Source organism: Streptomyces sp. NPDC002734, assembly GCF_040295685.1.
Lineage (GTDB): Bacteria > Actinomycetota > Actinomycetes > Streptomycetales > Streptomycetaceae > Streptomyces.
In genome coordinates this window covers 228435-285979 of sequence record NZ_JBEOVU010000001.1, presented here as the reverse complement: position 1 = coordinate 285979, position 57545 = coordinate 228435, and the positions used below count along the sequence as shown (strand labels likewise).

The following is a 57545-nucleotide window of genomic DNA, read 5'->3' as shown; positions in this document are numbered from 1 at the left end:
TCGGGCTCACTTCGAGCCGGAGGCTTACTGCGGGGTGACGTTCTCCGCCTGCGGGCCCTTCGGACCCTGGGTCACGTCGAAGGTCACCGCCTGGTTCTCCTCGAGCGAGCGGAAGCCGCTCGCGTTGATCGCGGAGTAGTGGACGAAGACGTCGGGGCCGCCGCCTTCCTGGGCAATGAAGCCAAAGCCCTTTTCGGCGTTGAACCACTTCACGGTTCCGGTAGCCATAAGCCCTCCTTGGGCCCAAAGGGTTGCCCTGCTCCAGAACCTGCAAGTGTCCGAAACAACTGCGAAGTCTGAAAACGACGAGAGCCCGCGGTCACATGCTCCGCAGGCTCTGTACTGCAAGGGAAACCAAACTGCAACTTGCTGCGAGCCTAGCACGCACGGGCCGGGAATCAAGAGAGGGCAAGATCACGTCACTCGTGTGCATAAAAAGCGCAGATCGGGGTTGACGGAGGGGTTCCGCCATGTGGGCGATCCGGAGGTGGACGGGTCGCTCGGCCGGCATCGGAAGAAGGGGCGCGCGCGGGCGCACCCTGAACGCCAGGTTGCGCCGGACGGGGTCTAGTCTCGCGATGTGGACAATTCTCGCATCCGGCCGCGCGTCGGCCACATCCAGTTCCTGAACTGCCTGCCTCTCTATTGGGGGCTCGCGAGAACAGGCACGCTCCTCAACCTGGAGCTGACCAAGGACACCCCGGAGAAGCTCAGCGAGAAGCTGGTGGCCGGCGACCTCGACATCGGCCCGATCACCCTCGTCGAGTTCCTGAAGCACGCCGACGAACTGGTCGCCTTCCCCGACATCGCGGTCGGCTGCGACGGGCCCGTGATGTCCTGCGTGATCGTCTCGCAGCTGCCGCTGGACCAGCTCGACGGCGCCCGGGTCGCCCTCGGTTCCACTTCGCGGACCTCCGTGCGGCTGGCGCAGCTGCTGCTGCAGGAGCGTTTCGGCGTCACCCCCGAGTACTTCACCTGCCCGCCGGACCTGGGCGCGATGATGCTCGAGGCCGACGCCGCCGTGCTGATCGGCGACGCCGCGCTGCGGGCCAGCCTGCACGACGCGCCCCGGCTCGGACTCGCGGTCCACGACCTCGGCACGCTGTGGAAGGAGTGGACGGGCCTTCCGTTCGTCTTCGCCGTCTGGGCCGCCCGCCGCGACTACCTGGAACGAGAGCCGGAGCTCACCCGCCGCGTCCACGAGGCGTTCCTGGCCTCCCGCGACCTCTCCCTGGAGGAGGTCACCAAGGTCGCCGAACAGGCCGCCCGCTGGGAGGCCTTCGACGCCGAGCTCCTGGAGCGGTACTTCACCACCCTGGACTTCCGCTTCGGCCCGGAACAGCTCGGCGCGGTCACCGAGTTCGCCCGCCGCGTCGGCCCCACCACGGGCTTCCCGGCGGACGTGAAGGTGAACCTCCTGGAGGCGTAGGCCGCAGGGTGCTGTCGGTGCCGGGTGCCACCATGCGCGGCGTGCGGGAGTGACCCGCACCTTCCGACCCCGGAGGGGCAGCGCATGGGCACCTGGGACACCGGCCCGTTCGACAACGACACGGCGGCGGACTTCTGCGATGCCCTGGACGCCGCGGTGCCGGGGGAGCGGGCCGGCATGGTGCGAGCCGTGCTCCTGCGGGCCGCTCGGACGGACGCGACGGCACACTGCGACGGCGGCACGGGCGAGCTTGCCCTGGCGGCGGCCGCCCTGGTCGCCGCCCAGTGCCCGCGTGGTGCTTCGGTGACCGGCGACCGTGGCCCGGAGGAACCGCTGCCCGGCCTGACCCACCTGCGTGTGCTCGCTGCCGAGGCGGTGGAGCGCGTCCTCACCGAGCCGTCCGACCTGCTGGAGGACTGGGAGGGCGCTCGCGGCAGGCTCTGGAGGTCCCGTATGCACGGGGTGTGGGAGGCCTTGCTGCCGGAACCGGTGGGCGAGCAACTTGCCTGCTTCTGACCGCCGCGGCCCCTCCTGTGCGGGTCCGGCCTAGGCTGGCCGGGTGACGACCGAGCTGTGGGCGGCGGTGATCGCGGCCGGGTGGGGCGCGGTGGCCGGAGGGCTGGCCGGGAGGCCCGCCTACCGGCTGGCCGTGCCGCCGGACGAGCCGTGGCGGGCGGCGTGCCCGGCCGGGCACCCGCTGCCCGGCTGGGTCGGCGCCGCCCGCTGCCGGAGCTGCCCCGGCCCCTACGGCGGCGGCCGCGTGGCCCTGCCGGTCGTCACCGCCCTGCTCTGCGCGGCCGTCGCGGTGGCCACCGGACCGCGGCCGGAGCTGCTGGTGTGGCTCCTGCTGACGCCCGTGGGAGTGCTGCTGGCCGCCGTGGACGCCCGGGTGCACCGGCTGCCCGACGTGCTGACCCTGCCCTGCGCCGCCGCGGCCCTCGTCCTCCTCGGTGTCGCGGCCCTGCTGCCCGAGCACGGCGGCCGCTGGACGGGCGCGCTGCTCGGCGCGGCGGCCCTGGCCGGGGGGCACCTGGTGCTGCACCTGGTCAGCCCGGCCGGGATGGGGTTCGGGGACGTCAAACTCACCCTCACCACCGGCGCGGTGCTCGGCTGGTACGGCTGGGGGGTCCTGCTGCTCGGGGCCTTCGCCGGGTTCCTGCTCGGCGGGCTGTACGGCCTGGGCCTGGTGGTCCTGCGCCGGGGCGGCCGCCGCACGGAGATGCCGTTCGGCCCGTTCCTGCTGGCGGGCGCCTTCCTCGGCCTGCTGACCGGGGCCTACGCCGCCATGGCCCAGGGCGTCTGACCTCGGGCCGGACCGGTTGTCCACAGGCGAAGTCCGGTCCCTCGCACCCCTGGCGTAGGCTGATGCGGTCCGTCCAAACCCTTGACGAAAGGGACGCATCGGTGACCGAGAAGGCCGAACTTCAGTCTGTGCTGGACCGCGCCGCCGACGGTGGGCGGATCACCCCCGAGGAGGCGGTCGCCCTCCTGCGCGACGCCCCGCTGCACGCCCTCGGCCAGGCCGCCGACGCCGCCCGCCGCCGCAAGTTCGCCGGTACCGAGCACATCGCGACGTACATCATCGAGCGCAACATCAACTACACCAACGTGTGCGTGACGGCGTGCAAGTTCTGTGCTTTCTACGCGGCCCCGAAGGACACCAAGAAGGGCTGGACGCGCGACCTCGACGACATCCTGCGCCGCTGCGCGGAGACGGTCGAACTCGGCGGCACCCAGATCATGTTCCAGGGCGGGCACCACCCCGACTACGGCGTCGAGTACTACGAGTCGCACTTCAAGGCCATCAAGGACGCCTTCCCGCAGCTGGTCATCCACTCGCTGGGCGCCTCCGAGGTCGACCACATGGCCCGGATCTCCGGCGTCTCCGTCGAGGAGGCCGTCACCCGGATCCACCGGGCCGGTCTGGACTCCTTCGCCGGAGCCGGCGCCGAGCTGCTGCCCGCGCGGCCGCGCAAGGCGATCGCCCCGCTGAAGGAGAGCGGCGAGCGCTGGCTGGAGATCATGGAGACCGCGCACGGCCTCGGCGTGGAGTCCACCACGACCATGCTGATGGGCACCGGCGAGACCTACGCCGAGCGCATCGAGCACCTGCGGATGATCCGCGAGGTGCAGGACCGCACCGGCGGCTTCCGCGCCTTCATCCCGTACACGTACCAGCCGGAGAACAACCACCTGAAGGGCCGCACCCAGGCGACGCTCTTCGAGTACCTGCGGATGATCGCCGTCGCCCGGCTCTTCCTGGACAACGTGGTCCACATCCAGGGCTCCTGGCTGACCACCGGCAAGGAGGCTGGCCAGCTCTCCCTGCACTACGGCGCGGACGACCTGGGCTCGATCATGCTGGAGGAGAACGTGGTCTCCTCCGCGGGCGCCCGTCACCGCTCCAACCGCCAGGAGATCATCGACCTGATCCGCGCCGCGGACCGCGTCCCGGCGCAGCGGGCGACCACCTACGAGCACCTCGTCGTGCACGACGACCCGGCGAACGACCCGGGCGACGGCGACCGCGTGACCTCGCACATCTCCTCCACGGCGATCGACCGCGGCATCGCCCACCCGGAGCTCCAGATCGTCGACGCGCGCTGAGGCCGGGGCGTTGCTGACGATCCACCGGCCCTCGCTGGGCGTCCGTCGCGCGGTGGGCGGGCCGGTGGAGCCCGGCTGCGCGGTGCTCGTCGCGACGCCCCACGTCGTGGCGGCGGGCCCGTACGAGGAACTGCTGCACGCCGACCACGCCCGGCTCGCCCGGGCCGAGGGCGACGACCCCGCGGGCGTGGCCGGGTGGACCCCGGAGGTCCGGGTCCGCGCGTGGGAGGGCGTCCTGGAGCCGGGCCGCCACGAGCCCGACGGCCACGCCCTGCTGGAGCGCGCCTACTGGCCCGACCCCCGCGAGGCGGACGAACTCGGCGCCGAGCCGCTCACCGGCGAGGCCTTCGCCGCGCTCCCGATGACCGCCGCCCGGCTCCGCCAGAGCGCGCGGCGCGGCGTGCAGCGCCTGCTCGCCCGCGGCACCGTGATGGTGGAGGGCCCCTTCGCCGACCCGGCGATCGCCACGATCGTCCAGCGCTCCGGCATGGGCGTCACCCGCCTCGGTGACCGCGCCGCGGAACTGCTGCCCCGCCTCCTCGAGGTCGCCCCGGTGCGCAATGCCGACTTCGTGATCCGCGCCGCCGACGGCTCCTGCCTCGCCACGGTCCTCGCCGGCCGCCTGGTCTTCCGCCGCCGCTGACGGTCAGGGCGCGGACGGTCCCGAGAGGTAGGTCCCGTCCTCCTCGTAGGGCCAGGCATTGGACACGCAGCCGTCGAGGCCCTTGATCTGCTGCATCATCACCGGCGCCTCCCGCCCGGGGCCGGGACAGCCCAGGTGGCCGTGGCCCAGCCAGTGCCCCACCTCGTGGTTGACGACCAGCGCCCGGTACTCGTCGGGCGGCCCGTCGAACCGGGGTGAACCCAGCTGCCAGCGACGGAGGTTGACGGCGACGGTCCGGCCGGCCCGGCAGTTGACCTCGCCTCCGGTGTCCATCCCGTAGGCGGCGCACAGCCGGTCGGTGGTCCGCGGAGTGGCGATCCGGATCACCAGCGTGGCGCTGTCGTCGGCGACCCGGCGGAAGGCGGTCCGGCCGTCGCGGGCCCAGCCCCGGTCATCGGCCAGTATCTCGGCGACCCGGACCGCCGCCCCGTCCGGATCCACCCCGCTGCCGTCCTCCACCTCCACCCGGTACGGCTGCCCGGCGGGGTCGCCGTCAGGGTCCGCCCGCGCGGTGGTGAAGGTGCCGGGACCCGAGGCGGGGACCTCCCGCCGCTCGGGCGAGGGCTGGGACGGCCGCGGCGACGGCGTAGCCGGTTCCGGCGTCCGAGAGGCCCCTCGTGAGGGGCGGACCCGGCCCGGCGGCTCCCCGGAAGCCGGCGGCCGGACGTCGGGGACGGCCGACGCCCGGGAGAACGGAGGCGACAACCCGGGCAGGGCCCCGGCCGCCGCCAGGCCGAGGACCACCGAGGTGAGGACCAGTGCCGCGACACCCCGGCGGCGGCGCCTTCTCCTGAGCCTGCGGAGGCGGGCGCGCCGCCGGGGCCCGCCCCGGCCGGTCCCGCGCTCAGGCACCGGGGACGGGGGGAGACTTCTTCGCCACCGGGTGCCGGTCGGCGTACCGGACCTCGGCGAGCAGCGCCTCGTCCCTCGCCGCGGCGGTGATCTGCGCGACGGAGACCGGCGCGGAGACGAGCCTCTCGTCGTCGGGGAGGACGGCCAGTGCCACCTCCGACGTCGCGGTCGACCAGAAGATCTCGATCCCGGTGGTCGACACGTCGTTCACCGGCGCGACCCGGACGTCGGCCGGCGTCCCGCCGGGGAGTGCCACCGCCTCACAGCGGGCGCCCTTCACCTCACGGCAGGACGGCGCGTGACGCGGGTCCCTCGGCGCGACCGTGAAACGGACCAGGAACGTGCCCCGGTCCGTCGTCATCCGGTAGAGGTCGACCCGGTCGTCCTGCGGGCGCACCACGACGTCCAGCTCCGTGCCGAGGGTGGCGTTGAGGGATGCCGCCACGCGCTGCTGGAAACCGGCCAGCCGGTCGCGCTCGGCCGCGGGCAGGTTCGCCATGTGCTGCTCGCCCGGGCTGGGCTCGATGTGGACCGGCGTGAAGTAGGGGCTCGGCGCGGTGGCGGGTACGGCCGGGGCCGCCGCTCCGCCGGGCGGGCGGGGCAGGGCGGTGAGGACGAACACGCCCGCCGCCGCGAGTGCGGTGATGCCGCCGAGTGCGGTGATCCGGGCACGGGCCCGGCGACGCCGGCCGGCGCGGACCGCCCCCGGGGCGAGGTCGGGGAGCGGGGGCAGATCGTCGGTGACGCGTTGCATGAGGTCCCTGACCAGCAGGGATCCGGTCTCGTCGCGGTCGGACACGGTGGATGCCTTTCGAGAGGTGCGGACGGACGGCGCGGGCGGACCGCGGGTCAGTGGCCGGTGGTCAGTGGCCGGGGACGTAGACGTGCGCGTCGCCGAGCTGCTCGCGCAGTCGCGCCCGGGACCGTGAGCACTGGCTCTTCACGGTCGACTCGCTGCACCGCAGCAGTTCGGCGACCGTCGCGACGCTCAGGTCGTCCCAGTACCGCAGGACGACCATCGCCCGTGCCCGGGGCGGAAGTCCGGCCAGCGCGGCGAGCAGGGTGACCTTCAGGTCCGGCTCCGTGGCGGGGGTGACCGGGTCCGGGCGGCGGTGGGCCAGCAGGTCACGCAGGCGCCGCCGCCGCTCGGCGAGGTAGGTGCGGGTCAGCACCGTGCGGGCGTAGGCGTCCAGGTGGTCCGCTGCCTGCGCCCGCCGCCAGTGCTGGAAGAGCTTCGCCAGCGTCGTCTGCACCAGGTCGCGGGCGGCATCGGCGTCCCCGCACAGCAGGTAGGCGGTGCGGTGCAGGCGGGCCTGGGCGGCCCGGGCGTACGCCTCGAAGTCCTGTTGCCGGATCGGGTCCGACATGAGCGCTCCCGTCGTCGTGGGTGCTTACACCCTTGTCCTGAGTGCGGAAGGGCGGAAAAGGTTGAGGGCCGGCCGGGTTTTTCGCCGGCGGTTTCCCGCCGGAGCCGGGCCCGCGCCCGGTCCGGCGGGGCCGCGGTGCCACAATGGGCGGCGTGACCCGCGCATCCTTGGACAAGCAGCCGCACGAAGTCGCCTCGATGTTCGACGGCGTGGCGAAGCGGTACGACCTCACCAACGACGTGCTGTCCCTGGGCCAGGCACGGCTCTGGCGCAAGGAGGTCGCCAAGGCGGTCGACGCGCGCCCGGGGCAGAAGGTGCTCGACCTGGCGGCCGGCACGGCCACCTCCTCGCAGCCGTTCGCGGAGGCCGGCGCCTACGTGGTGCCGTGCGACTTCTCCCTCGGCATGCTGCGGGTCGGCAAGGAACGCCACCCGTGGATGCCGTTCACGGCCGGGGACGCGACGAAACTGCCGTTCAAGGACGACACGTTCGACGCCGTCACCATCTCCTTCGGCCTGCGCAACGTGCAGGCCACGGACACCGCGCTCGCCGAGTTGCACCGGGTGACCAAGCCGGGCGGGCGCGTGGTGATCTGCGAGTTCAGCCGGCCGGTGTGGGCGCCGTTCCGCACCGTCTACATTGAGTACCTGATGAAGGCGCTCCCGCCGGTGGCCCGGACGGTGTCCTCCAACCCGGACGCGTACGTGTACCTGGCCGAGTCGATCCAGGAGTGGCCCGACCAGCCGGCGCTCGCCTCGCGTCTGGTGAAGGCCGGGTGGAGCGACGTGGCCTGGCGCAACCTCACGGGCGGCGTGGTGGCCCTGCACCGCGGCTTCAAGCGGGACTGAGCGGGCCGGCTGCGGCTTTGTCGACCGAGGTTTCGCAACTCGGTTACAGGGAGCGGGCTTTGGGGGAACTGTAGGGCGCGCCCCGGTGTCCGAAGGGGCAGTCGACTCCTTCAGGATGGGCGGTACCCATGGCCACGTTCTGCCCGCGATGCCGCGTCGCGGGGCCCGACGGGGCGCGTTTCTGCGCGAACTGCGCGGCCCCGGTGATCGCGGGGCCCCCGCCGGCCCCGCCGACCGGTGCGGTCTCCGTGCCACCGGAGCCCCCGGAGCCCTCGGCGGAGCCACCGCGTCCGGCGGCGCCCCCGGACGTTTCCCCGCCCGTCGCTCCGACCGAACCACCGCCGAAGCCACCCGTTCCGCCGCCCGCCCCCGCGGAGCCCTCGGAGGCTCCGGGCTCCCTCGCCGCGCCCTCGACGACTTCGGCTGCTGCCGCCGGTGACGACTCGGACCTGTCCGCCGGGGCGGCCTCCTCTTCCGGGTCCGGCCCGGCCGCCGGTGCGGGCCCAGCCGCCGGGGCGGACGGCTCCGCCGGTCCGGCATCCGCGACGGCCTCTCCAGCGACCGCCGGTTCCTCGGGGCCGGGCACACCGGTGGAATCCCCGGCGTCCTCGGTGCCGGTCGCACCGGCGGGAGCTCCCTCGACCGGCGAACCGACCGCGACCGCAGGCGCGGCCGGGGCGGCGGAGCCGGGGGAGTCCGTCCGGCTCGCGAAGCCCTCCATACCCCCGGCGCCTTCCGCGCCGCCCGCACCCACCACGGCACCTTCCGCGCCCCCGGCCCCTTCCGCGCCGCCCGCACCCACCACGGCACCCTCCGCGCCTCCGGCGCCACCCGCGCCTCCCGTGCCGCCCGCGCCCTCCGCCCCGCCGGCCCCCACCGCACCCCCGGCGGCGGCGCGGGGCGGGGAATCGTTTCTGGAGCGGTTCGTCGGCGGGGACTGGGCCGGGGCGGCGACGGCCGCGCTGATCCCACTGGGGCTGTTGCTGGGAGCCGCGGTGGCGGTCGGGGTCGTGCTGCAGGTGGCCGGTATGTCCTCCGGGGAGTCGGCGGGCGGGATCCGGGGCCTGCTCGCCCTGCTGTTGCAGGGCCTCGGTGCGGGTGGGATCGAGCTGCGGCAGGAGGACGGCGGGATGGCGATGATCGTGGCGGGCGGCCACGCCGTCGAGATCTCCGGGGTCCCGTTCGCCGCCACCCTCCTGTGGCTGCTAGGCCTCTGGCTGGCCGGCCGCGTCACCCGCGCCCGCCTCGCCGCCAGGGCGGCCACCGTTCCGCCACCGCCGAGCACCGCCCCCGGCGGGGCCGAGCCCGCACCACCGAGTTCCGCCGCCGGCGACACCAAGCCCTCGCCGCCGAGCACCGCCCCCGGCGGGACCGCTCCGTCACCGCCGAGCACCGCGGTCGGTGGCCCCGCGCCGGGCGCCCCGTCGCGACGGGCCGGCCGCCGCGACGGCGCGGTCGAGGCCGCTCTCCGCACCGGGCTGCTGACCGCCGTCGGCGTCCTGCTGCTGGCCCTGTTCGCCGGGTCGGGCGGGTCCGGGGAGCTGTCCGTCACCGTCTCCCCCCTGCGCGCGGCGTTCGTCGCGCTGCTCGCCGCCGTGGTCGTGGTCGCCGCGGTGGCGGGGCGCGAGGAACTGGCCGGGTGGCGGGCGACCCGGCCGGGGCCGGATCTGCTGCTGCGGGCCGGCGGCACCGCCGTGCGGGCCGTGGCCGCCGTCCTGGCGCTGTGCGGCACGGTCGTCGCGGTGCTGCTCCTGCTGGCCCTGCTGGACGTGGACGTGCTGCCCGGAAGCGGCCCCGGACCGCGCGGTGACGACGCGGTGGTCGTCCTGGCCCTGCTGCCCAACCTGGCGGTCCACCTGCTCGGCCTGGCCTGGGCCGTGCCGGTGCAGTGGAACGGCCTGATGCTCGTCGGCGAGGACCAGTGGGGAGTGCGCCACACCTTCGGACTGTCGGAGCTCGCCGACATGGGCCCCGGTCTCGCCGTGGGCGCGCTGGTGCTCGGTGTGCTCTGCGCGGCGCTGATCGGGTGGATCGTCGCCCGGCGCTCCACCGGGCCCGCCGAGGCGCTCCTGGCCGGCGGCCTGGTCCTCGTCCTGTTCCTCGTGCTGGCCGGGTGCGGCACGGTGACCGCCGAGCTCGTGGAGGGGGCCGGCTTCGGCGACGAGTTCCTGCACGACATCGTCCTCAGGCGCACGCTGATCCACGTCGGCCCGGACCTCGGGCTCGCCGCGCTCCTCGGCATCCTGTGGGTGCTCGGCCCCGCCGCCGTGGCCTCCCGCTTCGCGCGGTCCCGCACCTGACGCGGCCCGCCGCGGGGGCGGGACAGGGCGCACGCCCCGCCCGCCCCCCCGGCGGTGCCCGACGGAACGTCAGCTCAGGGACAGCCGGTACATGTTCCAGTCCCGCTGCGTGTCCGGAGCGATCAGCCGCTCCTCCAGCTCCATGCCGAGGCGCCGGGTGACCGCTATGGAGCGCTCGTTCTCCGCGTCGACCATCGCGATCACGGAGGTGAGCCCGCTCTCCCGCAGGACCTCCAGCGTCCGCAGCGCCGCGGCGGTGACGTAGCCGCGGCCCCAGTGGGCGCGGCCGATCCGCCAGGCGACCTCGATCGTCTCCGGGTCCGGCCCCCACTCCTGCCCCCACGGCTGCGCGCCCACGAAGCCGACGAGCTGGTCGTCCTCGTCGAGCACCGACCACAGGCAGAAGCCGTACTGCTCGGCGTAGCCCCGCTGCCGCGCGGTGATGCGCTCGTAGGCGGCCGGCGAGGCGGACTTCCCGCCGAAGAACTCCATCACCTCCGGGTCGTCGAAGAGGTCGTGCCAGGCCACGGCGTCCTCCTCGGTGGGGACGCGGAGTTTCACGACGGGAAGAGATCTGGTCACGGAAGGTCCTTCGGGGCCGGAATTGATCGGTCGGTGCATCCTGCCAACGCCACCCCCGTCACGGCACCCCTGTTTCCGCGTCGTTCCCCGTGGTCAGGACGCCGGGCAGCCCTCAGCACCCGGATCGGCCCCTGGCACCCGGACCGGCCCTCAGGTCAGGGCCAGCCGGTACATGTGACCCTCCCGCGAGCCGTCCGGGACGACGAACCGCTGCTCCAGCTCCATGCCGAGCCGCCGGGTGACCGCGACGGACCGCTCGTTCTCCGCGAGGACCATCGCGACCACCGACTCGACGCCGGACTCCCGCAGCCGGTCCAGCGTCTGCAGCGCGGCGGCGGTGACGTAGCCGCGGCCCCAGTGGGCGCGGCCCATCCGCCAGCCGATCTCGATCTCGCCGACCGCCGGACCCCAGGCGTGCGGCCACGGCTGGGCGCCGGCGAACCCCACCACCTCGTCGTCCTCGTTGAGCACCGACCAGAAACAGAAGCCGAGTTCGGCGTCGTTCCGGCGCTGGCGGGCGGTGCTCTCGTGGTACGCGGACAGCTCACGGGGGCCGCCGAGGAACCGCATCACCTCCGCGTCGCCGAACAGGGTGTGCCACGTCCAGGCGTCCTCCTCGGTCGGCACGCGGAGTCTCACCACAGGCAGCGTTCGGTTCACGGGACGTCCTTCGGCCGGAGACGGGTGGTCGCTGCATACACTGCCCATGTCGCACCCCGTCGGCACCCTCGATCCCGGGGAGATTCCGCAGTGCCCGAGCCGCTCCCCGACACCGCCCAGGCCAAGGTCCCCGAGGACGAGGCCGTCCCGCTGCCCGGCACCGAGGCCTTCCCGGAGACCGCCGACGTGATCGTGGTCGGCGCCGGCCCCGCGGGCTCCACCGCCGCGTACCACCTGGCCCGTGCCGGACTCGACGTCCTGCTGCTGGAGAAGACCGCGTTCCCGCGCGAGAAGGTGTGCGGCGACGGCCTCACCCCGCGCGCTGTGAAGGAACTGGTCGCGATGGGGATCGACATCTCCCCGGAGGCCGGCTGGCTGCGCAACAAGGGCCTGCGGGTGATCTCCGGCGGGATGCGGATGGAGCTGGACTGGCCCCAGCTGGCGACCTTCCCCGACCACGGCCTGGTCCGGCGGCGGGACGACTTCGACGAACGGCTGGCCCACCAGGCGCGGAAGGCCGGCGCCCGCCTGGTCGAGCGCTGCAACGTCACCGGGCCCGTCCTGGACGACCGCACCGGCCGGATCACCGGCGTGCACACCAGGTTGGGCGAGGACAAGCGTCCGGTGACCTTCCGCGCCCCGCTGGTGGTCGCCGCCGACGGCAACTCCAGCCGTCTCTCCCTCGCGATGGGTCTGCACCGGCGGGACGACCGCCCGATGGGCGTCGCGGTGCGCACGTACTTCACCAGCCCGCGCCACGACGACGACTACCTGGAGTCCTGGCTGGAGGTGCGGGACCGACCGGAGCCGGACGGCCGCCTGCTCCCCGGTTACGCCTGGGTCTTCGGGATGGGCGACGGCACCTGCAACGTCGGCCTGGGCGTCCTGGACGCCTCGCTGCCGTACCGGGATTCGGACTGGCGCGGCGTGCTGAACCGCTGGTGCGCCTCGCTGCCCGAGGAGTGGGGCTTCACCCCGCAGAACATGACCGGCCCGGTGCGCGGCGCGGCGCTGCCGATGGGGTTCAACCGGCAGCCGCACTACACCGCCGGACTGCTGCTGGTCGGGGACGCGGCGGGCGCCGTCAACCCGTTCAACGGCGAGGGCATCGCCTATGCGATGGAATCCGGGCGGATCGCCGCCGAAGTGGTCGTCCAGGCCCGCGCCCGGCGCGGGGCCGAGGGCCGGGAGGCGGCGCTGCGGCACTACCCGCAGGCCCTGAAGGCCGCCCACGGCGGCTACTACACGCTGGGCCGCGCCTTCGTGAAGCTGATCGGCCGGCCCGCGGTGATGAAGCTGGCCGCCGAACGGGGCCTCTCCCACCCGCAGCTGATGCGGATCGCCTTCCGGCTGGTCAACAACCTCACCGACCCCACCGGCGGCGACGCCGTCGACCGGGTCCTCAACGCCCTCGCGCGGATCACACCCCGCTCCTGACCGCGCCCGGCGGAACAAGGGGAATTGACCGCTTCGTGACCGTGCCCCGGCAACTCGGTGCGGGTGCCGACCGTCCTACGCCGTGGGGCGCCGTCCGGCGCCCCACGGCGACAGGGGGGCAGCACATGAGGTCACGGACGAGACGGACGCGACGCCCGCTCGGGGGGTCCGCGGCGCGCCTGCGCGGGAAGGCCTGGGGAGCCTTGGCGGTCGCGGCGCTGCTGCTCGGCGGCACGACGGCGAACGCCGGGGCGGCCACCACCGGCGCGGCCACCAACGGCGCGGAGGAGCCCCTGCCGGTCTCCGTCGGCTTCTCGCCGGAGCGGATGGACGTGCGGGCGGGCGAGTTCCACGAACTGTTCCCGTACCTGGAGGTGCCGGGTTCCGAGCCGGAGCCGGACCCGGAGACGGGCGCGGTGCCCCCGGTGCACGACGGCCCGTACACCCTCACCTTCGACGCGACGGGCCTGGACGGTGTCGCCTCGGTGGACCTGCCCTGCGGCGACGGCCCGGTCACCACGTGCGTGTACGACCGCATGTACTGGCCGGACTTCCCGATCGACATCCTGACGCTGAAGGTGGACCCGGAGGCCGCGCCCGGCGCCACCGGCGTGCTCACCGTGACGGGCGAGGGCGAAGGGCTGGCCTTCACCTCCAGGCCGCTGACCGTTCGGGTGGTCGCCCCCGAGTACCAGGAGCGCGTCCTCGCCGAACCCGAGGGGTTCCGCGCCGGTGACGTCCTGTCCGCGCCCCTGGGGTTCCGCACCGGCAACGGCCTCGCGGGCCACGGGGCCGTCCTGCGGGTCTCGGGCACCCGCGGGCTCGCCCTGGCCCGCGACCACGAGAACTGCTGGTACGCGGAGAAGACCGACGGCCCCCTGCCCGGGCAGGGAAGTGACGCGGTCTGCGTGCTGCCGCAGTACTTCGAGGCCGGCGTCGGCTACGAACTCGCGGAGCCCTTCGAGGTCGCCGCCCGGGACTTCGCCCTCGACGACACGCTCGCCTACTCCTTCGAGGAGGGCGGAGCCGGCCGGGCGCAGGAGCTGATGGCGGGCCGGGAGTTCCGGCAGGGCGCCGGGGCGCCGCTGACCGTGCGCCGGGCCGCCGCCCAGCCGTCCGGAGGGTATGCCGACGACGTCACGCTGACCCTCCCGAGCACCGGCGCCTACGACCTGGAGCTCACCGGTGACCGGGCGCGCGTCGTCGCCGGCCGCACGGCGACGGTCGAGGTGGGCTTCGGCAACGCCGGACCCGCCTGGTACTCGGGCCTCGCCGACGGCGACGACGGGGGCGAGCCGCTGTCGCTGGTCCTGGAGGCGCCGGAGGGCGCCACGGTGACCGCAGCCCCCGAGGGGTGCGCCGCGGACGGGGCCGGCGCCTACCGGTGCGTGCTGGGCGCCGTCGCCGAGGACGACCACCGGACGTACGCCTTCACCCTCCGCGTCGACCGGAAGGTCCACGGCGCGACCGCCGCCGTCACCCTCACGGGCGACCTGTCGCACGACGCGGACCACGCCGACGACACCGCGGCCGTGGTGCTGAACCCCGTCGGCCGCCGCTGAGCGGGCCGGCTTTCGGGGTGTGACGGGTTCGTAATCAACCTCCGGGCAACCCACAGCAGTTGTCCTCGGTCGAAGGAGACGCACCACCTGGTGCGTCTCCTTCGGCGAAGAGGTCGTCATTTCCATGAACACATCGGCCGGACGGCGGCTGGGCCCCCGGACCGCGGTCGGCCTGCTGGCCACGGCGGTCCTCCTGACCGGTGGCCTCGCGGGCACCGCGCAGGCGGAGGACGAGGCCCCGCTCACCCTCCCGATCACCGCGAGCAGGTCCCAGGTGAACCTGGACCTCGCCGACCACGCGGAGGGCATGCAGGGCCCGGAGGTCACCGTCGGCTTCAAGGGACCCGGCGAGGAGCCGGAGCCGGACGACGAGGGCGTGATCTACCCGGTCCGCAACGCCTCCTTCAAGGTGACCGTCGACGCCAGCGACCTCGAGGGCATCGCCTCGGTCGACCTGTCGGGCCTGTACAAGTGCGACGTGGAGGACCTGGTCGCGGTCTGCGACGGCTGGGAGGTCTACGCGGGAGAGGTCTACAACGAGCTCGGCAGCATCCAGTTCAACGCCAACTCCCGCAGCGAGTCCGGCGAGACCGGCACCGTCCGCATCACGGGCGAGGGCGAGAACCTGACCTTCGCCCCGAAGGACATCGAGGTCCTGGTCGGCGGCGCCACCTACAAGGGCCGCACGCTCACCGAGCCCAAGGGCTTCGAGGCCGGCGACACGCTGCAGGCGCCGCTCGCCTTCCGCAACGCCGGCGGCCAGGACGGCCAGGGCGCCGTCCTCAAGGTCCACGGCAGCCACGGCCTGCTCTTCGAGGAGCGCTACAAGAACTGCACGTACACGGAGACCACCACCGGCTCCCTGCTCCGTCAGGGCACCGACGTGGTCTGCGAGTTCCCCGGCACCTTCAAGGCGGGCACGGCGTACGAGCTGTCGGCGCCCATGGCGGTCGGGACCCGCGACTACGCGGCGTTCGACATCCTCACCTACGGCTTCTCCACCCGCCCGGCCGACGGCGGCGGCACCCCGGGCGACGGCCCCGCGCTGACCCTGCGCGAGGTCCCGGGCGCGGACGCCGGCGACTACGCCACCTACACGGAGCTCGACTTCCCGACCGGCACCCCGATCGACCTGGAGCTGACCGGAGCCTCGGTGAAGGGAGCCAAGGGCGACACCGTCAAGGCCGGACTGGGCTTCCGCAACAACGGCCCGGCCTGGATCAGCTCGCTCCGCTCCGGCGGCGAGCCGATCAGGTTCACCGTCGGCACGCCGGAGGGCACCACGGTGACCAAGGCGCCGGCGAACTGCCGGCAGGCCAACGTCGAGGACAAGGGCGAGTACCTCTGCTCGGTGGCCACCCCGATGCTTCCCGACGTCTCCTTCGACCTGCCCTTCGAGCTGCGCATCGACAAGGTCGTGCCGGGCGCCAAGGGCAAGGCGGCCCTCCCCCAGGGAGGCCTCCCCGACTCCGAGCCGTCGAACGACACCGCCTGGATCGTGGTCAACGGCACCGGCGACGACGCCCCGGGCGGCGGTGACGACGGCCAGGGCGACGACGGCCAGGGCGACGACGGCGACACGGCCGGCACGGGCGGCGAGAACGGCGGCACGCAGGGCGGCGGCGAGAACGACGAGGACGCCGAAGGAGGCCTGGCCTCCACCGGCGCCGGCGCCACCCTGCTGATCGGCGGGAGCGCCCTCGTGCTCGTGGCCCTGGGCGCGGGCATCCACCTGCTGCGCCGCCGCGCGACCCGCACGGTCTGACGCCCGCGGCCCGGAGCGGCCGCGCGAGCGGCCGCGCGAGCGGCCGCGGGCCGGGCCGCGGAGACGACGAGGGCCGCCGTTCCCCCCCGGGGGAGCGGCGGCCCTTTCGTGTGCGGTGATCCAGGTCAGAGGACGCGGACCGCGCCGGACGGCGGGTCGTAGTCCAGGGACGCCTGGATGACACCGGTGCCGGAGTTCTGCGCGCCGACGAACTGGCCGCCGCCCACGTAGATGCCCACGTGGTAGGCGCTGCCCGCGCCACCCCAGTAGAGGATGTCGCCCGGCTGGAGGTTGCTCAGCGAGACCTGGGTGCCGGCCACGGACTGGCTCTGGGAGACGCGCGGCAGGCTGACGCCGACCTGCTTGTAGGCGGCCTGGACGAGGCCGGAGCAGTCCCAGGCGTTGGGGCCGGTGCCGCCGGAGACGTAGGCGTCGCCGATCTGTGCCTTGACGAAGGCGACCACCGAGGCGGCGGAGCCCGTGGCGGCGGTGCTGGAGTTGGAGCTCGAGCTGGAGGTGCTCGCGGCCGTGGTGGTGAGGGTGTCGCGGGAGGAGTCGCGGGAGGCGCGCTCGGCGGCCTCGCGGGCGGCGGCCTCCTCGGCCTTCTTCTTGGCCGCGGCCTCGGCCTTGGCCTTCTCGAGGTTGCGGTCGGCCAGTTCGGCGGCGCGCTCGGCGGCGGCGTCGCGCTCGGCCTGGAGCTCGTAGGAGGCGGCGGCGGAGGCGGTGGCCTCCGCGGAGAGGGCGACCTCGGTCGACAGGTCGGCCGTGAGCGTGGGCAGTTCCAGCGTCTGCGTCACGGACTCGGCCGCAGTCGCCGTACCCGAGGCGCCGGCCACGGCCAGGGTGCTGAGAACGCCACCGGCGACCCCTGCGCGCACTGCCATCTTCGAGGCGCTGCGGCGGGGCTTCCGGTGGCTGCGTATGTGAGCGGTCTGGGACATGTGCACCAGACCTACCAGGGGTTCACGCTCCCTTCAACAATCGTGCCGTCCGCCACATTTGGCGTCCCCCGCCCCCTAAGATGCGCGCACGGAACGGATATTGGGCCGCAAAGGGGCGAATCGGGCGTGACGTTACGGGGCTGTGAGCACCGGCTTCCGTCGTTACGCCCGATTTGCCCTCGCTTACCATCCGTGCACGACTTCGCCAACTCGGGACCCCGCGAACGGTTCCCGGATGTGGCGGAGGTCACGGACAGGTCACTGTCGTGATCTTCCCGTGTCGCTCGTGAACGCGCGCACACGCTCCGGGTCGGCCCGGAGCCCTCTCCGCGCCCCGACTCCGTGACTTCGAGGGAAGCGGGCGCTTATATCAATGATCAACATCCATCGCGAATTTGCATGCACGGTAAGTCTCTTGATATGGAGACGCGCGCCCTGGCCTGCATGGATGAGCCAACTTGTCACTTCGTGTGATCAGTTGCGTACATGCAGCGTCAAGATCCAAGCCCCCCGCGGCCGTTGGCGGCCCTTCAGGTGGCAGAGATCACAAAGCCCGTCTCGTATCGCGTGTCGCAGATCACAGACCACCAGGCATAGGATGCGGAGCAGCCGGGCTTGTGACCTGCTTCACATGTTCTCGATCTTCGTGGACGCGGTGAGGCGGTCGACGGACCCGGTGTGCAATCGCCAGCAGTCCAGTGCCGACTGAGAGGAGCGAGGAGCGGTGAACGCGTATGCGCCCATCCTCGTACTGGGAGCCCTCGGGGCAGGCTTTGCGATCTTCTCCGTGGTCATGGCCACGCTTATCGGTCCAAAGCGCTACAACCGAGCAAAGCTCGAGGCGTACGAGTGCGGTATCGAGCCGACCCCTCAACCGGCCGGCGGTGGGCGATTCCCCATCAAGTACTACCTGACGGCGATGCTCTTCATCATCTTCGACATCGAGATCGTCTTCCTCTATCCGTGGGCGGTCACCTTCGACGCCCTGGGGATCTTCGGGCTCGTCGAGATGCTGCTCTTCGTGCTCACCGTCTTCGTCGCGTACGCCTACGTGTGGCGGCGCGGCGGCCTGGAATGGGACTGAGAGCCCCCTAGGGGCCTGAGGGGCTGAGAGACATGGGACTCGAGGAAAAGCTGCCGAGCGGATTCCTGCTGACCACCGTCGAGCAGGCGGCGGGCTGGGTGCGCAAGTCATCCATGTTCCCCGCCACGTTCGGCCTGGCGTGCTGCGCCATCGAGATGATGACGACGGGCGCCGGCCGGTACGACCTGGCGAGGTTCGGCATGGAGGTCTTCCGCGGATCGCCGCGGCAGGCCGACCTGATGATCGTGGCCGGGCGGGTGAGCCAGAAGATGGCCCCCGTCCTGCGCCAGGTCTACGACCAGATGCCCAACCCCAAGTGGGTGATCTCCATGGGGGTCTGCGCCTCGTCGGGCGGCATGTTCAACAACTACGCGATCGTGCAGGGCGTCGACCACATCGTGCCGGTCGACATCTACCTCCCCGGCTGCCCGCCGCGGCCGGAGATGCTGATGGACGCGATTCTCAAGCTCCACGAGAAGGTCCGCACCTCCAAGCTCGGCGTGAACGCCGAGGAGGCGGCCCGGGAGGCGGAGGAGGCGGCGCTGAAGGCCCTGCCGACCATCGAGATGAAGGGCCTCCTTCGATGAGCGACGCCAAAGAACCCGAGAGGCGCCACGAGCCCAACCCGGAGAAGGAACTCTCCGCCTCGAACCTCCCCGGACAGCGGGGGGAGCACGGCGAGGAGATCCGCGTCCAGCGCGGCATGTTCGGCGCGAACAACGGCGGCGACACCTCCGGCTACGGCGGCCTGGTCCGCCCGGTGCGGCTCCCCGGCCCGTCCTCCCGGCCCTACGGCGGCTGGTTCGACGAGGTGGCCGACGAGCTGGAGGGCGCCCTGGAGGAGCAGGGGCTCCTTCCCGAGAACGCGATCGGGCGCACCGTCGTCGACCGCGGCGAGCTCACCTTCCACGTCGAGCGCGAGCACCTGCTCCGCGTCGCCCGCACGCTGCGCGACGACCCGGCGCTGCGGTTCGAGCTGTGCACCGGCGTCAGCGGCGTGCACTACCCGAACGACAAGGGCCGCGAGCTGCACGCCGTGTACCACCTGCGGTCGATCACCCACAACCGGCTGATCCGGCTGGAGGTCAGCGCGCCCGACGCCGACCCGAGGGTCCCCTCGCTGGTGTCGGTGTACCCGACCAACGACTGGCACGAGCGCGAGACGTACGACTTCTTCGGCATCGTCTTCGACGGCCACCCGGCCCTCACGCGGATCATGATGCCGGACGACTGGCAGGGCCATCCGCAGCGCAAGGACTACTCCCTCGGCGGCATCCCCGTCGAGTACAAGGGCGCCCAGATCCCGGCTCCGGACCAGCGGAGGTCGTACTCATGAGCACGCAGTCGGCAACAGCCCGCGAGACCACCGAGGGCAAGGTCTACACGGTCACCGGAGGCGACTGGGACGAGGTCGTCGAGGCGGCCGCCAAGGCCGACGACGAGCGCATCGTCGTCAACATGGGTCCCCAGCACCCGTCCACGCACGGCGTGCTGCGCCTGATCCTGGAGATCGAGGGCGAGACGGTCACCGAGGCCCGCTGCGGCATCGGCTACCTGCACACCGGCATCGAGAAGAACCTCGAATACCGGACGTGGACGCAGGGGACCACCTTCGTCACCCGCATGGACTACCTGACCTCCTTCTTCAACGAGACGGCCTACTGCCTCGGGGTGGAGAAGCTCCTCGGCATCGAGGAGCAGGTACCCGACCGGGCGACGCTCATCCGCGTCCTGCTGATGGAGCTCAACCGGCTCTCCTCGCACCTGGTGTGCATCGCCACCGGCGGCATGGAGCTCGGCTCCACCACGATCATGATCTACGGCTTCCGGGACCGCGAGATCATCCTGGACCTGTACGAGCTGATCACCGGCCTGCGGATGAACCACGCGTACATCCGGCCGGGCGGCCTGGCCCAGGACCTCCCGCCGGGCGCCGTGGACCAGATCCGTGAGGCGATCAAGAAGCTGAAGAAGAACCTCCCGGAGTACGACAAGCTCGCCACCGGGAACCCCATCTTCAAGGCCCGCATGGAGGACGTCGGCTACCTGGACCTGGCCGGCTGCATGGCGCTCGGCGCCACCGGCCCGATCCTGCGCTCCACCGGCCTGCCGCACGACCTGCGCAAGACGCAGCCCTACTGCGGCTACGAGACCTACGACTTCGAGGTCCCGACCGCCGACACCTGCGACTCCTACGGCCGCTTCCTGATCCGGCTGGAGGAGATGCGCCAGTCGCTGCACATCGTCGAGCAGTGCCTGGACCGGCTGAAGCCGGGACCGGTGATGGTCGCCGACAAGAAGATCGCCTGGCCCGCCCAGCTGGCGCTCGGCCCGGACGGTCTCGGCAACTCCCTCGACCACATCCGGAAGATCATGGGCACCTCCATGGAGGCCCTGATCCACCACTTCAAGCTGGTCACCGAGGGCTTCCGGGTCCCGCCCGGCCAGGCCTACACGGCGGTCGAGTCGCCCAAGGGCGAGCTGGGCGTGCACGTCGTCTCCGACGGTGGCACCCGCCCCTACCGGGTCCACTTCCGCGACCCGTCCTTCACCAACCTGCAGGCCATGGCGGCGATGTGCGAGGGCGGCCAGGTCGCCGACGTCATCGTCGCCGTCGCGTCCATCGACCCCGTGATGGGAGGCGTCGACCGGTGACCACCACACCTGAGCAGGGCACACCCTCCCGGAGCGTCGGCCTGGGAATGCCCGAACTGCCCGCGCCGGACTTCCCGGCGGACGTGCGGACCCGGCTGGAGACCGACGCGCGCGAGATCATCGCCCGCTACCCGGACTCCCGCTCCGCGCTGCTGCCGATGCTGCACCTGATGCAGTCGGAGGAGGGGCACGTCACCCGCACCGGCATGCGGTTCTGCGCCGAGATGCTGGACCTCACCACCGCCGAGGTCACCGCCGTCGCCACCTTCTACACGATGTACCGGCGCCGGCCGAGCGGCGACTACCAGGTGGGCGTGTGCACCAACACGCTCTGCGCGGTGATGGGCGGCGACGCCATCTTCGAGGACCTCCAGCAGCACCTGGGCGTCGGCAACAACGGCACCACCGCCGACGGCAAGGTCACCCTGGAGCACATCGAGTGCAACGCGGCCTGCGACTTCGCCCCCGTGGTGATGGTCAACTGGGAGTTCTTCGACAACATGACGCCGGCCACCGCCCGGCAGCTGGTCGACGACCTCATCGAGGGCCGCCCGGTCTCCCCGACCCGCGGCGCGCCGCTGTGCACCTTCAAGGAGACGGCCCGCGTGCTGGCCGGCTTCCCCGACGAGCGCCCCGGCGCCGTCGAGGCGGGCGGCAGCGCCGGACCCGCCTCGCTGCTCGGGCTCCGCCTCGCCAAGGGCCAGCCGCTCGGCGCCCGCGTCGTCCACCCGCGCGACGCCGACCGCCCGGACGCCTCCTCGCGCGAGGCCGCACCGGGCGACGGGCCGCGCACCGGGCCCACGCCCGCGTCGCACCCCAGCTCGCACGACGCGCCGAGCACCACCTCGGCGTCCGACCCGGCCCACCCGGCAGGACCCGTGCCCGGCTCGGCCGGGTCCGCCGAAGAAGAGGAGGGGGAGTGATGAGTGTGGCGACCGGAGAGCTCAACGAGACGAGCCCCGACAAGCTGCTCGCTCCCGTGCTGTCGGCGTTCTGGGACGAGGACCGTTCCTGGACCCTGGACGTCTACCGCCGGCACGACGGCTACGAGGGACTGCGCAAGGCGCTGACCATGAGCCCCGACGAGGTGATCGCCTACGTCAAGGACTCGGGCCTGCGCGGCCGCGGCGGCGCCGGCTTCCCCACCGGGATGAAGTGGCAGTTCATCCCGCAGGGCGACGGCAAGCCGCACTACCTCGTCGTCAACGCCGACGAGTCGGAGCCGGGCACCTGCAAGGACATTCCTCTTCTTTACGCGAACCCGCATTCCCTCATCGAGGGAATGATCATCGCCTGCTACGCCATCCGCTCCTCGCACGCCTTCATCTACCTGCGCGGCGAGGTCGTCCCGGTGCTGCGGCGGCTGCACTCCGCCGTGCGGGAGGCCTACGAGGCCGGCTACCTCGGCGAGAACGTCCTGGGCAGCGGCATCGACCTGGACATCACCGTGCACGCGGGCGCGGGCGCGTACATCTGCGGCGAGGAGACGGCGCTGCTCGACTCGCTGGAGGGCCGCCGCGGCCAACCGAGGCTGCGCCCGCCCTTCCCGGCGGTCGCCGGCCTCTACGCCTGCCCCACCGTGGTGAACAACGTGGAGTCCATCGCCTCGGTGCCCGCGATCATGCACCACGGCAAGGAGTGGTTCCGCTCCATGGGCAGCGAGAAGTCCCCGGGCTTCACGCTGTACTCGCTCAGCGGCCACGTCGCCAACCCCGGCCAGTTCGAGGCCCCGCTCGGCATCACGCTGCGCCAGCTGCTCGACATGAGCGGCGGCATGCGGCCCGGCCACCGCCTCAAGTTCTGGACTCCCGGCGGCTCCTCCACCCCGATGTTCACCGACGAGCACCTCGACGTCCCGCTGGACTACGAGGGCGTCGGCGCGGCCGGCTCCATGCTCGGCACCAAGGCCCTGCAGTGCTTCGACGAGACCACCTGCGTGGTCCGCGCGGTCACCCGCTGGACCGAGTTCTACGCGCACGAGTCCTGCGGCAAGTGCACCCCCTGCCGCGAGGGCACCTACTGGCTGGTCCAGCTGCTGCGCGACATCGAGGCCGGCAAGGGCGTCATGGCCGACCTCGACAAGCTCAACGACATCGCCGACAACATCAACGGCAAGTCGTTCTGCGCTCTCGGCGACGGCGCCGCCTCGCCGATCTTCTCCTCCCTCAAGTACTTCCGTGCCGAGTACGAGGAGCACATCAGGGGTCGCGGCTGCCCCTTCGACCCGGCGAAGTCCACCGTCTGGGCGGACAAGCACATGGAGGTGAACGCATGACCGCGCCGACCAGTGCTCCCTCCGGCGGCGGACCGGGAGCGGTGCCCCCGGAGGACCTCGTCTCCCTGACCATCGACGGCGCCGAGATCAGCGTGCCCAAGGGCACCCTGGTCATCCGGGCCGCCGAACAGCTCGGCATCGAGATCCCCCGGTTCTGCGACCACCCGGCCCTCGACCCGGCCGGCGCCTGCCGCCAGTGCATCGTGGAGGTGGAGGGCCAGCGCAAGCCGATGGCCTCCTGCACCATCACCTGCACCGACGGCATGGTGGTGAAGACACAGCTGTCCTCCCCGGTCGCCGAGAAGGCGCAGAAGGGGGTCATGGAGCTGCTGCTCATCAACCACCCCCTGGACTGCCCGGTCTGCGACAAGGGCGGCGAATGCCCGCTGCAGAACCAGGCGATGTCGCACGGCAACGCCGAGTCCCGCTTCGAGGGGCACAAGCGCACCTTCGAGAAGCCGGTCCCCATCTCCACCCAGGTGCTGCTGGACCGTGAGCGCTGCGTGCTCTGCGCCCGCTGCACCCGCTTCTCGAACCAGATCGCCGGCGACCCGATGATCGAGCTGCTCGAGCGCGGCGCGCTCCAGCAGGTCGGCACCGGTGTGGGCGACCCGTTCGAGTCGTACTTCTCCGGCAACACCATCCAGATCTGCCCGGTCGGCGCGCTGACCTCGGCCGCCTACCGGTTCCGGGCCCGCCCGTTCGACCTGATCTCCAGCCCCTCGGTCTGCGAGCACTGCGCGGGCGGCTGCGCCACCCGCACCGACCACCGGCGCGGCAAGGTGATGCGTCGGCTGGCCGCGGACGACCCGCAGGTCAACGAGGAGTGGATCTGCGACAAGGGCCGCTTCGCGTTCCGCTACGCCCAGCAGCGCGACCGCCTGGCGACGCCGCTGGTCCGCAATGCCGAGGGCGTGCTCGAGCCGGCCTCCTGGCCGGAGGCGCTGGAGGCCGCGGCCCGCGGTCTGAACATCGCCCGCGGCCGGGCCGGTGTGCTGACCGGCGGACGGCTCACCGTCGAGGACGCCTACGCGTACGCCAAGTTCGCCCGGATCGCGCTGGACACCAACGACATCGACTTCCGGGCCCGGACGCACAGCGACGAGGAGTCCGTCTTCCTCGCCTCCCGGGTCGCCGGACGCGGTGTGGGCCTGGACGGCACGGGCCTCACCTACACGACGCTGGAGAACGCGCCCGCCGTGCTGCTGGCCGGCTTCGAGGCGGAGGAGGAGGCCCCCGGCGTCTTCCTGCGGCTCCGCAAGGCCTGGCGCAAGCACGGCCAGAAGGTGTTCTCGCTGGCGAGCCACGCCACCCGGGGCCTGACCAAGGCGGGCGGCACGCTGCTGCCGGCCGCCCCCGGCACCGAGACGGCCTGGCTCGAGGCGCTGGCCGGCGGCACCGGCCTGGAGGGCGACGCCCCGAAGGTGGCCGAGGCGCTGCGCGCCGAGGGCGCGGTGATCCTGGTCGGCGAGCGGCTCGCCGCGGTACCGGGCGGGCTGACCGCCGCGGTCCGGGTGGCCACCGCCACCGGCGCCCGCCTGGCGTGGATCCCGCGCCGGGCCGGTGAGCGCGGCGCGATCGAGGCCGGCGCGCTGCCCGGGCTGCTGCCCGGCGGCCGCCCCGCCCACGACCCGCAGGCCCGCCGCGAGGTGGCCGCCGCCTGGGGGACCGCCGCACTGCCCGAGCGCCCGGGCCGGGACACCGCCCGCATGCTCGACGCGGCGGCCGAGGGCGAGCTGGCGGCGCTGGTCGTCGCCGGTGTCGAGGTCGCCGACCTGCCCGACCCGGCCCTGGCCCGCAGGGCGCTCGCCGAGGTGGGCTTCCTGGTCTCGCTCGAACTACGGCCGAGCGAGGTCACCGAGCACGCCGACGTGGTGCTGCCGGTGGCCGCAGTCGCCGAGAAGGCCGGCGCCTTCGTCAACTGGGAAGGAAGGGTTCGCCCGTTCGAGGCCGCCCTGAAGCCCGACCAGTCGGCCACCCGCCACCACCCGGCGGACAGCCGCGTGCTGCACATGCTGGCCGACGCCATGGACCGCCACCTGGGCCTGCCCGACCTGCGCACCACGCGTGCGGAGATCGACCGGCTCGGCGTCTGGGAGGGGCAGCGCCCCGAGGGCCCGGCCGCCGTCCCCGCCGACCTGCCCCGCCCCGCCACGGGCGAGGCGGTCCTCGCCGGACACCGGCTCCTGCTCGACCTGGGCGTCCTCCAGCAGGGCGACGACGCCCTGGCCGGCACCCGTCACGCGGCCACCGCGCGGCTCTCCGCCGCCACCGCCGCCGAGGCGGGCGTCAAGGACGGGGATGTGGTCGAGGTGACCGGCCCGGCCGGCAGCGTCGCGCTGCCGCTGACGGTGACCGCGATGCCCGACCGGGTGGTGTGGCTGCCGCTCAACTCCACCGGGGGCGGCGTCGCCTCCGACACCGGGGCGCTGCCCGGCGCCCTGGTCCGCGTCGGCCCGGCGACTCTCGCCGCCGAGGCCCCCGGTACCGCCGAGGAGGCCGAAGCGTGAACCCGAACCTGACGCGTCTTGCCGCCGAAGACCTCTCGATGTTCGGCCAGGACCCCTGGTGGCTGGTCGTCGTCAAGGCCGTCTTCTGCTTCGCGTTCCTGATGCTGACGGTGCTGTTCGCCATCGTCTGGGAGCGCAAGGTCGTCGCCTGGATGCAGCTGCGCATCGGCCCGAACCGGCACGGCCCCTGGGGACTCCTCCAGTCCCTGGCCGACGGCATGAAGCTGATGCTCAAGGAGGACGTGATCGTCCGCCGGGCCGACAAGGTGGTGTACGTCCTGGCGCCGATCGTCGCCGCGATCCCCGCCTTCATGGCCATCGCGGTGATCCCGTTCGGCCCGCCGGGCAACGAGGTCTCCATCTTCGGCCAGCGCACCACCATGCAGCTGACCGACCTGCCGATCGCGATGCTCTACATCCTCGCGGTCGCCTCGGTCGGCATCTACGGCATCGTGCTGGCCGGCTGGAGCTCCGGCTCCACCTACCCGCTCCTGGGCGGCCTGCGCTCCTGCGCGCAGATGATCTCCTACGAGATCGCGATGGGCGCGGCCTTCGCCTCGGTGTTCCTCTACTCCGGGTCCATGTCGACCTCGGAGATCGTCGCCCAGCAGGAGAACCGCTGGTTCATCGTGCTGCTGCCGGTCTCCTTCATCCTCTACATCGTGACCATGGTCGGCGAGACCAACCGGGCGCCGTTCGACATGCCCGAGTCCGAGGGCGACCTGGTCGGCGGCTTCAACACCGAGTACTCGTCGATCAAGTTCGCGATGTTCATGCTCGCCGAGTACGTGAACATGGTGACGGTCTCGGCGGTCGCCACCACGCTCTTCCTGGGCGGCTGGCGGGCCCCGTACCCGATCAGCACCTTCTGGGAGGGCGCGAACCACGGCTGGTGGCCGATGCTCTGGTTCGTCGTCAAGGTCCAGTTGCTGCTGTTCTTCTTCATCTGGCTGCGCGGCTCGCTGCCCCGCGTCCGCTACGACCAGCTGATGAAGCTCGGCTGGAAGGTCCTCATCCCGGTCTCGGTGGTGTGGCTGATGGTGGTCGCCACCATGCGGGCGCTGCGCAACGAGGGCTACGGCTTCACCGACATCGCCCTCTACGTGGCCGGGGCGATCATCGCCCTGTTGCTGGTCTCGCTGGTCGTGGACATGTTGCGCGAGCGCCGCGGGTCGCCCCAGGGGGAGGACGCCGCCGAGCCGGCCGCGTTCGACCCGATGGCCGGCGGCTTCCCGGTGCCCCCGCTGCCGGGCCAGGAACTGCCGCCGGTGCCCCGTCGCCGTTCGCGCTCCGAGCGCGAGCTCGTGGTCAGCGGCGGCCCGGACACCCACGGCGACGGACCCCGTGACGGATCTCTGCAGGGAAAGGAGGCGTCCGATGGCTGACGAACACAACGCCCCGGTCGAGAAGGCCGCGGCGGACAAGGGCCTGGCACAGAAGGCCGCGGCACAGCAGAGCGCGGCCGACACCAAGCCGGGGTTCATGAACCCGGTGGCCGGTTTCGGCGTGACCTTCAAGGCCATGTTCAAGAAGCGGCTGACCGAGCAGTACCCGGAGCAGAAGAAGACCACCGCTCCGCGGTTCCACGGACGGCACCAGCTCAACCGCCATCCGGACGGCCTGGAGAAGTGTGTCGGCTGCGAGCTGTGCGCCTGGGCCTGTCCCGCCGACGCGATCTACGTCGAGGGCGCGGACAACACCGACGAGGAGCGCTACTCGCCCGGCGAGCGGTACGGCCGCGTCTATCAGATCAACTACGCGCGCTGCATCCTCTGCGGTCTGTGCATCGAGGCCTGCCCCACCCGGGCGCTGACGATGACCAACGAGTTCGAGCTCGCCGACCTGAACCGGCAGAACCTGATCTACACCAAGGAGCAGCTGCTGGCCGGGCTGGAGGAGGGCATGGTCGACTCGCCCCACTCGATCTTCCCGGGCACCGACGAGCAGGACTACTACCGGGGTCTGGTCACCGAGGCCGCCCCCGGCACCGTCCGGCAGGTGGCGGTCTCCAAGGGCGAGAGCCCCGAAGAGGCCACCCAGGACGCCGGCACGCAGCCCACCGCCCAGCAGGAGGTGGGGGCGTGAACACCGTCGCCGCGTACACCACCTCCACCGGCGAGGCCGTGCAGTTCTGGATCCTCGGCACGGTCGCGGTGCTCGGCGCCCTGGGCACGGTCTTCCTGAAGAGGGCGGTGCACAGCGCGCTCAGCCTGGCCGGCACGATGATCGTGCTCGCCGTGTTCTACCTGGCCAACGGCGCGTACTTCCTGGGCATCGTGCAGATCGTCGTCTACACCGGCGCGATCATGATGCTCTTCCTGTTCGTGGTCATGCTGGTCGGCGTCACGGCGGCGGACTCGCTGAAGGAGACCATCCGGGGCCAGCGCTGGCTCGCCCTGCTCTGCGGTCTCGGCTTCGGCGTCCTGCTGATCGGCGGGATCGGCAACGCGACCGTCACCGAGTTCGAGGGCCTGGCCGCCGCCAACTCCGGCGGCAACATCCAGGGCCTGGCCGCCCTGCTGTTCGGCAAGTACGTCTTCGCCTTCGAGATCACCGGCGCGCTGCTGATCACGGCGGCGGTCGGCGCGATGGTGCTCACCCACCGGGAGCGCACCGAGCGGGCCAAGACCCAGCGGGAGATGGCCGAGGAGCGCATCCGCAAGGCCGAGTACATCCCGCCGCTGCCCGCCCCCGGCGTCTACGCCCGGCACAACGCGGTGGACGTCGCGGGCCTGCTGCCCGACGGCACCCCGTCCGATCTCACGGTCAGCGCCACGCTGCGCGAGCGCGGCCAGATCCGTGACGTCTCCAGCCAGGCCATCGCGGACCTGCGGGCGCTGGAGCAGCGCTCCAACGAGCGCCTCGAGCGCGACCCCCTGGAGCCCCGGCCGCGCCGCGGCGGGTCCACGGAGCTGACGCGGGCGGAGGAGGCCCAGCAGTGAACCCGGTCAACTACCTCTATCTCGCGGCTCTGCTCTTCACCATCGGAGCCACCGGAGTGCTGGTGCGGCGGAACGCCATCGTGGTGTTCATGTGCATCGAGCTGATGCTCAACGCCTGCAACCTCTCCCTGATCGCCTTCTCCCGGATGCACGGCAACCTCGACGGCCAGATCATCGCGTTCTTCACGATGGTCGTCGCCGCCGCGGAGGTCGTGGTCGGGCTCGCGATCATCGTGTCGCTCTTCCGTACCCGCCACTCGGCCTCGGTCGACGACGCCGCACTGATGAAGCTGTAAGGGGTCGCTGACGTGGAGAACATGATCGCGCTGCTGATCGCGGCGCCTCTGCTCGGAGCGGCCGTCCTGCTGTGCGGCGGCCGGAGGCTGGACAGGGTCGGCCACTGGATCGGCACCGCCCTGGCCGCCGTCTCCTTCGTCCTCGGGGCCGTCCTCTTCGCCGGCCTGCTGGGCCGGGGCGCGGAGGACCGCACCCTGGTCCAGCACCTGTACAGCTGGATCCCGGTCGAGGGCTTCCAGGCGGACGTGGCGTTCCGGCTGGACCAGCTGTCCATCACCTTCGTCCTGCTGATCACCGGCGTCGGCTCGCTCATCCACGTGTACTCGATCGGGTACATGGAGCACGACGAGCGCCGCCGCCGGTTCTTCGGCTACCTCAACCTGTTCCTCGCGGCGATGCTGATCCTGGTGCTCGCCGACAACTACCTGCTGCTGTACGTCGGCTGGGAGGGCGTGGGTCTCGCGTCCTACCTGCTGATCGGCTTCTGGCAGCACAAGCCCAGCGCGGCCACCGCCGCCAAGAAGGCCTTCCTGGTCAACCGGGTCGGCGACATGGGCCTGTCCATCGCGATCATGCTGATGTTCACCACCTTCGGCACCTTCGCGTTCACCCCGGTGCTCGACTCCGTGGGGAAGACGGGCGAGGGCACGCTCACCGCGATCGCGCTGATGCTGCTGCTGGCCGCCTGCGGCAAGTCGGCCCAGGTGCCGCTGCAGTCCTGGCTGGGCGACGCGATGGAGGGCCCGACCCCGGTCTCGGCCCTGATCCACGCGGCGACCATGGTGACCGCGGGCGTCTACCTGATCGTCCGCTCCGGCGCGATCTTCAACGCGGCGCCGGACGCGCAGCTGGTGGTCACCATCGTCGGCGCGGTCACGCTCCTGTTCGGTGCGATCGTCGGTTGCGCGAAGGACGACATCAAGAAGGCGCTGGCCGGCTCGACGATGTCGCAGATCGGCTACATGGTGCTGGCCGCGGGCCTCGGCCCGATCGGCTACGCGTTCGCCATCATGCACCTGGTGACGCACGGCTTCTTCAAGGCCGGGCTCTTCCTCGGCGCGGGCTCCGTGATGCACGGCATGAACGACGAGGTCGACATGCGCAAGTACGGCGGCCTGCGGAAGTACATGCCGGTCACCTTCGTGACCTTCGGCCTCGGCTACCTGGCGATCATCGGTTTCCCGGGCCTGTCCGGGTTCTTCTCCAAGGACCTGATCATCGAGGCGGCCTTCGCCAAGGGCGGCGTCCAGGGCTGGATCCTGGGCGGGGTGGCCCTGCTGGGCGCCGGGATCACCGCGTTCTACATGACGCGCGTGATGCTGATGACCTTCTTCGGCGAGGAGCGCTGGCGCAATCAGCCGGCGGAATCCCAGGACGCTCGGGATGTGGAGCCGAAGGCGACGCAGGGAGGTGAGCCGGCCGCGGGACACGGCGGAGTGCCGCACCCGCACGAGTCGCCGAAGGTGATGACCGTCCCGATGATCGTGCTGGCCTTCGGCTCGGTCTTCGCCGGCGCCTTCTTCGGCATCGGCGAGCGGTTCGTGCACTGGCTGGAGCCGGTCACCTCCTTCGCGCACGGGCACCCGCCGGTCGCCGCGTGGGTCGTCACCGTCGCCACCGTCACCGTGATGGTGCTCGGCGTCGGTCTGGCCTGGCTCCAGTACGGCCGGCGTCCGGTCCCGGTGGTCGCCCCGCGCGGCTCGCTGCTCACCCGGGCGGCACGCCGCGACCTGCTCCAGGACGACTTCAACCACGTGGTCCTGGTCCGCGGCGGCGAGCACCTCACCCGCTCCCTGGTCTACGTCGACCACACCCTGGTCGACGGGGTGGTCAACGGCACCGCGGCCGGGGTGGGCGGGCTCTCCTCCCGGATGCGCAGGCTGCAGAACGGCTTCGCGCGCTCCTACGCGGTCTCGATGTTCGGCGGTACGGCGGTCCTGGTCGCCGCGACCCTGCTGATGAGGGCGGTCTGACATGAGCTTTCCCCTGCTGACGGCGACCGCGGTGCTGCCCGCCCTCGGGGCGGTCGCCACCGCCGCCGTCCCCGCCGCGCGACGCGAGGCCGCCAAGTGGCTGGCGCTCCTCGTCTCGCTGGGCACGCTGGCCCTGGCCGTCGTGGTCGCGGTCCGCTTCGACCCGGGCGGCGCGCGGTTCCAGCTGACCGAGAGCTACGACTGGATCCCGGCCTTCGGGGTCCGCTACGAGCTCGGCGTGGACGGCATCGGGGTGGCGCTCACGCTGCTGACCGCGGTGCTGATCCCGTTCATCGTCCTGGCCGGCTGGCACGACGCCGACCCTCTGGAGACGCAGAGCAAGCGCTGGCGCCCCACCCAGGGCTTCTTCGCGCTGATCCTGATGGTCGAGGCGATGGTGATCCTCTCCTTCGAGGCCACCGACGTCTTCCTCTTCTACATCTTCTTCGAAGCCATGCTGATCCCGATGTACTTCCTCATCGGCGGCTTCGGGGACCGCGCCCACCAGGGCGGCGAGGAGGCCGCCGCCACCCAGCGGTCGTACGCGGCGGTCAAGTTCCTGTTGTACAACCTGGCCGGCGGTCTGATCATGCTGGCCGCGGTGATCGGGCTGTACGTCGCCGCCGGCAGCTTCTCGCTGCCGGACATCCTGGCCGCCCGCGCCGACGGCGAGCTGACGATGGGGACGAACACCGAACGGCTGCTGTTCCTCGGCTTCTTCCTCGCCTTCGCCGTCAAGGCCCCGCTGTGGCCGCTGCACACCTGGCTGCCCAACGCCATGGGGGAGGCCACCGCCCCGGTCGCGGTGCTGATCACCGCCGTGGTCGACAAGGTCGGCACCTTCGCGATGCTCCGCTTCTGCCTCGGCCTCTTCCCCGAGGCCAGCAAGTGGGCCACCCCGGTGGTGCTGGTGCTGGCGCTGATCAGCATCGTCTACGGCGCGCTGCTCGCGGTCGGGCAGCGGGACATCAAGCGGCTGGTGGCGTACGCCTCCATCTCGCACTTCGGCTTCATCATCCTGGGCGTCTTCGTGATGACCAGCCAGGGCCAGTCCGGCGCGACGCTGTACATGGTCAACCACGGGATCTCGACGGCGGCGCTGATGCTGGTGGCCGGCTTCCTGATCTCCCGCCGCGGCTCGCGCCTGATCGCCGACTACGGCGGCGTGCAGAAGGTGGCCCCGGTGCTGGCCGGCACCTTCCTGATCGGCGGTCTGGCCACCCTGTCGCTGCCCGGACTCGCCCCGTTCGTCAGCGAGTTCCTGGTGCTGGTGGGCGCCTTCGCCCGCTACCCGGTGGTCGGCGTCATCGCCACCTTCGGCATCGTGCTGGCCGCGCTGTACACGCTGGTGCTCTACCAGCGGACCATGACCGGGCCGGTCAGGCCCGAGGTCGCCAAGCTGCCCGATCTGCGGGTGCGTGAACTCGCGGTCGCGGCCCCGCTGATCGCCCTGCTGATCTTCCTGGGCGTCTACCCGCAGCCCCTCACGGACCTCGTCAACCCGGCGGTCCGGCACACCATGTCCGACGTGCAGCAGCACGACCCCGAGCCCGAGGTGGAGGCGGCCAAGTGAGCGCATCAGCCGTCCACGGCCTGTGGACAGACCTGGCCGCCCCCGCGGACGGGTCGATCGCCAAGATTCCGGCCCCGACGATCGAGTACGCGCAGCTGTCGCCGGTGCTGATCGTCATCGGCGCGGCGGTACTGGGCATCCTGGTGGAGGCCTTCGTGCCCCGCCGGGCCCGCTACCACGCGCAGCTCTTCCTGTCCGCCGTCGCGCTCGCCTCGGGCTTCGCCGCCGTGGTGGCGCTCGCGGTCGGCGGGTACGCGACCAGCCGGGCGGGCATCGCCGCCGAGGGCGCGATCGCGGTGGACGGGCCCGCGCTGTTCCTGCAGGGCGTGATCATGCTGGTCGGCCTGGTCGCGATGTTCACCTTCGCCGAGCGCCGGCTCGATCCCCAGGCGCACGGCAACCACGTGGACTCCTTCGCCGCGCAGGCGGCGTCGGTGCCCGGCAGCGAGAGCGAGAAGGCGGCCGTGAAGGCCGGCTTCACCACCACCGAGGTGTTCCCGCTGCTGCTCTTCGCGGTCGGCGGCATGCTGGTCTTCCCGGCCGCCAACGACCTGCTGACCCTGTTCATCGCGCTGGAGGTCTTCTCCCTCCCGCTGTACCTGCTCTGCGCGCTGGCCCGCCGCAAGCGGCTGCTGTCGCAGGAGGCCGCGGTCAAGTACTTCCTGCTGGGCGCCTTCGCCTCCGCGTTCACCCTCTTCGGCATCGCGCTGCTCTACGGCTACTCCGGCTCGGTCGCCTACGGCCGGATCGCCCAGGTCGTCGAGGGCACGGTCGGCGAGGTCAGCCCGGCGCTGGCCGGCACCATGGGCAACGACGTGCTGCTGCTCCTGGGCGCCGCGCTGGTGACGATGGGTCTGCTCTTCAAGGTGGGCGCGGTGCCGTTCCACATGTGGACCCCGGACGTCTACCAGGGCGCTCCGACCCCGGTGACCGGCTTCATGGCGGCGGCGACCAAGGTGGCGGCCTTCGGCGCGCTGCTGCGGCTGCTGTACGTGGTGCTTCCGGGGCTGCGCTGGGACTGGCGGCCGGTGATGTGGGGCGTGGCCGCGGTCACCATGGTGATCGGCGCGATCGTCGCCATCACGCAGACCGACATCAAGCGGCTGCTGGCCTACTCCTCCATCGCGCACGCCGGGTTCATCCTGGCCGGTGTGATCGCGGCGAAGCCGGAGGGGATCTCCTCGGTCCTCTTCTACCTGGCCGCGTACTCCTTCGTCACCGTCGGCGCCTTCGCCGTGGTGACGCTGGTGCGCGACGCGGGCGGCGAGGCCACCCACCTGTCCAAGTGGGCCGGTCTCGGGCGGCGTTCGCCGCTGGTGGCGGCGGTGTTCGCGGTCTTCCTGCTGGCCTTCGCGGGTATTCCGCTGACCTCCGGGTTCGCGGGGAAGTTCGCCGTCTTCAAGGCGGCGGCGGAGGGCGGCGCGGCCCCGCTGGTGGTGGTCGGCGTGCTGTCCTCGGCGGTCGCGGCGTTCTTCTACATCCGGGTGATCGTGCTGATGTTCTTCAGCGAGCCCAAGCCGGACGGGCCGACGGTCGCGGTGGCGTCGCCGCTGACGACCGCGGCGATCGCGGTCGGCGCGGCGGTCACCGTCGTGCTGGGCGTGGCGCCGCAGTACTTCCTGGACCTGGCGAGCCAGGCGGGGATCTTCGTCCGCTGAGCGACGGGCGTCCCGACGCCGGACGCTCCGACGCAGGGCGTCCCATCGACGCCGAAGGCCCGGTTCCCTCGGGGGGAGCCGGGCCTTCGGCGTGCGGTACGGGGGCGTGGCGCGGGGGTCAGCCCGCGCGGTGCACCACGGCGTCGCAGAGGTGCATGAGGGCCGTCCTGGCCTCGCACTCCGGCAGCGGGGCCAGCGCGGCGCGGGCCTCCTGCGCGTAGCGGACGGTGTCCGCCCGGGCGTCCTCCAACGCGGGGTGCTCCCGCAGCCGGGCGACCGCCTCGGCCAGGTGCGCCTCGTCCGACAGGTCGGAGTCCAGCAGCTCGCACAGGGCGACGTCCTCGGGCAGCCCCAGCCGCTCCACCCGCTCGCGCAGCCGCAGCACCGGCAGCGTGGGGATGCCCTCACGCAGGTCGGTTCCCGGGGTCTTGCCGGAGTCGGAGGAGTCGGAGGCGACGTCCAGGACGTCGTCGGCCAGCTGGAAGGCCACGCCCAGCCGCTCGCCGTACTGCGTGAGCACGTCCACGACCTGGTGGTCGGCGCCGGACATCATCGCGCCGAAGCGGCAGGCGACGGCGACCAGCGAGCCGGTCTTGCCGGCCAGCACGTCGAGGTAGTGGTCGATGGGGGAGCGCCCGGCGGACGGACCGGCGGTCTCCAGGATCTGGCCGGTGACCAGGCGCTCGAAGGCCTCGGCCTGCACCCGCACCGCCTCCGGGCCGAGGTCGGCCAGGATGTGCGAGGCGCGGGCGAAGAGGAAGTCGCCGGTGAGCACCGCCACCGAGTTGTCCCAGCGGCTGTTGGCGCTGGGCACGCCGCGGCGCACCTCGGCCTCGTCCATCACGTCGTCGTGGTACAGCGTGGCGAGATGCGTGAGCTCGACGACGACGGCCGAGGGAACGATCCCCGGCGCGTCCGGATCGCCGAACTGCGCGGCGAGCATGACGAGCAGCGGACGGAACCGCTTGCCGCCCGCCTTCACGAGGTGCTGAGCGGCCTCGGTGATGAACGGGACCTCGCTCTTGGTGGCTTCGAGCAGACCTTCCTCGACGGCCGCCATACCTGCCTGGACGGCGGTCTCCAGCGCCTGGTCCCGAACCCTCAGCCCGAACGGCCCGACCACGCTCACGAGGGGACTCCTGTCTGCTGGTGTGTGCTGACGATCACACGGCTTGTCGATAGGTCATTGCCATCACCCCACTCAGCGTATCCGGTCGGGTTTGGATCACCGACAGCCCCCACCCGCCAGATGGCCGGAGACGCCCTGTCCGTTTGAGGGGAAATTGCCGGATTGATGACTTGTTCGTTCGTTTTGTATGATCATCGGTCGATCCGTGACATGGGCCACAGCGACGCGGGGTGGACGGACGGGGCTCAATGACCCGAAGTCGCCCACAGGCAGGGCGGGTTGAGAGGCGGGTCCGGAGGCGGCCCGAGTGGACGAATCGCCCGCAAACATGATCAACCAGCATGATCCACGGAGATCGTACTTGTTTCGGATATCCGCTCTCGCATACGTTTCGCGCCAGCCGGGCGGAACGCCGAATCCTGCCGCCGCCCGCACCCCACAGACCCATTCCACGCACGGCAGGAGCGGGGGACCCAGGTACACCGCCGGACCGGAGCGCGCGCGAGCGCGCCTCCGGGACGGCTAGGGGTGAAGCCTGCCGTCCCATCGGGCGGCGGGCCGGGCAGCCTTTCTGGCCCGAATCCGACAGCTCACCTCGCAGGCGCCGGAGAGGAAGAACGCATGTCCCGTCTCACCCGTACCGCGTCGGCCCTCGCCGTCGCCGCGGCCGTCGTCGCCGCGCCGATCGTGGGCGCCACCGGCGCCTGGGCCGCCGAGACCCCCACCGCGCAGACCTCGGTCACCGTCGCCCCGGGCAACAAGGTCACCCACCTGGCCGCCACCACGGACAGCCTCGACGGCTGGATCCGCGAGGCCCTCGCCGTCATGGCGAAGCACGGCATCCCGGGCACCTACGACGGCATCCACCGCAACGTGATGCGCGAGTCCTCGGGCAACCCGCTCGCCATCAACGACTGGGACATCAACGCGATCAACGGCATCCCCTCCAAGGGCCTGCTCCAGGTGATCGACCCCACCTTCGACGCCTACCACGTCGAGGGGACCGACACCTCGCCGTTCGACCCGGTCGCCAACATCGTCGCGGCGTGCAACTACGCCGCCGACCGCTACGGCTCGATCGACAACGTCAACAGCGCCTACTGATCCCCCGCTCCCCTCAGGGGAACAACCGCTCGAGGACGACGGCCACGCCGTCGTCCTCGTTCGTCGTGGTGACCTCGTCGGCGACCGCCTTCAGCTCCGGGTGCGCGTTGGCCATGGCCACCCCATGGGCCGCCCAGCGGAACATCGGGACGTCGTTCGGCATGTCGCCGAAGGCGACGGCGTCCTCCGGGCCCAGACCGAGGCGTGACGCCGCCATGGCCAGCCCGGTGGCCTTGGTGACCCCGTGCGGCTGCAGCTCCACCGTCCCGGGGCCCGACATCGTCGCGGTGGCCAGCGAGCCGACCGCCGAGGCCGCCACCGCGGTCAGCTCGTCGTCGGTGAGCTCCGGGTGGGACAGCAGCACCTTGGTGATCGGGCGCTCCCACAGGTCGCTCCGGCGGCCGACCCGCTCCGCGGGGAGCGTGGGCCGCGCCATCCGGTAGCCCGGCTCGATCAGCGTGAGCCCCTGGACGCCGTCCTGGTCGACGGCCGCGTACACCTGGCCCACCTCGGCCTCGATCTTGCCGAGCGCCGTCTCCGCCAGCTCCCGGTCCAGGGTCATCGACCACACCAGCCGGTCCCGGTCCGCGTCGTAGAGCTGCGCGCCCTGGCCGCACACCGCGAAGCCGCCGCCGATGCCGGCGAGCAGGTCGCGTACCCGGGGCGCGGGCCGGCCCGTCACCACCAGGTGCCGGGCGCCTGACCGCGCGGCCGACCCCAGGGCCGCACGGGTGCGGGGGGAGACGGTGTCGTCGTCGCGCAGGAGCGTGCCGTCCAGGTCCGTGGCGATGAGGGCGTACGCGGGGAGCGTGCGGGAGGGGGGCGCATAGGCGGCGGGTGCGGGCATGATCAGAGAATACGGACCTCCCGGAGCGCCCCCGTGACGGGTTGACACGCCAACTGGATATGTGCAATAGGGCGTTGCCCCTCTCAGGTGAGCGCACCACGCGGCGCGGCGGGGCGAGCCGCGCCGCCCGGGCAGGCGGCCGTTCCGGGCGAGCCGCGCCCCGGGCAGGCGGCCGTTCCGGGCGAGCCGCGCCCCGGGCAGGCGGCCGTTCCGGGCGAGCCGCGCCCCGGGCAAGCGGCCGTCCCGGGCAAGCGGCCGTCCCGGGCGGGCGGTCGCTCAGGCAGGCGGTCGTCCGAGGCGGGCGGTCCTCTCAGGCGGGCGTCGCGCCAGGCGGGCGGTCGCTCAGGCGTCGAGCGAGGTCAGCAGCTCGACGACGCTCTCGCCGTGGGTGGCCAGCTTCTTCTCGCCGATGCCGCTGATGCCGCGCAGCTCCTCCACCGACGACGGGCGCGCCGCCGCGATCTCCCGCAGGGTCGCGTCGTGGAAGATCACGTAGGCGGGAACGCCCTGCTCCCGGGCCCGCTCGGCCCGCCAGCCGCGCAGCGCCTCGAAGACCGGCTGGAGCTCCTCGGGGAGCTCCGCCACGGCCGCAGCCGCCTTGGCCTTGCGCTCGCCCCTCGCCGAGGGCACCTTCTTCGGCTCCTTGCGCATCGGCACCTGCCGCTCGCCGCGCAGCACGGCCGCGCTGCCCTCGGTCAGCACCAGCGTGCCGTACTCGCCCTCCACCGACAGCAGGCCCTGGGCCAGCAGCTGCCGGATCACGCCCCGCCACTCGCCCTCGGCCAGGTCCTCGCCGATGCCGAAGACGGACAGCTGGTCGTGGTCGAACTGGATCACCTTCGCGGTGCGCTTGCCCAGCAGGATGTCGGTGATCTGGGTGGCGCCGAACTTCTGGCGCCGCTCCCGCTCCAGCCGGACCACGGTGGACAGCGCCTTCTGGGCGGCCACGGTGGCGTCCCAGGTCTCCGGCGGCGCCAGGCAGGTGTCGCAGTTGCCGCAGCTCTCCTCGGCGGCCTCCTGGCCGAAGTAGGCGAGGAGCTGCTCCCGGCGGCAGCGGACCGTCTCGCACAGGGCCAGCATGGCGTCCAGGTGCGCCTGGGCCCGTCGGCGGAAGGCCTCGTCGCCCTCGCCCGACAGGATCATCTTCCGCAGCTGGACGACGTCGTTGAGGCCGTACGTCATCCAGGCGGTGGAGGGCAGCCCGTCGCGGCCCGCGCGACCGGTCTCCTGGTAGTAGCCCTCGACCGACTTCGGCAGGTCCAGGTGGGCCACGAACCGCACGTCGGGCTTGTCGATGCCCATGCCGAAGGCGATGGTGGCGACCACCACCAGGCCCTCCTCGCGCAGGAAGCGCGCCTGGTGGGCGGCGCGGGTCCCGGCGTCCAGGCCGGCGTGGTACGGCACCGCCTCGACGCCGTGGGCGGTGAGGAACTCGGCGGTCTTCTCCACGGAGTTCCGGGAGAGGCAGTACACGATCCCGGCGTCGCCCGGGTGCTCCTCGCGCAGGAACGCCAGCAGCTGCTTCTTCGGCTCGGCCTTGGGCACGATCCGGTACTGGATGTTCGGCCGGTCGAACCCGGCGACGAAGTGCCGGGCGGAGCCCAGGCCGAGCCGGCGGGTGATCTCCTCGTGCGTCGCCCGGGTGGCCGTCGCCGTCAGGGCCATCCGCGGCACGTCGGGCCAGCGCTCGCCCAGCACCGACAGCGCCAGGTAGTCGGGGCGGAAGTCGTGGCCCCACTGGGCGACGCAGTGCGCCTCGTCGATGGCGAAGAGGGAGATCCGCCCCCGGGAGAGCAGGTTGAGGGTGGACTCCAGGCGCAGCCGCTCCGGGGCGAGGTAGAGCAGGTCCAGCTCGCCGGCCTGGAACTGGGCCTCGACCAGCCGCTGCTCGTCGAAGTGCTGGGTGGAGTTGAGGAAACCGGCCCGCACACCGGCCGCGCGCAGGGCGTCGACCTGGTCCTGCATCAGGGCGATCAGCGGCGAGATCACCACGCCGGTGCCGGGGCGGACCAGGGCGGGGATCTGGTAGCAGAGCGACTTGCCGCCGCCGGTGGGCATCAGCACCACGGCGTCCCCGCCGGAGACGACGTGGTCGACCACGGCCTGCTGCTCGCCGCGGAAGGACTCGTAGCCGAAGACCTTCCGCAGCGTCTCGAGCGCGGGGCCGCCCGCGCCCGTCGCGCCCGTCTCCGTCACCGTTGCCGTGGTCACACCTGTACCGCCCGTCCCTGTAGACCTTCCTCCACCATAGGCGGACGGACCGACGGCGCCGGAGTTTTCCACAGGCCCCCGCCGGCCGGCCCGCCGCCGCGGAGAATCAGTGGACGCAGAACTCGTTGCCCTCGGGGTCGTACATGACCGTCCAGGCGCCGCCCTGCTCGCGGACCTCGCGCAGCACCCGGGCGCCCAGCGCGGTCAGCCGCTCGACCTCGGCCTCACGCGCCCCGTTCCCGGGGTGCAGGTCCAGATGCAGGCGGTTCTTGCCGGTCTTGGGCTCGGGCACCCGCTGGAACAGCAGCCGCCGCCCCAGGCCCGTCCCGGACTCCTCGTCGTGCGGGTCCTCCGGATGCCGGACCGCCGCGAGGTTCCGCCAGGCGGCGCGGCCCCGCCACTCCAGGGTGGCCTCGGCGGGTACCACGCCGGCGCTCAGCAGCTTCTCGACCAGGGGACTGTTGTCCTCCGGGACGTATCGCAGGGCGGCCGCCCAGAAGTCGGCCAGGGCGTGCGGATCGGCTGCGTCGACGACGAGCTTCCAGTGGACAGGCACCGCGGATTCCGTCATGGCACCACTCTTACGGGTGGTGGAAGGGCGCGCGCAACCGGAACGGGCGATCAGGCCGTGCGCTCCCGCGTCGCCTCGGCGGACGCCGCGGACGCTGCGGACTCCACGGGCCCCGCGGGCTTCGGGAAGGCCGTCGCCCCCTCGGGCAGCGCCGCCGGGTCCTCCGGGGCCACGGCCACGGCCGCTGCCGCCGCCGCGCGCAGGGCGCGGGCCGAGCGGCGCGCGTTGCGCAGCGCGTCCCAGGTGAGCAGGGAGAGGGCCAGCCACACCAGGGAGAAGCCGGCCCAGCGCTCCGGCGGCATGGCCTCGTGGAAGTAGAGGACGCCCAGGCCGAACTGGAAGACCGGCGCCAGGTACTGCAGCAGGCCCAGCGTGGACAGCGGGACCCGGATGGCGGCGGCGCCGAAGCAGATCAGCGGGACCGCGGTGACCACGCCGGTGGCGGCCAGCAGCGCCGCGTGCCCGGCGCCCTCGGTGGCGAAGGTGGAGTCGCCCTGGGAGCTCAGCCACAGCAGGTAGCCGAGGGCGGGCAGGAACTGGATCGCGGTCTCGGCGGCCATCGACTCCAGACCGCCGATGTTCACCTTCTTCTTGACCAGGCCGTAGGCGGCGAAGGAGAAGGCCAGGGTCAGCGAGACCCAGGGCAGCCGGCCGTAGCCGACCGTCAGCACCACGACGGCGGCGGCGCCGACGCCGACCGCCGCCCACTGCACGGGCCGCAGCCGCTCCTTGAGGAGGAGCACGCCGAGGGCGATGGTGACCAGCGGGTTGATGAAGTAGCCGAGCGACGCCTCCACCACCTGGCCGGCGTTGACCGCCCAGATGTAGACGCCCCAGTTCACGGTGATCACCGCGGCGGCCAGGGTGATCAGCGCGAGCTTGCGGGGCTGTCGTATCAGCTCGCCCGCCCAGGCCCAGCGGCGCATCACCAGCAGCACGAGGCCGACCAGCACCAGCGACCAGATCATCCGGTGCGCGAGGATCTCGATCGCTCCCGCGGGCTTGAGCAGCGGCCAGAACAGGGGGACCAGGCCCCACATGCCGTAGGCGGCGAATCCGTTCAGCAGACCGATCTTGTTCTCGCTCCGCGGCGCCGGCTGTGCCATCTCTCCTCCTTCTGGCTGCCTCGCTCCCACAGCGTCGGCACCATCCGGAAGGTAACGCCGAGCACCCCGCCTGTCATTCCCGTATCGACATACGGTCCTGACAGGCGGGGTGCGCCGGCGTGCGGGCCCCTAAGCGGGCTCGCGGTCGGCTCTCAGCCGGCGACCGTCCAGGTGTCGCCGCCCGCCAGCAGCGCGCCCAGGTCGCCCTCGCCCTGCCGCTCGACGGCGTCCTCCAGCTGCCGCGCCATGAGCGTGTCGTAGACCGGCCGGCCCACCGACCGCAGCACGCCGATCGGCGTGTGGTGCAGGGTGTTCGGGTCGGCCAGCCGGGAGAGCGCGAACGCGGTGGTCGGCGAGGTGGCGTGCGCGTCGTGGACCAGCACGTCGCCCTCGTTCTCGGGGGTGACGTCGACGACCACCAGGTCGCCGGTGGCCCGGTCGCGCACCACGCCCTTGGCGCCGTCGGCCCCGAAGCGGATCGGCTGCCCGTGCTCCAGCCGGATCACCGCCTCCTGCGCCTGCTCACGGTCCTTGATCACGTCGAAGGCGCCGTCGTTGAAGATGTTGCAGTTCTGGTAGATCTCCACCAGCGCCGTGCCCTCGTGGGCGGCGGCCTGCCGTAGCACCTCGGTGAGGTGCTTGCGGTCGGAGTCCACCGTCCGCGCCACGAAGGTCGCCTCCGCGCCGAGCGCCAGCGACACCGGGTTGAAGGGGGCGTCCAGCGAGCCCATCGGCGTCGACTTGGTGATCTTGCCGAGCTCGGAGGTGGGGGAGTACTGCCCCTTGGTCAGTCCGTAGATCCGGTTGTTGAAGAGGAGGATCTTCAGATTGACGTTCCGGCGCAGGGCGTGGATCAGGTGGTTGCCGCCGATGGAGAGCGCGTCGCCGTCACCGGTGACCACCCACACGCTCAGGTCCTGCCGCGAGGTGGCCAGCCCGGTCGCGATGGCCGGGGCACGCCCGTGGATGGAGTGCATCCCGTAGGTGTTCATGTAATAGGGGAAGCGGGAGGAACAGCCGATGCCGGAGACGAAGACGATGTTCTCCTTCGCCAGCCCCAGCTCCGGCATGAAGCCCTGCACGGCGGCGAGGACCGCGTAGTCGCCGCAGCCGGGGCACCAGCGGACCTCCTGGTCCGACTTGAAGTCCTTCATGGACTGCCGGCCGACCGCCTTGGGCACCAGCGACAGCAGGGCGTTGCCGGACGCGGTGGTCCCGGACGTCTCAGGCATCGAGTTCCTCCTTCAGCGCCGAGGCGAGCTGCTCCGCCTTGAACGGCATGCCGTTGACCTGGGTGTGGGAACGGGCGTCGACCAGGTACTTCGCCCTGATCAGCGAGGCGAGCTGGCCCAGGTTCATCTCCGGGACCACGACCTTGTCGTAGCGCCGCAGCACCTCGCCCAGGTTGGCCGGGAACGGGTTCAGGTGCCGCAGGTGGGCCTGGGCGACCGGGTGGCCGATGCCGCGCAGCCGGCGGACCGCCGCCGTGATCGGGCCGTAGGTGGAGCCCCAGCCGAGCACCAGGATCCGGGCGTCGCCGTCCGGGTCGTCGACCTCGAGGTCGGGCACCGCGATGCCGTCGATCTTGGCCTGGCGGGTACGGACCATGAAGTCGTGGTTGGCCGGGTCGTAGGAGATGTTGCCCGTGCCGTCCTGCTTCTCGATGCCGCCGATCCGGTGCTCCAGACCGGGCGTGCCCGGCACCGCCCAGGGACGGGCCAGCGTCTCGGGATCGCGCTTGTACGGCCAGAAGACCTCGACGCCGTCCTCGGTGGTGTGGTTCGGCCCGTCGGCGAACTCCACCCGCAGGTCCGGCAGGTCCTCCACGTCCGGCACCCGCCACGGCTCGCTGCCGTTGGCGAGGTAGCCGTCGGAGAGCAGGAAGACCGGGGTGCGGTAGGTCAGCGCGATCCGGGCCGCCTCCAGCGCCGCGTCGAAGCAGTCCGCCGGGGTCTGCGGGGCGACCACCGGGACCGGCGCCTCGCCGTTGCGGCCGTACATCGCCTGGAGCAGGTCCGCCTGCTCCGTCTTGGTGGGCAGGCCGGTCGACGGGCCGCCGCGCTGGATGTCCACGATCAGCAGCGGCAGCTCCAGCGAGACGGCGAGGCCCACCGTCTCCGACTTCAGCGCGACACCCGGCCCGGAGGTCGTGGTGACCGCCAGCGAGCCGCCGAAGGCCGCGCCGAGCGCCGCCCCGATGCCGGCGATCTCGTCCTCGGCCTGGAAGGTGCGCACGCCGAAGTTCTTGTGCCGGCTCAGCTCGTGCAGGATGTCGGAGGCCGGGGTGATCGGGTACGAGCCCAGGTAGAGCGGCAGCCCGGACTGCCGCCCGGCGGCGACCAGGCCGTAGGACAGCGCCAGGTTGCCGGAGATGTTGCGGTAGACGCCGGGCGGGAACGCCTTCGACGCCGGGGCCACCTCGTAGGAGACGGCGAAGTCCTCCGTCGTCTCGCCGAAGTTCCAGCCCGCCCGGAAGGCCGCGATGTTCGCCTCGGCGATCTGCGGCTTCTTCGCGAACTTCTTCCGCAGGAACGCCTCGGTTCCCTCGGTCGGCCGGTGGTACATCCAGCTCAGCAGACCGAGCGCGAACATGTTCTTGCTGCGCTCGGCCTCCTTACGGGTGAGGCCGTACTCCTTCAGGGCCTCCACCGTCAGGGTGGTGAGCGGCACCGGGTGCACCTGGTAGCCGTCGAGCGTGCCGTCGTCCAGCGGGTCGACGGCGTAACCGACCTTCTGCAGGGCGCGGGAGGTGAACTCGTCGGTGTTGACGATGATCTCCGCGCCCCGCGGCAGGTCGGCGAGGTTGGCCTTGAGGGCGGCCGGGTTCATGGCGACCAGCACGTTGGGCGCGTCGCCGGGGGTGAGGATGTCGTGGTCCGCGAAGTGGAGCTGGAAGGAGGAGACGCCCGGGAGGGTGCCTGCGGGGGCGCGGATCTCGGCGGGGAAGTTGGGCAGGGTCGACAGGTCGTTGCCGAAGGACGCCGTCTCCGAGGTGAAACGGTCGCCGGTGAGCTGCATTCCGTCACCCGAGTCACCCGCGAACCGGATGACCACCCGTTCCAGCCGGCGGACGTCCTTCACCGCTGCCGGTTCACGCTCTGTACTGACCTGGCTGGTCACTGAACTGGACCTCCCTGGGCGGCAAGTACGGGAGTCGCCTTCGGCCGGCCGCTCCCGCTTCAACCCTAAGTCTGTAAGGGCTGCCTTCCTATGTCATTCGCTCCGCACCGTATGGCGCGAAGCGCGAGGGGAGCCGTCCCGTTGACAATTTGTCAACAAGGGTCCCTCGGTCCAGAGTGACATCGGTCATGTGTTCAGGTACCGGAGTACCGCTAGAACCCGCCGGTGATCCCCGTCACTCTGGGACAGTCCCAGCTTCATGAAGATGTTGCTGACGTGCTTCTCCACCGCGCCGTCGCTGACCACGAGCCTGCGGGCGATCGCCGAATTGGTGCGGCCCTCCGCCATCAGCCCCAGGACCTCGCGCTCGCGCGGGGTCAGACCCTCCAGGACGTCCTGCCGGCGGCTGCGCCCGAGCAGCTGGGCCACCACCTCCGGGTCCAGCGCCGTCCCGCCGCGCGCCACCCGGACCACCGCGTCGGTGAACTCCCGCACGTCGGCGACGCGGTCCTTCAGCAGGTACCCCACACCCCGGCTGGAGCTCGCCAGCAGCTCGGTGGCGTACCGCTCCTCCACGTACTGCGACAGGACCAGCACCCCCACCTCGGGGTGGTCGACACGGATGCGGACGGCGGCCCGCACCCCTTCGTCCGTATGGGTGGGCGGCATCCGCACGTCGGCCACCACCACGTCGGGCAGCTCGCCCCGGGCGGCGAGGTCGGAGACGGTCTTCACCAGACCCTCCCCGTCGCCGACCCCGGCGACCACCTCGTGGCCCCGGTCGGTGAGCAGCCGCGTCAGCCCCTCCCGCAGCAGCACCGAGTCCTCGGCGATGACCACCCGCACGCTGTTGTCCTCCACGTTCTCCACGGGTCCAGCATTTCAGCAACCGCGTGGCGGCGGGGGGCGTTTCCCGCCCCCCGCCGCCGCTTCCCGCTCTTCCCAGGGCTAGACCGTCTTCCGCCCCGACGGCCCCAGCAGGCCGCGGGCCAGCGTCGTGTCGACCACCGCCATGCCGCGGGCCGCCCAGGCGGCCGCCAGCGTGAACACCGCGCCCAGCAGGCAGGTCACGGCGAGCTCCACCGGGGTCGACCCCAGCCAGGCCGGGCCGGCCTCGTCCAGGAAGTGGATCGCCCGGTCGTCGACCGGCAGGGTCCAGTACCAGAGCGGCATCGAGAGCATGCCGAGGCCGAGGGACCAGAGGGTCACCGTCACGGTGAACGAGACCACCGCCCACGGCAGGTGCACCAGCGCGTACAGGGCCTGCCGCCAGGTCGACCCGCTGCGCAGCACCGCGCCGCACCAGGCGACCGGCCGCGGCGCGTCACCACGCGGCGTCAGCGGCTCGGGGGAGGCGACCCGCTCGCCCAGCAGCAGCCGCACCCGGGCCCGCTCGGCGGAGCCCAGCAGGCGGCAGCCGGCCAGGGCCAGCACCAGCACCGGGAGGCCCACCACGGTGACCAGCAGCCCGGCGCCCAGCGACACGGCCGTCACCACGTAGGTGAACAGCACGATCGCCACCGGCAGGTTCAGCAGCGAGTGGAGCACGGCCAGCGGGGTCGCGGGCTCCATCAGCGGAGCCAGCACGGCGGGCCGGCGCGCGGCACGCCGGTACGGATGGACGGCGGTCATGACGTCAGCCTTCCTTCGTGAATGTGACGGGCCTGTCCCGCCAGGGCAGTTCGGCGGTCACCGTGGTGGGGCCGCCCTCCGGGGAGTCGACGACGAGCACGCCGTCCACCGCGTCCAGCCGCTCGGCCAGCCCCGCGAGGCCGGAGCCGGCGTCCGGGCGGGCCCCGCCCCGGCCGTCGTCGTGCACCTGGAGCATCAGCCGGTCCTCGGCACGCCACACCTCCACCGAGGCGCCGCGCGCCGCGCTGTGCTTGCTGATGTTCTGCAGCAGCTCGGAGACGGTGAAGTAGGCGATGCCCTCCAGCGCCTCGGCCGGCCGGACGGGGAGGTCCACCGACACGCGCACCGGGACCGTGCAGCGGGACGCCACCGAGGAGAGCGCCGCGTCCAGACCGCGGTCGGTGAGGACCGCCGGGTGGATGCCGCGGGCCAGGTCGCGCAGCTCCCGCAGGGCCAGCTTCACCTCGCCGTGCGCCTCGTCGACCATGGCGGCCGCGGTCTCCGGGTCCTCCAGCAGCTTCTCCTTGGCGAGACCGAGCCCCATCGCCAGGTTGACCAGCCTGGCCTGCGCGCCGTCGTGCAGGTCGCGCTCGATGCGGCGCAGGTCGGCCGCCGCGGTGTCCACCACCACGCCGCGGTCCGACTCCAGTTCGGCGATCCGCCGCTCCAGGTCCGGGGAGGGCGAGAGCAGCCCGCGGACCATCGCCCGGTCCACCGCCGTCATCCCGCGGACCACGTAGGGGAGCACCGGCCACAGCACGAACAGGCCGGTCAGCGTCACCGTGAAGGTGAGGATGCCCCAGGGGAGCCGAATCGCGTGGTACAGCATGGACCGCCAGCCCACCGGGTCCTTGAGCGCGTTCCACATGCGGGTGAAGAAGTTGCCGGAGCGGCTGTGCGAGCTCAGCGGGCTCGGCTCGTCGACCCGCAGCTTCAGCAGGCCGCGGGCCCGGCCGCGTTCCAGCCGGCCCAGCAGCCGGGCGCCCATCAGGGAGAGCGCCAGCAGGGGCAGCCCGATCGCGGTGACGGCCAGCCCCGCGCCGGTCGGCAGCACCACCGCGACGTAGGTGAAGCCCACCACGGTCACCGGGAAGTTGCTCAGCAGGTAGGCGATCTCCCGCCACGTGTAGGCGTCGTAGGCCAGGCGGGCCGGGGGGAGACGGTCGCCGTCCGGGAGCTCTGCCGGGGGCCCGCCGGCCGGCTGGGCCGGGAGCTGGGCCTGCGGCTGGGCCGGGGGCGGCGGTACCGGGGCCGGGACCGGGGCCGGTGTCGGTTCGGTGGTCATGGGGCCAGACTGCCGCGCGGGGACGTACCCGCGCCATGAGGCGGCCCGCCGAGCGGCACGGGGGGATAACCCCACCCCCGGGGCTTCGCGGCGGCTTCCCGGCCCGGGCCGCGCCGCGCGCGCCCGCGACCCGAACCCCGCGACCGAAACCCCACCACCGCACCCGGACCGGGGCGAGGACCCAGGGCCTAGACTCCCGTTGCGCATGTTTCCGAGGCAACCTGACGTGAGGAGCGAGGACCGAGGTGCCCGACTACTTCCCGTCCTACTCGGTCGTCGGCCTCCTCGCCGTGGTGGGGGTGCTGTTCGTCGCCGTCGCCTTCGGCGCGGCACGTCTGCTGCGGCCGGTGGTGCCGACGCCCGAGAAACTGCTCACCTACGAGTGCGGCGTCGACCCCGTCGGCGAGGGCTGGGCACACACCCAGGTCCGCTACTACGTCTACGCGTTCCTCTATGTGATCTTCGCGGTGGACTCGGTGTTCCTCTTCCCCTGGGCGACCGTCTTCGACGCGCCGGGATACGGCGCCGCCACCCTCGTGGAGATGTTCCTCTTCCTCGGTTTCCTCGCCGTGGGCCTGCTGTACGCCTACAGGAAGGGCGTCCTGGAGTGGACGTGAACCCTGCCGCCGCCGGAAACGGCTCCGCCGCCGCGGACGGCTCCGTGACCGGAGACGGCTCCGTGGCCGAGCCCGTGATGCTGCCCGAGCCGACGGTGCTGCCCGAGCCCAGGAAGCTGGGCGTGCTGTCCCGCCTCGCGCCCGAGCCGATGAAGGTGGTCCTCAACTGGGGCCGCCGCTACTCGCTGTGGGTCTTCAACTTCGGACTCGCCTGCTGCGCCATCGAGTTCATCGCCGCGTCGATGTCGCGGCACGACTTCATGCGGCTGGGCGTCATCCCGTTCGCGCCGGGGCCGCGCCAGGCCGACCTGATGGTCGTCTCCGGCACCGTCACCGACAAGATGGCGCCCGCGGTGAAGCGGCTCTACGAGCAGATGCCGGAGCCGAAGTACGTCATCTCCTTCGGCGCCTGCTCCAACTGCGGCGGCCCGTACTGGGACTCGTACTCGGTCACCAAGGGCGTCGACCAGATCGTCCCCGTCGACGTCTACGTGCCGGGCTGCCCGCCGCGGCCCGAGGCGCTGCTGCAGGGGATCATCAAGCTCCAGGAGAAGATCGCCCGCGAGTCGCTGGGGGAGCGGTACGGCAGGGGCGGCGCGGCACCCCGCCCCTCCGCCGCGGCCCTGAACAGCGGGCTGGTCCGGCCGCCGGCCGCGGAGGGGGACGGGACGCGATGAGCGACGGGTGGCTGCCGGAGCCGGCGGGCGCGCTCTTCGGCGACGGGGCCGAGGCGCACGAGTCGTACGAGGTACTGACCGTCGACGTCCCTCCAGGGTCCTGGACCGAGGCGCTGACCGTGGCCCGGGACCGGCTCGGATGCACTTTCTTCGACTGGCTGAGCGCGGTCGACGAACCGGGCGCCGGCTTCCGGGTCTGTGCCCACGTGGTCGCCCTCGGGCCGGTGCGGCGGCTGCTGCTGCGCACCACCGTGCCGCACGAGGCCCCGGTGCTGGCCACCGCGGTCGAGGTCTACGCGGGCGCGGCCTGGCACGAGCGGGAGACCCACGAGATGTTCGGCGTGCGGTTCGAGGGCCACCCCGGGCTGGAGCCGCTGCTGCTGCCGGAGGGCTTCGAGGGGCACCCGCTGCGCAAGGACTTCGTCCTGGCGGCGCGGGTGGCCAAGGCGTGGCCTGGGGCCAAGGAGCCGGGGGAGTCCGATCACGGTGGACCCAAGCGGCGGCAGATGCTGCCGCCGGGGGTGCCGGACCCGAACGAATGGGGCCCGCTGAAGGGCACCCTCCCTGCCGCCCCGGCCCGTGGCGCGGGCCGTGCGGCGGGAGCGGACCGCCCGCGCCGCACCCGCACCGCGGCGGAGGGCGCCGCCTCCGCGACGGCACCCGCGGCTCCTTCCGCCCCGGTCGCCCCCGCGGCCGAGACCCCGGCGGCTCCGCGGCGCAGCCGCAGCGTGTCGCAGGGTTCCGCCACGCAGCGCGAGGGGGCGGAGGGTTCGGCCGAGGGGCCGGCGACCCCGTCCGGTCCGGGCGGCCCGTCCGGCCGGGGCGGTCCCCGGCGCAGCCGCAGCGTGTCGCAGGGGTCCGCCTCGCAGCGCGTGGAGGCGGACGGGTCCGCGTCGCAGCCTCACGAGGCGGACGGTCCCGCCGAGGGGGCGGAAGCTCCGGCGGCACCGGCAGGTCCGCGCCGGGCGCGGAGCGCGTCCGGGGGTTCCGCGTCGCAGCGTGACGAGGCGGCGGGCGCCGGTCCGTCGGCGGAGCCCGGCGGCTCCGCCGAAGGGACGCGGCGTGAGGACTCGGGCGGCTCCGAGGAGACGCGGCCTGCGGAGACGGGCGGCGCCGAAGAGGCGCGGCCCGCGGGTCCGCGGAGGGCACGGTCCGCCTCGGGTGGGTCCGCGTCGCAGCGGGAGGAGGGGGAGACCCTCGCCGAGGATGCGCCCCGGCCGCCCCGCCCGCCGCGCTCCGCACCCCGCAGCCCGGACGCCCCTTGGCACCACGCCAAGCCCGCCTTCGACGAGAAGCGCGAGGAGCCGGACGGCTCCACCGGGAGCGGTGACGCCGACGACCGGCAGACCGACGACCGACAGACCGACGACCCCGAGGGAGGCGGACAGTGACCGACGCGCTCGACGTCACCCTGCGCCTGCTCGCCGTCCTCGCCGCCTTCCTGGTCCTCCCTCTGGTCGTGGGGCAGACCGAGCACAAGGTGATGGCCCACATGCAGGGCCGCCTCGGCCCGATGTACGCCGGCGGCTTCCACGGCTGGGCCCAACTCGTCGCCGACGGCGTGAAGTTCGTGCAGAAGGAGGATGTCGTCCCGGCCGGCGCGGACCGCCGCGTCTTCCAGCTGGCCCCCGCCGTCGCCCTCCTGCCGTACCTGCTGGTGTTGCTGGTCATCCCGCTCGGCCCGGGCGACGCCGTCGGCCAGGCCGTCGACGCGGGCATCTTCTTCGCGCTCGCCGTGATGGGCGTCGGAGTCCTCGGCTCGCTGATGGCCGGCTGGGCGTCGGCGAACAAGTTCTCCCTGCTCGGCGGACTCCGCACGGCCGCCCAGCTGCTCTCCTACGAACTCCCCATGCTGCTCGCGGCGGCGTCCGTGGCCATGGCGGCCGGCACCGTCTCGCTCTCCGGCATCGCCGGCGCCTTCGAGTGGTGGTGGCTGCCCTGGCAGCTCGTGGGAGCGGTCGTCTTCTTCGTGGCCGGCCTCGCCGAACTCCAGCGACCGCCGTTCGACATGCCGGTGGCCGACTCGGAGATCATCTTCGGCGCGTACACCGAGTACACCGGCCTGCGCTTCGCGTTCTTCCTGCTCGCCGAGTACGCGGGCATCGTCGTCCTCTGCGGCCTCACCACCGTGCTGTTCCTCGGCGGCTGGCACGGCCCGTTCGGCGGCGACGGCCTCGGCTGGTTCTGGACGCTGCTGAAGACCGCCGTCCTCGCCTTCGTGGTCATCTGGCTCCGCGTCACCTACCCCCGGCTGCGGGAGGACCAGTTGCAGAAGCTGTCATGGACCTTCCTGGTTCCGCTCGCCCTCGCCCAGATCGCCCTCACCGGCGTCGTCAAGGTGGTGATCCCGTAATGCCGTCCGCCCCGGCGTCCCCCGGCATCCCCGGCAGCGGGCTGGCCAAGGGACTGGCCGTCACCCTGCGCACGATGATGCGGAAGACGGTCACCGCGCAGTACCCGGACGTCCAGCCCGAACTCGCCCCCCGCACCCGCGGGGTGATCGGCCTGTTCGAGGAGAACTGCACGGTCTGCATGCTGTGCGCCCGCGAGTGCCCGGACTGGTGCATCTACATCGACTCCCACAAGGAGACGGTGCCCCCGGCCGCGCCCGGCGGCCGCGAGAGGCAGCGCAACGTCCTCGACCGGTTCGCCATCGACTTCGCGCTCTGCATGTACTGCGGCATCTGCATCGAGGTGTGTCCCTTCGACGCGCTGTTCTGGTCCCCGGAGTTCGAGTACGCCGAGACGGACATCCGCGAACTCACCCACGAGCGGGACAAGCTCCGCGAGTGGATGTGGACCGTCCCGGCCCCGCCCGCGCTGGACGCCGGCGCGGAGGAGCCCAAGGAGATCGCCGCGGCCCGTCGCACGGCGGACAAGCTGCGGCAGACCGAGGCCCGGCCCGGGACGCAGGCGGACGCGCCGGAGGAGGGGACGGCCCCGTGAGCCACGGATTCCTCTCGCCCACCGGGGTGGAGATCGCGTTCGTCCTGGTCGGCGTGGTCACCCTGGGCTCCGCGATCGTCAGCGTGACCACCCGCCAGCTGGTGCACGCGGCCCTCTGGCTGGTGGTGGCGCTCGGTGGCCTCGCCGTCGAGTACCTGCTGCTCACCGCCGAGTTCATCGCCTGGGTGCAGGTGCTGATCTACATCGGCTCGGTGGTGGTGCTGCTCCTGTTCGGTCTGATGCTGACCCGCGCGCCCATCGGCCGCTCCCCGGACGCCGACTCTGGCAACCGCGGGGTCGCCCTCGGCGTGGCCGTGGCCGCGGCGGCCGCCCTGGTCTGGGTGGTCGTGGACGCCTTCCGCACCACCTGGATCGAACTGGACGGAGCCTCCGCCGGCACCACGAAGGCCACCGGCGAGTCCCTCTTCCAGCACTGGGTGCTGCCCTTCGAGGCGCTCTCGGTCCTGCTGCTGGCCGCCCTGGTCGGCGCCATCGTCCTCTCCCGCAAGCGGGCCGCCGAAGGAGGCGAGCGCTGATGCACCTCGCGTATCCCGCCGTCCTGTCGGCGCTGCTCTTCTGCACCGGCGTCTACGGCGTCCTGGCGCGCCGCAACGCGATCCTGGTGCTGATGTCGGTCGAGCTGATGCTCAACGCCGTCAACCTCAACCTCGTCGCCTTCGACGCCTGGTTGAGCCGCACCGCCGAGGCCGCGCTCCCCCACGACACCCTCCACGCCGGGCAGGCGCTGACCCTGTTCACCATCGCGATCGCCGCGGCCGAGATCGGCATCGGCCTGGCCATCGTCCTGGCCGTGTACCGCAACCGCGGCACCGCCGACATCGACCGCCTCCGCGACACCGCCGAGGGCGGCCCCGTGGACGGCGGTCCCGCGGACGGCGGCCATGCCGACGGCGGCGACGCCGGCCCGGGCGCGGGCCCCGACTCCGCCGGCCCGGGCGCGGGCCCCGACTCCGCCGGCCCGGGCGCGACCGCGACGGGCGAGAAGACCGGGGCCGCCGCATGAGCACGATCACCCTCGCCGTCCTCGTCCCCCTGCTGCCCTTCCTCGGCGCCGTCGCCGGACTGCTCCTCGGCCGCGTCGCCCCCGGCTTCACCCGGCCGCTGGCCGTGCTGCCGGTGCTCGCCTCCCTCGGCGTCGCCGCGACGGTCGCCTGGCGCCAGGGCGGCGGGAAGCCGATCGACGCCGTGACCGAGCTGACCCCGACCGGCTCCGTGCCGATCGACCTGGCCCTGCACGTCGACGGCTTCGCGGCCCTCGCCGCCGTACTGGTCACCCTGGTCTCGGCCTGCGTGCAGATCTACTCCACCGGCTACCTCCGTCACGACGCCCGCTACCCCTCGTACGCGGCGCTGGTCTCCCTCTTCACCGCCGCCATGCTGCTGGTCGTCTACACCGGCGACCTGATGGTGCTGCTGGTCGGCTGGGAGGTCATGGGCATCTGCTCCTACTTCCTGGTCGGTCACTACTGGGAGACCCCCGAGGCGCGCGCCGCCTCCCTCAAGGCCTTCCTGGTCACCAAGGCCGGTGACGTCCCGTTCCTGATCGGCCTGTTCGCACTGGCCGCCGACGCCGGCTCCTTCCGGATCACCGAGATCCTGGACGCCGTCCGCAACATGGCCCTGGACCCGGGCACCCCGACCTTCGCGGCCGCCGAACGGATCGACCACCCCACCCTGATCGCCCTGCTGCTCCTGGCCGGGGTGGCCGGCAAGTCGGCCCAGTTCCCGCTGCACACCTGGCTGCCCGACGCGATGGCGGGCCCCACGCCCGTCTCCGCGCTGATCCACGCCGCCACCATGGTCGCGGCCGGCATCTACTTCGTGGCCCGGCTCCTCCCTCTCTTCCAGGCGTCCCAGGCCGCCATGCTGGTGCTGGCCGTGATGGCCGCCGTCACCATGGTCGGCTCGGCCCTCGCCGCCCTGGCGCAGGACGACGTCAAGCGGGTCCTGGCCTGGTCGACCATCGGCCAGCTCGGCTACATGACCGGCGCGCTGGCCGCCGGCGACCGCGCCGCCGCCGCGTTCCACCTCCTCACCCACGGCGCCTTCAAGGCGCTGCTGTTCCTCACGGCGGGCGTGCTGATCCACGCCGCCGGCACCAACTCCCTGGCCGCCATGTCCCGCATGAGCGGACTGCGCGCCCGCGTGCCGGACGCCTACTGGACGATGACGATCGGCCTGCTCGCGCTGGCCGCCATCCCGCCGTTCAGCGGCTTCTTCTCCAAGGAGGCCGTGCTGGTCGCCGCCGAGCACGCGGCCACCGGCCACGGACCGGTCGCCGCCGGGTGGATCGTGCTGGTGGCCGGCCTGCTCACCGCCCTGCTGACCGCCGCCTACGCGACGCGCCTGTGGCTGCGGGCCTTCCGCGGCCGCGGCGCCGAGGTCCCCGCACACGGCAGGCAGCCCTTCACCATGACGGCCGTCCTGTGGGTCCTGGCCGTGCCCTCCCTCGCGCTCGGCGCCGCCTACGGCGTGCTGCCCGACTGGTTCGGCGGTGGCTCACTCGCCCCCGGCTGGGCCACCTCCGTCCTCGCCACCGGCATCGCCCTGGTCGGCGGCGTGGTGACCTACGCGACCTGGCGGCACACCACCGCCTTCGCCGGAGGCACCCCGCTCGGCGCGGTCGCCGCCCACCCGGACGCCGACCCCGGCCAGGTCGAGGCGGAGGCCATCGCGAGCCACGCCCCCGCCTACGGCGACGTCGCCGACGCGCCGGACCCCGCCGACCCCGGACGGCTCCTGCTGGGTCCGCTGCACCGCCACGCAGCCGTCGGCTTCCACCTGGACGCCCTCTACCGCGCCGCCTTCGTCCGCCCGGTGACCGCCGCGGCCTCGCTGGTGCGCTTCCTGGACCGCGAGGTCGTCGAGACCTACGTGCGCGGCGCCGCCGCCCTGCCCAGGCTGCTGGGCGCGGCCGTGCGGCGCGCCCAGACCGGCAACCTCCAGACCTATGTGAGCGCGCTGCTCGCCGGAACCGTGGTCCTCGCGGTGGCCGTCGTCCTCGCCGTCTCGGGAGCGTGAGCAGGCGTGATCGATATCAACGAGTCCGTGATGCAGGTCCTTCTCGCGTTGATCGTGGTGATCCCGCTGATCGGGGCCGCCGCCGCCCTCCTCCCGGCTCCGCCCGGGCTGAAGGGGAAGTCGCCCGAGCAGGCCGTGCTGCGGCACGGCGTGACCGTCACCGGCGTCGTCCTGCTGGCCGCGCTGGCCCTGGCCGCCGGCTTCGACCACAGCCGGCCCCAGACCATGCAGGCCACCACCGACATCAGCTGGATCCCCGCCCTCGACGTGCGGATCCACCTGGGCGTCGACGGCATCTCGCTGCCCCTGCTGGTGCTCACCGCCCTGCTGACCTTCCTCTGCGCCCTCCACTCGTACTTCAACCGGCCCCCGGGTGGCTCCCCGAAGGGCTTCGTCGCCCTGCTGCTCGTGCTGGAAACCGGCACCCTCGCCTCCTTCGCCGTCCTCGACCTGCTGCTGTTCTTCCTCGCCTTCGAGACCGTGCTGATCCCGATGTACTTCCTGATCGCCCGCTGGGGCGGCGCGGGCCGCTCGGCGGCCGCCTGGAAGTTCGTCCTGTTCACGCTGCTCGGATCCGTGGTCATGCTGCTCGGCCTGCTCCTGATCGGGATCAAGGCGGGCACATTCGACATGGTGGCACTCGCCACTGACAGTCACCGGTCACTCACCGTGACCACGCAGGTCGTCGCGGTCCTCGCGATCGGTCTCGGCCTCGCCGTGAAGACCCCGATGTGGCCCCTGCACAGCTGGCTCCCCGACGCCCACACCGCCGCCCCCACGGTCGGCTCCGTGCTGCTGGCCGGCGTGCTGCTGAAGATGGGCACCTACGGCTTCGTCCGTATCCTGCTCCCCGCCGCCCCCGAGGGCTTCGAGGTCTTCGCGCCCTACCTGGCCGCGTTCGCCGTCGTCGGCATTGTCTACGGCTCGCTGGCCTGCCTCGCGCTGGCCCGCAAGGGCGCCAAGGGCGACCTCAAGCGCCTGATCGCCTACTCCTCCGTCGGCCACATGGGCTTCGTGCTGCTCGGCATCGCCACCATGACGCCCACCGGCGTCAACGGCGCGCTGTTCGCCAACGTCGCCCACGGGCTGATCACCGGCCTGCTCTTCTTCCTGGTCGGCGCCCTCAAGGACCGCACCGGCACCACCGACCTCGACACCCTCTCCGCCCAGGGCGTGCGGGCCACCGGCGCCGCGCTGTACGGCCGCGCGCCCCGCCTGGGCGGGCTGCTCGCCTTCGCCGCCGTCGCCTCCCTGGGCCTGCCCGGCCTGGCCGGCTTCTGGGGCGAGATGCTCGCGCTGTTCGGCGCCTTCGACCCGGCCGCGGGCCTCAGCCGCCCCGCGTACCTGGTCTTCATGGCCGTCGGCGCCTTCGGCACCCTGCTGACCGCCGCCTACCTGCTGATCGTGGTCCGCCGGGTCTGCATGGGCGAGCCGCCGCGCGAGGCGGACGCCGTGCCGCTCCTCGCCGACGTCCGCGGCCACGAGTTCGCCGCCTGGACCCCGCTGGTGGTCCTCACCGTCCTCGCCGGGCTCTGGCCGAAGGTGCTCCTCGGCCTCACCGACCCCGCCGTCCAGCAGCTCCTCGCAGGAGGCCCCCGATGAGCGCCCTGGCCGCCGCGAGCGTGGTCCAGTCCGTCGACTGGACCGCCGTCGCGCCCCCCACCCTCACCGCCGTGGCCGCCCTGGTGGTCCTGGTCGCCGACCTGTTCCTCCCCGAGCAGCGCAAGGCGCTGATGGGGTGGATCTCCGTCGCCGCCCTCGCCGCCGGCCTGCTCCTGCTGCTGCCGCTCCTCGACGGCGACCGCGCCACCTTCTGCCTGACCGCCGACCCCGGCGTCTGCAGCTACGTCGCCGACCGCTTCACCGTGGTCGTGCAGCTGATCGTGCTCGGCGGGGCACTGCTCGCCGCCCTCCTGTCGATGACGGCGCTCAAGGACGAGGCCCGGCGGCTGCCGGCCGGCGAGTACTGGTTCCTGCTGCTCAGCTCGGCCGCCGGAGCCGCCCTGCTGCCGGCCTCACGCGACCTGGCCACCCTGATCGTGGCCCTGGAGGTGGCCTCCCTCCCCGCCTTCGCCCTGGTGGGCCTGCGGCACGGCGACCGCCGCTCCTCCGAGGCCGCGCTCAAGTTCTTCCTCTCCTCGGTCACCGCCACCGCGGTCAGCCTGCTCGGCGTCAGCTTCGTCTACGCGGTCACCGGCTCGATGCACCTGACGGTCGTCGCGGAGGAGATCCAGCACGTCGACGGGCAGTTCGCGGCCCTGGCCCGCGCCGGGGTGGTCCTCACCCTGGTCGGCTTCGCCTTCAAGACCGCCGCCGTGCCCTTCCACTTCTGGGTCCCGGACACCTACACGGGCGCCCCGCTGCCGGTCGCCGCCTACCTGTCGGTCACCGGCAAGGCGGTCGGCTTCACCGGCCTGATCCTGGTCACCGTCCTCGCCTTCCCGTCGTACGCGCCGGTGTGGGGACCTGTCCTCGCCCTGCTGGCCGCCCTCACCATGACGGCCGGCAACGTCGGAGCGATGCGCCAGCGTCCCGACCGGGAGCGCAGCGCGGTCCGGCTGCTCGCCTGGTCCTCCGTCGGCCAGGCCGGCTACCTGCTGGTCCCAGTCGCGGCCGCCGCCTACACCGACGAGCCCGCGCGGGCGATCGGCTCGACCCTCGCCTACGCCCTGATGTACGCCGCGGTGAACCTCGGCGCGTTCACCGTCGTCGCCCTGGTCGGCCGCGCCCGCCCGGCGGGACGGGTCGACGACCACCGCGGCCTGTACGCCGCCCGCCCGGTCACCGCACTGCTGATGGCCTTCTTCCTGCTCTGCCTGGCGGGACTGCCGCCAGGCATCGTCGGGCTCTTCGCCAAGGTGACCGTCTTCGGCGCGGCGGTGGAGGCGGGCATGGGCTGGCTGGCCGTCGTGATGGCGGTCAACGTGGTGATCGCGCTGGTCTACTACCTGCGCTGGACGGCGCTCCTCTTCCGCCCGACGGGGGAGGGGGCGACGCCGCGCACCGAGGCGGTCCCGGCCGCCGACGCGGGGGCGTCCGCGCCGGTGCCCGCGGCGGCGTCGGTGGGCGGCGGTGGAGCGGCCTCCGGTGGTGCGGCCCCGGGGGCGGACGCCGGTTCCGGCACAGCGGGCACTGCAGCCCCTGCCGGGACGACCTCCGCGGACGCGGCTGCCCCCGCCGGGACGAGCCCCGCCGGCACCGTGGCCGAGCCCGTGGCGTTCCCCGGATCGGCCCCGCTGACCGTCGCCCTCGTGATCACCGGCCTGCTCGCCCTCGC

The 57545-nt window shown here is 72.6% G+C and carries 52 protein-coding genes and 1 riboswitch (1 of these 53 only partly in view); of the genes, 35 read left to right on the top strand and 17 right to left on the bottom strand.

Translation table 11 applies throughout. The features are described from left to right. Positions 1–24 precede the first annotated feature (24 nt). On the bottom strand, positions 25–228 hold the full coding sequence (locus tag ABT026_RS01300; protein WP_108954893.1) for a cold-shock protein: 204 nt from the start codon (positions 226–228) through the stop codon (positions 25–27). Between the two features lie 352 nt (positions 229–580). On the opposite strand from ABT026_RS01300, the gene ABT026_RS01295 reads away from it, so the two are divergent. The 5 genes from ABT026_RS01295 to ABT026_RS01275 all read left to right on the top strand — a co-directional run bounded on the left by ABT026_RS01295 (position 581) and on the right by ABT026_RS01275 (position 4679). Next, positions 581–1429: a menaquinone biosynthetic enzyme MqnA/MqnD family protein gene (locus tag ABT026_RS01295; protein WP_351110855.1), complete on the top strand. Its 849-nt coding sequence runs from the start codon at positions 581–583 to the stop codon at positions 1427–1429. An 84-nt stretch (positions 1430–1513) separates the two neighbouring features. Further along, positions 1514–1945: a DUF4259 domain-containing protein gene (locus ABT026_RS01290; protein WP_351110853.1), complete on the top strand. Its 432-nt coding sequence runs from the start codon at positions 1514–1516 to the stop codon at positions 1943–1945. A gap of 43 nt (positions 1946–1988) precedes the next feature. Continuing rightward, positions 1989–2732: a prepilin peptidase gene (locus ABT026_RS01285; RefSeq protein WP_351110851.1), complete on the top strand. Its 744-nt coding sequence runs from the start codon at positions 1989–1991 to the stop codon at positions 2730–2732. 101 nt (positions 2733–2833) lie between these two features. Continuing rightward, complete coding sequence (gene mqnC, locus ABT026_RS01280) at positions 2834–4036, top strand: cyclic dehypoxanthinyl futalosine synthase (RefSeq protein WP_351110849.1); 1203 nt, start codon at positions 2834–2836, stop codon at positions 4034–4036. 10 nt (positions 4037–4046) lie between these two features. After that, positions 4047–4679, top strand: a complete 633-nt coding sequence (locus ABT026_RS01275) for a hypothetical protein (RefSeq protein WP_351110847.1) — start codon at positions 4047–4049, stop codon at positions 4677–4679. A gap of 3 nt (positions 4680–4682) precedes the next feature. Here ABT026_RS01275 and ABT026_RS01270 read toward each other — a convergent pair whose 3' ends face one another. From ABT026_RS01270 to ABT026_RS01260, 3 genes are all read right to left on the bottom strand, one after another. After that, complete coding sequence (locus tag ABT026_RS01270; protein ID WP_502967872.1) at positions 4683–5159, bottom strand: DUF3152 domain-containing protein; 477 nt, start codon at positions 5157–5159, stop codon at positions 4683–4685. Between the two features lie 385 nt (positions 5160–5544). After that, on the bottom strand, positions 5545–6351 hold the full coding sequence (locus tag ABT026_RS01265; RefSeq protein WP_351110843.1) for a hypothetical protein: 807 nt from the start codon (positions 6349–6351) through the stop codon (positions 5545–5547). Positions 6352–6415: 64 nt separating this feature from the next. Next, a complete protein-coding gene (locus tag ABT026_RS01260) occupies positions 6416–6919 on the bottom strand; it encodes a SigE family RNA polymerase sigma factor (protein WP_351110841.1) in 504 nt (167 codons plus the stop codon). A gap of 152 nt (positions 6920–7071) precedes the next feature. Here ABT026_RS01260 and ABT026_RS01255 point away from each other — a divergent pair, with 152 nt between their 5' ends. Together ABT026_RS01255 and ABT026_RS01250 are read left to right on the top strand one after the other, a co-directional pair. Then, the gene (locus ABT026_RS01255; protein ID WP_351110839.1) at positions 7072–7767 is read left to right on the top strand and encodes a demethylmenaquinone methyltransferase; all 696 of its coding nucleotides are present in this window, start codon (positions 7072–7074) and stop codon (positions 7765–7767) included. Between the two features lie 842 nt (positions 7768–8609). Continuing rightward, entirely contained in the window at positions 8610–10067 is a 1458-nt protein-coding gene (locus tag ABT026_RS01250) for a hypothetical protein (RefSeq protein ID WP_351110837.1), read from the top strand. Between the two features lie 69 nt (positions 10068–10136). Here ABT026_RS01250 and ABT026_RS01245 read toward each other — a convergent pair whose 3' ends face one another. Together ABT026_RS01245 and ABT026_RS01240 are read right to left on the bottom strand one after the other, a co-directional pair. Continuing rightward, positions 10137–10649: a GNAT family N-acetyltransferase gene (locus ABT026_RS01245; RefSeq protein WP_351110835.1), complete on the bottom strand. Its 513-nt coding sequence runs from the start codon at positions 10647–10649 to the stop codon at positions 10137–10139. A 150-nt stretch (positions 10650–10799) separates the two neighbouring features. Next, a complete protein-coding gene (locus tag ABT026_RS01240) occupies positions 10800–11309 on the bottom strand; it encodes a GNAT family N-acetyltransferase (RefSeq protein WP_351110833.1) in 510 nt (169 codons plus the stop codon). A 150-nt stretch (positions 11310–11459) separates the two neighbouring features. Between ABT026_RS01240 and ABT026_RS01235 the strand changes: the two genes are divergently transcribed. The 3 genes from ABT026_RS01235 to ABT026_RS01225 all read left to right on the top strand — a co-directional run bounded on the left by ABT026_RS01235 (position 11460) and on the right by ABT026_RS01225 (position 16073). Beyond that, the gene (locus ABT026_RS01235) at positions 11460–12746 is read left to right on the top strand and encodes a geranylgeranyl reductase family protein (protein ID WP_351111020.1); all 1287 of its coding nucleotides are present in this window, start codon (positions 11460–11462) and stop codon (positions 12744–12746) included. A 203-nt stretch (positions 12747–12949) separates the two neighbouring features. Next, positions 12950–14308 carry a hypothetical protein gene (locus ABT026_RS01230; RefSeq protein WP_351110831.1) on the top strand — a complete coding sequence of 453 codons (1359 nt, stop codon included), beginning with the start codon at positions 12950–12952 and terminating at the stop codon, positions 14306–14308. Positions 14309–14432: 124 nt separating this feature from the next. After that, entirely contained in the window at positions 14433–16073 is a 1641-nt protein-coding gene (locus ABT026_RS01225) for a hypothetical protein (RefSeq protein ID WP_351110829.1), read from the top strand. A 125-nt stretch (positions 16074–16198) separates the two neighbouring features. Here ABT026_RS01225 and ABT026_RS01220 read toward each other — a convergent pair whose 3' ends face one another. Beyond that, positions 16199–17014, bottom strand: a complete 816-nt coding sequence (locus tag ABT026_RS01220; protein ID WP_351110827.1) for a C40 family peptidase — start codon at positions 17012–17014, stop codon at positions 16199–16201. A 724-nt stretch (positions 17015–17738) separates the two neighbouring features. Here ABT026_RS01220 and ABT026_RS01215 point away from each other — a divergent pair. Genes ABT026_RS01215 through nuoN form a run of 14 tightly spaced genes read left to right on the top strand, consistent with a single transcriptional unit; the run spans position 17739 to position 33981 of the window. Next, entirely contained in the window at positions 17739–18098 is a 360-nt protein-coding gene (locus ABT026_RS01215) for an NADH-quinone oxidoreductase subunit A (RefSeq protein WP_108954882.1), read from the top strand. Positions 18099–18130: 32 nt separating this feature from the next. Further along, the gene (locus ABT026_RS01210) at positions 18131–18685 is read left to right on the top strand and encodes a NuoB/complex I 20 kDa subunit family protein (RefSeq protein WP_108954881.1); all 555 of its coding nucleotides are present in this window, start codon (positions 18131–18133) and stop codon (positions 18683–18685) included. Next, positions 18682–19434: an NADH-quinone oxidoreductase subunit C gene (locus tag ABT026_RS01205; RefSeq protein WP_351110824.1), complete on the top strand. Its 753-nt coding sequence runs from the start codon at positions 18682–18684 to the stop codon at positions 19432–19434. Before ABT026_RS01210 ends, ABT026_RS01205 begins: the two co-directional genes overlap by 4 nt. Beyond that, a complete protein-coding gene (locus ABT026_RS01200) occupies positions 19431–20753 on the top strand; it encodes an NADH-quinone oxidoreductase subunit D (protein ID WP_351110823.1) in 1323 nt (440 codons plus the stop codon). The genes ABT026_RS01205 and ABT026_RS01200 overlap by 4 nt, the downstream gene beginning before the upstream one ends. A gap of 47 nt (positions 20754–20800) precedes the next feature. Continuing rightward, complete coding sequence (nuoE, locus tag ABT026_RS01195) at positions 20801–21676, top strand: NADH-quinone oxidoreductase subunit NuoE (RefSeq protein WP_351111018.1); 876 nt, start codon at positions 20801–20803, stop codon at positions 21674–21676. Next, the gene (gene nuoF, locus ABT026_RS01190) at positions 21676–23028 is read left to right on the top strand and encodes an NADH-quinone oxidoreductase subunit NuoF (protein WP_351110821.1); all 1353 of its coding nucleotides are present in this window, start codon (positions 21676–21678) and stop codon (positions 23026–23028) included. The genes nuoE and nuoF overlap by 1 nt, the downstream gene beginning before the upstream one ends. Then, positions 23025–25538 (top strand): NADH-quinone oxidoreductase subunit G, encoded by a 2514-nt coding sequence (locus tag ABT026_RS01185; protein WP_351110819.1) that lies wholly within the window; start codon positions 23025–23027, stop codon positions 25536–25538. The genes nuoF and ABT026_RS01185 overlap by 4 nt, the downstream gene beginning before the upstream one ends. A gap of 38 nt (positions 25539–25576) precedes the next feature. Continuing rightward, on the top strand, positions 25577–26923 hold the full coding sequence (gene nuoH, locus ABT026_RS01180) for an NADH-quinone oxidoreductase subunit NuoH (RefSeq protein WP_351111016.1): 1347 nt from the start codon (positions 25577–25579) through the stop codon (positions 26921–26923). Next, positions 26916–27623, top strand: coding sequence for an NADH-quinone oxidoreductase subunit NuoI (gene nuoI / locus ABT026_RS01175; protein ID WP_351110817.1), 708 nt, complete (start codon positions 26916–26918; stop codon positions 27621–27623). The genes nuoH and nuoI overlap by 8 nt, the downstream gene beginning before the upstream one ends. After that, positions 27620–28480: an NADH-quinone oxidoreductase subunit J gene (locus ABT026_RS01170; RefSeq protein WP_351110815.1), complete on the top strand. Its 861-nt coding sequence runs from the start codon at positions 27620–27622 to the stop codon at positions 28478–28480. The genes nuoI and ABT026_RS01170 overlap by 4 nt, the downstream gene beginning before the upstream one ends. Further along, on the top strand, positions 28477–28776 hold the full coding sequence (gene nuoK, locus ABT026_RS01165) for an NADH-quinone oxidoreductase subunit NuoK (RefSeq protein ID WP_351110813.1): 300 nt from the start codon (positions 28477–28479) through the stop codon (positions 28774–28776). Before ABT026_RS01170 ends, nuoK (ABT026_RS01165) begins: the two co-directional genes overlap by 4 nt. A 12-nt stretch (positions 28777–28788) precedes the next feature. Continuing rightward, positions 28789–30750, top strand: coding sequence for an NADH-quinone oxidoreductase subunit L (nuoL, locus tag ABT026_RS01160; protein ID WP_351110811.1), 1962 nt, complete (start codon positions 28789–28791; stop codon positions 30748–30750). Position 30751: 1 nt separating this feature from the next. Then, positions 30752–32323 carry an NADH-quinone oxidoreductase subunit M gene (locus ABT026_RS01155; RefSeq protein WP_351110809.1) on the top strand — a complete coding sequence of 524 codons (1572 nt, stop codon included), beginning with the start codon at positions 30752–30754 and terminating at the stop codon, positions 32321–32323. Further along, positions 32320–33981 carry an NADH-quinone oxidoreductase subunit NuoN gene (gene nuoN / locus ABT026_RS01150; protein WP_351110807.1) on the top strand — a complete coding sequence of 554 codons (1662 nt, stop codon included), beginning with the start codon at positions 32320–32322 and terminating at the stop codon, positions 33979–33981. The genes ABT026_RS01155 and nuoN overlap by 4 nt, the downstream gene beginning before the upstream one ends. A 118-nt stretch (positions 33982–34099) precedes the next feature. Here the strand turns inward: nuoN and ABT026_RS01145 are convergent, their stop codons facing one another. Next, the gene (locus ABT026_RS01145) at positions 34100–35110 is read right to left on the bottom strand and encodes a polyprenyl synthetase family protein (RefSeq protein WP_351110805.1); all 1011 of its coding nucleotides are present in this window, start codon (positions 35108–35110) and stop codon (positions 34100–34102) included. Positions 35111–35583: 473 nt separating this feature from the next. Then, positions 35584–35729, top strand: a riboswitch (cyclic di-AMP (ydaO/yuaA leader). Between the two features lie 2 nt (positions 35730–35731). Between ABT026_RS01145 and ABT026_RS01140 the strand changes: the two genes are divergently transcribed. After that, positions 35732–36214, top strand: coding sequence for a transglycosylase SLT domain-containing protein (locus ABT026_RS01140; protein WP_351110803.1), 483 nt, complete (start codon positions 35732–35734; stop codon positions 36212–36214). A 13-nt stretch (positions 36215–36227) separates the two neighbouring features. Here ABT026_RS01140 and ABT026_RS01135 read toward each other — a convergent pair whose 3' ends face one another. The 9 genes from ABT026_RS01135 to ABT026_RS01095 all read right to left on the bottom strand — a co-directional run bounded on the left by ABT026_RS01135 (position 36228) and on the right by ABT026_RS01095 (position 46986). Beyond that, complete coding sequence (locus tag ABT026_RS01135) at positions 36228–37061, bottom strand: HAD family hydrolase (protein ID WP_351110801.1); 834 nt, start codon at positions 37059–37061, stop codon at positions 36228–36230. 342 nt (positions 37062–37403) lie between these two features. Continuing rightward, positions 37404–39272, bottom strand: a complete 1869-nt coding sequence (recQ, locus tag ABT026_RS01130) for a DNA helicase RecQ (RefSeq protein WP_502967871.1) — start codon at positions 39270–39272, stop codon at positions 37404–37406. Positions 39273–39378: 106 nt separating this feature from the next. Further along, positions 39379–39843, bottom strand: a complete 465-nt coding sequence (locus tag ABT026_RS01125) for a VOC family protein (protein ID WP_351110799.1) — start codon at positions 39841–39843, stop codon at positions 39379–39381. A gap of 50 nt (positions 39844–39893) precedes the next feature. Then, positions 39894–40949, bottom strand: coding sequence for an EamA family transporter RarD (gene rarD, locus ABT026_RS01120; RefSeq protein WP_351110797.1), 1056 nt, complete (start codon positions 40947–40949; stop codon positions 39894–39896). Between the two features lie 152 nt (positions 40950–41101). Continuing rightward, entirely contained in the window at positions 41102–42181 is a 1080-nt protein-coding gene (locus tag ABT026_RS01115) for a 2-oxoacid:ferredoxin oxidoreductase subunit beta (RefSeq protein WP_351110795.1), read from the bottom strand. Beyond that, positions 42174–44069 (bottom strand): 2-oxoacid:acceptor oxidoreductase subunit alpha, encoded by a 1896-nt coding sequence (locus tag ABT026_RS01110; protein ID WP_351110793.1) that lies wholly within the window; start codon positions 44067–44069, stop codon positions 42174–42176. The genes ABT026_RS01115 and ABT026_RS01110 overlap by 8 nt, the downstream gene beginning before the upstream one ends. 186 nt (positions 44070–44255) lie before the next feature. Next, a complete protein-coding gene (locus tag ABT026_RS01105) occupies positions 44256–44915 on the bottom strand; it encodes a response regulator transcription factor (RefSeq protein ID WP_351111012.1) in 660 nt (219 codons plus the stop codon). 102 nt (positions 44916–45017) lie between these two features. Further along, positions 45018–45701 (bottom strand): sensor domain-containing protein, encoded by a 684-nt coding sequence (locus ABT026_RS01100; RefSeq protein WP_351110791.1) that lies wholly within the window; start codon positions 45699–45701, stop codon positions 45018–45020. A 4-nt stretch (positions 45702–45705) separates the two neighbouring features. Continuing rightward, on the bottom strand, positions 45706–46986 hold the full coding sequence (locus tag ABT026_RS01095) for a sensor histidine kinase (protein ID WP_351110789.1): 1281 nt from the start codon (positions 46984–46986) through the stop codon (positions 45706–45708). A gap of 245 nt (positions 46987–47231) precedes the next feature. On the opposite strand from ABT026_RS01095, the gene ABT026_RS01090 reads away from it, so the two are divergent. The 10 genes in view from ABT026_RS01090 to ABT026_RS01045 are tightly spaced (at most 6 nt apart) and all read left to right on the top strand, a layout consistent with a single transcriptional unit that may run on beyond the window. Next, a complete protein-coding gene (locus ABT026_RS01090; RefSeq protein ID WP_108954861.1) occupies positions 47232–47603 on the top strand; it encodes an NADH-quinone oxidoreductase subunit A in 372 nt (123 codons plus the stop codon). After that, on the top strand, positions 47594–48280 hold the full coding sequence (locus tag ABT026_RS01085; RefSeq protein ID WP_502967870.1) for an NADH-quinone oxidoreductase subunit B: 687 nt from the start codon (positions 47594–47596) through the stop codon (positions 48278–48280). Before ABT026_RS01090 ends, ABT026_RS01085 begins: the two co-directional genes overlap by 10 nt. Continuing rightward, entirely contained in the window at positions 48277–49671 is a 1395-nt protein-coding gene (locus ABT026_RS01080; RefSeq protein WP_351110787.1) for an NADH-quinone oxidoreductase subunit C, read from the top strand. The genes ABT026_RS01085 and ABT026_RS01080 overlap by 4 nt, the downstream gene beginning before the upstream one ends. After that, on the top strand, positions 49668–50633 hold the full coding sequence (locus ABT026_RS01075; protein WP_351110785.1) for a complex I subunit 1/NuoH family protein: 966 nt from the start codon (positions 49668–49670) through the stop codon (positions 50631–50633). Before ABT026_RS01080 ends, ABT026_RS01075 begins: the two co-directional genes overlap by 4 nt. After that, complete coding sequence (locus ABT026_RS01070; RefSeq protein WP_351110784.1) at positions 50633–51226, top strand: NuoI/complex I 23 kDa subunit family protein; 594 nt, start codon at positions 50633–50635, stop codon at positions 51224–51226. Before ABT026_RS01075 ends, ABT026_RS01070 begins: the two co-directional genes overlap by 1 nt. Next, the gene (locus tag ABT026_RS01065; protein ID WP_351110782.1) at positions 51223–51762 is read left to right on the top strand and encodes an NADH-quinone oxidoreductase subunit J family protein; all 540 of its coding nucleotides are present in this window, start codon (positions 51223–51225) and stop codon (positions 51760–51762) included. Before ABT026_RS01070 ends, ABT026_RS01065 begins: the two co-directional genes overlap by 4 nt. After that, complete coding sequence (gene nuoK / locus ABT026_RS01060; protein WP_351110780.1) at positions 51762–52250, top strand: NADH-quinone oxidoreductase subunit NuoK; 489 nt, start codon at positions 51762–51764, stop codon at positions 52248–52250. The genes ABT026_RS01065 and nuoK (ABT026_RS01060) overlap by 1 nt, the downstream gene beginning before the upstream one ends. Next, positions 52247–54268 carry an NADH-quinone oxidoreductase subunit 5 family protein gene (locus ABT026_RS01055; protein ID WP_351110778.1) on the top strand — a complete coding sequence of 674 codons (2022 nt, stop codon included), beginning with the start codon at positions 52247–52249 and terminating at the stop codon, positions 54266–54268. Before nuoK (ABT026_RS01060) ends, ABT026_RS01055 begins: the two co-directional genes overlap by 4 nt. 6 nt (positions 54269–54274) lie before the next feature. Beyond that, on the top strand, positions 54275–55870 hold the full coding sequence (locus ABT026_RS01050; protein WP_351110776.1) for a complex I subunit 4 family protein: 1596 nt from the start codon (positions 54275–54277) through the stop codon (positions 55868–55870). Further along, on the top strand, positions 55867–57545 hold the 5' portion of the coding sequence (locus ABT026_RS01045; RefSeq protein WP_351110774.1) for an NADH-quinone oxidoreductase subunit N. It continues 55 nt past the right edge of the window; only the first 1679 of its 1734 coding nucleotides appear in the window; its start codon is at positions 55867–55869; the stop codon falls past the right edge of the window. Before ABT026_RS01050 ends, ABT026_RS01045 begins: the two co-directional genes overlap by 4 nt.

Excerpts from the sequence above, each read along its gene's own strand:
- ABT026_RS01135 (WP_351110801.1), bottom strand. The coding sequence starts at position 37,061 with ATGCCCGCACCCGCCGCCTATGCGCCCCCCTCCCGCACGCTCCCCGCG.
- ABT026_RS01115 (WP_351110795.1), bottom strand. The coding sequence starts at position 42,181 with ATGCCTGAGACGTCCGGGACCACCGCGTCCGGCAACGCCCTGCTGTCG.
- ABT026_RS01225 (WP_351110829.1), top strand. The coding sequence starts at position 14,433 with ATGAACACATCGGCCGGACGGCGGCTGGGCCCCCGGACCGCGGTCGGC.
- ABT026_RS01140 (WP_351110803.1), top strand. The coding sequence starts at position 35,732 with ATGTCCCGTCTCACCCGTACCGCGTCGGCCCTCGCCGTCGCCGCGGCC.
- ABT026_RS01210 (WP_108954881.1), top strand. The coding sequence starts at position 18,131 with ATGGGACTCGAGGAAAAGCTGCCGAGCGGATTCCTGCTGACCACCGTC.
- nuoK (WP_351110780.1), top strand. The coding sequence starts at position 51,762 with ATGCACCTCGCGTATCCCGCCGTCCTGTCGGCGCTGCTCTTCTGCACC.
- nuoF (WP_351110821.1), top strand. The coding sequence starts at position 21,676 with ATGAGTGTGGCGACCGGAGAGCTCAACGAGACGAGCCCCGACAAGCTG.
- ABT026_RS01055 (WP_351110778.1), top strand. The coding sequence starts at position 52,247 with ATGAGCACGATCACCCTCGCCGTCCTCGTCCCCCTGCTGCCCTTCCTC.
- ABT026_RS01205 (WP_351110824.1), top strand. The coding sequence starts at position 18,682 with ATGAGCGACGCCAAAGAACCCGAGAGGCGCCACGAGCCCAACCCGGAG.
- nuoH (WP_351111016.1), top strand. The coding sequence starts at position 25,577 with ATGTTCGGCCAGGACCCCTGGTGGCTGGTCGTCGTCAAGGCCGTCTTC.
- ABT026_RS01260 (WP_351110841.1), bottom strand. The coding sequence starts at position 6,919 with ATGTCGGACCCGATCCGGCAACAGGACTTCGAGGCGTACGCCCGGGCC.
- ABT026_RS01220 (WP_351110827.1), bottom strand. The coding sequence starts at position 17,014 with ATGTCCCAGACCGCTCACATACGCAGCCACCGGAAGCCCCGCCGCAGC.
- ABT026_RS01095 (WP_351110789.1), bottom strand. The coding sequence starts at position 46,986 with ATGACCACCGAACCGACACCGGCCCCGGTCCCGGCCCCGGTACCGCCG.
- nuoE (WP_351111018.1), top strand. The coding sequence starts at position 20,801 with ATGCCCGAACTGCCCGCGCCGGACTTCCCGGCGGACGTGCGGACCCGG.
- ABT026_RS01300 (WP_108954893.1), bottom strand. The coding sequence starts at position 228 with ATGGCTACCGGAACCGTGAAGTGGTTCAACGCCGAAAAGGGCTTTGGC.
- ABT026_RS01155 (WP_351110809.1), top strand. The coding sequence starts at position 30,752 with ATGAGCTTTCCCCTGCTGACGGCGACCGCGGTGCTGCCCGCCCTCGGG.
- ABT026_RS01200 (WP_351110823.1), top strand. The coding sequence starts at position 19,431 with ATGAGCACGCAGTCGGCAACAGCCCGCGAGACCACCGAGGGCAAGGTC.
- ABT026_RS01290 (WP_351110853.1), top strand. The coding sequence starts at position 1,514 with ATGGGCACCTGGGACACCGGCCCGTTCGACAACGACACGGCGGCGGAC.
- ABT026_RS01100 (WP_351110791.1), bottom strand. The coding sequence starts at position 45,701 with ATGACCGCCGTCCATCCGTACCGGCGTGCCGCGCGCCGGCCCGCCGTG.
- ABT026_RS01185 (WP_351110819.1), top strand. The coding sequence starts at position 23,025 with ATGACCGCGCCGACCAGTGCTCCCTCCGGCGGCGGACCGGGAGCGGTG.
- ABT026_RS01125 (WP_351110799.1), bottom strand. The coding sequence starts at position 39,843 with ATGACGGAATCCGCGGTGCCTGTCCACTGGAAGCTCGTCGTCGACGCA.
- ABT026_RS01070 (WP_351110784.1), top strand. The coding sequence starts at position 50,633 with ATGCCGTCCGCCCCGGCGTCCCCCGGCATCCCCGGCAGCGGGCTGGCC.
- nuoI (WP_351110817.1), top strand. The coding sequence starts at position 26,916 with ATGGCTGACGAACACAACGCCCCGGTCGAGAAGGCCGCGGCGGACAAG.
- rarD (WP_351110797.1), bottom strand. The coding sequence starts at position 40,949 with ATGGCACAGCCGGCGCCGCGGAGCGAGAACAAGATCGGTCTGCTGAAC.
- ABT026_RS01080 (WP_351110787.1), top strand. The coding sequence starts at position 48,277 with ATGAGCGACGGGTGGCTGCCGGAGCCGGCGGGCGCGCTCTTCGGCGAC.